General features: G+C 41.4%; 52 protein-coding genes (1 of these 52 running past the window's edge). 33 read left to right on the plus strand and 19 right to left on the minus strand.

The genetic code is table 11. From position 1 onward, the window contains the following. Positions 1 to 206: 206 nt before the first annotated feature. The 3 genes from yfiR to yfiB are packed head-to-tail and all read left to right on the plus strand — an operon-like array spanning position 207 to position 2422. Positions 207 to 704 (plus strand): regulatory sequestration protein YfiR, encoded by a 498-nt coding sequence (gene yfiR / locus AWW72_RS14425; protein ID WP_502686081.1) that lies wholly within the window; start codon positions 207 to 209, stop codon positions 702 to 704. A gap of 6 nt (positions 705 to 710) precedes the next feature. Further along, complete coding sequence (gene dgcN, locus AWW72_RS14430; protein WP_047430658.1) at positions 711 to 1934, plus strand: diguanylate cyclase DgcN/YfiN; 1224 nt, start codon at positions 711 to 713, stop codon at positions 1932 to 1934. A gap of 8 nt (positions 1935 to 1942) precedes the next feature. Then, the gene (gene yfiB / locus AWW72_RS14435) at positions 1943 to 2422 is read left to right on the plus strand and encodes an outer membrane lipoprotein YfiB (RefSeq protein ID WP_004775757.1); all 480 of its coding nucleotides are present in this window, start codon (positions 1943 to 1945) and stop codon (positions 2420 to 2422) included. A gap of 49 nt (positions 2423 to 2471) precedes the next feature. On the opposite strand, the gene AWW72_RS14440 is transcribed toward yfiB, so the two are convergent. Continuing rightward, complete coding sequence (locus tag AWW72_RS14440; protein WP_062847809.1) at positions 2472 to 3482, minus strand: metallophosphoesterase; 1011 nt, start codon at positions 3480 to 3482, stop codon at positions 2472 to 2474. 169 nt (positions 3483 to 3651) lie between these two features. On the opposite strand from AWW72_RS14440, the gene AWW72_RS14445 reads away from it, so the two are divergent. Continuing rightward, positions 3652 to 5214 (plus strand): phospholipase D family protein, encoded by a 1563-nt coding sequence (locus AWW72_RS14445; protein WP_227516937.1) that lies wholly within the window; start codon positions 3652 to 3654, stop codon positions 5212 to 5214. On the opposite strand, the gene AWW72_RS14450 is transcribed toward AWW72_RS14445, so the two are convergent. Next, complete coding sequence (locus AWW72_RS14450) at positions 5207 to 6037, minus strand: lysophospholipid acyltransferase family protein (RefSeq protein WP_062847810.1); 831 nt, start codon at positions 6035 to 6037, stop codon at positions 5207 to 5209. The two genes, AWW72_RS14445 and AWW72_RS14450, sit on opposite strands and share 8 nt — an antisense overlap. Positions 6038 to 6227: 190 nt before the next feature. Between AWW72_RS14450 and AWW72_RS19475 the strand changes: the two genes are divergently transcribed. From AWW72_RS19475 to AWW72_RS14475, 6 genes are all read left to right on the plus strand, one after another. Continuing rightward, positions 6228 to 6368: a hypothetical protein gene (locus tag AWW72_RS19475; protein ID WP_004775761.1), complete on the plus strand. Its 141-nt coding sequence runs from the start codon at positions 6228 to 6230 to the stop codon at positions 6366 to 6368. 74 nt (positions 6369 to 6442) lie between these two features. Further along, positions 6443 to 7786, plus strand: coding sequence for a ribosome rescue GTPase HflX (gene hflX, locus AWW72_RS14455; protein WP_062847811.1), 1344 nt, complete (start codon positions 6443 to 6445; stop codon positions 7784 to 7786). Positions 7787 to 7830: 44 nt separating this feature from the next. Continuing rightward, positions 7831 to 8193, plus strand: a complete 363-nt coding sequence (locus tag AWW72_RS14460) for a hypothetical protein (protein WP_005259695.1) — start codon at positions 7831 to 7833, stop codon at positions 8191 to 8193. Between the two features lie 11 nt (positions 8194 to 8204). Beyond that, complete coding sequence (locus tag AWW72_RS14465; protein WP_004775764.1) at positions 8205 to 8873, plus strand: LrgB family protein; 669 nt, start codon at positions 8205 to 8207, stop codon at positions 8871 to 8873. An 87-nt stretch (positions 8874 to 8960) separates the two neighbouring features. Then, positions 8961 to 9404 carry a DUF2147 domain-containing protein gene (locus AWW72_RS14470; protein ID WP_062847840.1) on the plus strand — a complete coding sequence of 148 codons (444 nt, stop codon included), beginning with the start codon at positions 8961 to 8963 and terminating at the stop codon, positions 9402 to 9404. Positions 9405 to 9610: 206 nt separating this feature from the next. After that, positions 9611 to 10054 carry a DUF2147 domain-containing protein gene (locus AWW72_RS14475; protein ID WP_373869378.1) on the plus strand — a complete coding sequence of 148 codons (444 nt, stop codon included), beginning with the start codon at positions 9611 to 9613 and terminating at the stop codon, positions 10052 to 10054. 251 nt (positions 10055 to 10305) lie between these two features. Here the strand turns inward: AWW72_RS14475 and AWW72_RS14480 are convergent, their stop codons facing one another. After that, positions 10306 to 12489, minus strand: a complete 2184-nt coding sequence (locus AWW72_RS14480) for a carboxy terminal-processing peptidase (protein ID WP_062847812.1) — start codon at positions 12487 to 12489, stop codon at positions 10306 to 10308. Positions 12490 to 12726: 237 nt separating this feature from the next. Here AWW72_RS14480 and nagZ point away from each other — a divergent pair, with 237 nt between their 5' ends. Together nagZ and AWW72_RS14490 are read left to right on the plus strand one after the other, a co-directional pair. Continuing rightward, the gene (gene nagZ, locus AWW72_RS14485) at positions 12727 to 13749 is read left to right on the plus strand and encodes a beta-N-acetylhexosaminidase (RefSeq protein ID WP_062847813.1); all 1023 of its coding nucleotides are present in this window, start codon (positions 12727 to 12729) and stop codon (positions 13747 to 13749) included. 315 nt (positions 13750 to 14064) lie between these two features. After that, entirely contained in the window at positions 14065 to 14907 is an 843-nt protein-coding gene (locus tag AWW72_RS14490; RefSeq protein WP_062847814.1) for a class I SAM-dependent methyltransferase, read from the plus strand. 59 nt (positions 14908 to 14966) lie between these two features. Here AWW72_RS14490 and AWW72_RS14495 read toward each other — a convergent pair whose 3' ends face one another. Next, positions 14967 to 16277 (minus strand): alpha/beta fold hydrolase, encoded by a 1311-nt coding sequence (locus AWW72_RS14495; protein ID WP_062847815.1) that lies wholly within the window; start codon positions 16275 to 16277, stop codon positions 14967 to 14969. Between the two features lie 354 nt (positions 16278 to 16631). On the opposite strand from AWW72_RS14495, the gene AWW72_RS14500 reads away from it, so the two are divergent. Then, complete coding sequence (locus AWW72_RS14500) at positions 16632 to 17897, plus strand: glutamate-5-semialdehyde dehydrogenase (RefSeq protein ID WP_004775773.1); 1266 nt, start codon at positions 16632 to 16634, stop codon at positions 17895 to 17897. A 73-nt stretch (positions 17898 to 17970) separates the two neighbouring features. Here the strand turns inward: AWW72_RS14500 and AWW72_RS14505 are convergent, their stop codons facing one another. From AWW72_RS14505 to edd, 4 genes are all read right to left on the minus strand, one after another. Further along, positions 17971 to 18486, minus strand: a complete 516-nt coding sequence (locus AWW72_RS14505; RefSeq protein WP_004775774.1) for a gluconokinase — start codon at positions 18484 to 18486, stop codon at positions 17971 to 17973. A gap of 20 nt (positions 18487 to 18506) precedes the next feature. Beyond that, on the minus strand, positions 18507 to 19865 hold the full coding sequence (locus tag AWW72_RS14510; RefSeq protein WP_004775775.1) for a GntP family permease: 1359 nt from the start codon (positions 19863 to 19865) through the stop codon (positions 18507 to 18509). A gap of 184 nt (positions 19866 to 20049) precedes the next feature. Further along, positions 20050 to 20679, minus strand: a complete 630-nt coding sequence (gene eda, locus AWW72_RS14515; RefSeq protein ID WP_062847816.1) for a bifunctional 4-hydroxy-2-oxoglutarate aldolase/2-dehydro-3-deoxy-phosphogluconate aldolase — start codon at positions 20677 to 20679, stop codon at positions 20050 to 20052. A 20-nt stretch (positions 20680 to 20699) separates the two neighbouring features. Next, positions 20700 to 22553 (minus strand): phosphogluconate dehydratase, encoded by a 1854-nt coding sequence (gene edd, locus AWW72_RS14520; protein ID WP_004775777.1) that lies wholly within the window; start codon positions 22551 to 22553, stop codon positions 20700 to 20702. 741 nt (positions 22554 to 23294) lie between these two features. Here edd and AWW72_RS14525 point away from each other — a divergent pair. Both AWW72_RS14525 and pta read left to right on the plus strand, forming a co-directional pair. Further along, positions 23295 to 24470 carry an acetate/propionate family kinase gene (locus AWW72_RS14525; RefSeq protein ID WP_062847817.1) on the plus strand — a complete coding sequence of 392 codons (1176 nt, stop codon included), beginning with the start codon at positions 23295 to 23297 and terminating at the stop codon, positions 24468 to 24470. Positions 24471 to 24504: 34 nt separating this feature from the next. Next, positions 24505 to 26640, plus strand: a complete 2136-nt coding sequence (gene pta, locus AWW72_RS14530) for a phosphate acetyltransferase (protein WP_062847818.1) — start codon at positions 24505 to 24507, stop codon at positions 26638 to 26640. A 34-nt stretch (positions 26641 to 26674) separates the two neighbouring features. On the opposite strand, the gene AWW72_RS14535 is transcribed toward pta, so the two are convergent. Next, positions 26675 to 27352: a DUF6348 family protein gene (locus AWW72_RS14535; protein ID WP_062847819.1), complete on the minus strand. Its 678-nt coding sequence runs from the start codon at positions 27350 to 27352 to the stop codon at positions 26675 to 26677. Positions 27353 to 27418: 66 nt separating this feature from the next. Then, positions 27419 to 28324, minus strand: coding sequence for a DMT family transporter (locus tag AWW72_RS14540; RefSeq protein ID WP_062847841.1), 906 nt, complete (start codon positions 28322 to 28324; stop codon positions 27419 to 27421). 183 nt (positions 28325 to 28507) lie between these two features. Here AWW72_RS14540 and AWW72_RS14545 point away from each other — a divergent pair, with 183 nt between their 5' ends. The 3 genes from AWW72_RS14545 to AWW72_RS14555 all read left to right on the plus strand — a co-directional run bounded on the left by AWW72_RS14545 (position 28508) and on the right by AWW72_RS14555 (position 31686). Further along, positions 28508 to 29368, plus strand: coding sequence for an AraC family transcriptional regulator (locus AWW72_RS14545; protein ID WP_062847820.1), 861 nt, complete (start codon positions 28508 to 28510; stop codon positions 29366 to 29368). A gap of 146 nt (positions 29369 to 29514) precedes the next feature. Continuing rightward, the gene (locus AWW72_RS14550; protein ID WP_062847821.1) at positions 29515 to 31041 is read left to right on the plus strand and encodes a fumarate hydratase; all 1527 of its coding nucleotides are present in this window, start codon (positions 29515 to 29517) and stop codon (positions 31039 to 31041) included. 102 nt (positions 31042 to 31143) lie between these two features. Continuing rightward, positions 31144 to 31686: a DUF2059 domain-containing protein gene (locus tag AWW72_RS14555; RefSeq protein ID WP_062847822.1), complete on the plus strand. Its 543-nt coding sequence runs from the start codon at positions 31144 to 31146 to the stop codon at positions 31684 to 31686. Positions 31687 to 31708: 22 nt separating this feature from the next. Here AWW72_RS14555 and AWW72_RS14560 read toward each other — a convergent pair whose 3' ends face one another. The 4 genes from AWW72_RS14560 to tig form a co-directional block, all read right to left on the minus strand. After that, positions 31709 to 32425: a DUF2846 domain-containing protein gene (locus tag AWW72_RS14560; RefSeq protein WP_005259721.1), complete on the minus strand. Its 717-nt coding sequence runs from the start codon at positions 32423 to 32425 to the stop codon at positions 31709 to 31711. A 152-nt stretch (positions 32426 to 32577) separates the two neighbouring features. Further along, on the minus strand, positions 32578 to 33888 hold the full coding sequence (gene clpX / locus AWW72_RS14565; protein ID WP_004775788.1) for an ATP-dependent Clp protease ATP-binding subunit ClpX: 1311 nt from the start codon (positions 33886 to 33888) through the stop codon (positions 32578 to 32580). A gap of 41 nt (positions 33889 to 33929) precedes the next feature. Then, positions 33930 to 34535, minus strand: a complete 606-nt coding sequence (gene clpP, locus AWW72_RS14570) for an ATP-dependent Clp endopeptidase proteolytic subunit ClpP (protein ID WP_004775790.1) — start codon at positions 34533 to 34535, stop codon at positions 33930 to 33932. A 361-nt stretch (positions 34536 to 34896) separates the two neighbouring features. After that, entirely contained in the window at positions 34897 to 36228 is a 1332-nt protein-coding gene (tig, locus tag AWW72_RS14575; RefSeq protein WP_004775791.1) for a trigger factor, read from the minus strand. 251 nt (positions 36229 to 36479) lie between these two features. Here tig and AWW72_RS14580 point away from each other — a divergent pair, with 251 nt between their 5' ends. The 7 genes from AWW72_RS14580 (at position 36480) to AWW72_RS14610 (ending at position 46987) form a co-directional block, all read left to right on the plus strand. Continuing rightward, positions 36480 to 38825, plus strand: coding sequence for a TonB-dependent receptor domain-containing protein (locus AWW72_RS14580; protein WP_062847823.1), 2346 nt, complete (start codon positions 36480 to 36482; stop codon positions 38823 to 38825). 502 nt (positions 38826 to 39327) lie between these two features. Further along, on the plus strand, positions 39328 to 41577 hold the full coding sequence (locus AWW72_RS14585) for a TonB-dependent receptor (RefSeq protein WP_062847824.1): 2250 nt from the start codon (positions 39328 to 39330) through the stop codon (positions 41575 to 41577). A 104-nt stretch (positions 41578 to 41681) separates the two neighbouring features. Then, complete coding sequence (locus tag AWW72_RS14590; RefSeq protein ID WP_062847825.1) at positions 41682 to 42365, plus strand: Fe2+-dependent dioxygenase; 684 nt, start codon at positions 41682 to 41684, stop codon at positions 42363 to 42365. A 460-nt stretch (positions 42366 to 42825) separates the two neighbouring features. After that, positions 42826 to 44523 carry a 2-isopropylmalate synthase gene (leuA, locus tag AWW72_RS14595; protein ID WP_062847826.1) on the plus strand — a complete coding sequence of 566 codons (1698 nt, stop codon included), beginning with the start codon at positions 42826 to 42828 and terminating at the stop codon, positions 44521 to 44523. A gap of 126 nt (positions 44524 to 44649) precedes the next feature. Next, positions 44650 to 45810, plus strand: coding sequence for a homoserine O-succinyltransferase MetX (gene metX / locus AWW72_RS14600; RefSeq protein ID WP_004775798.1), 1161 nt, complete (start codon positions 44650 to 44652; stop codon positions 45808 to 45810). Beyond that, the gene (gene metW, locus AWW72_RS14605; RefSeq protein ID WP_004775800.1) at positions 45810 to 46403 is read left to right on the plus strand and encodes a methionine biosynthesis protein MetW; all 594 of its coding nucleotides are present in this window, start codon (positions 45810 to 45812) and stop codon (positions 46401 to 46403) included. The genes metX and metW overlap by 1 nt, the downstream gene beginning before the upstream one ends. Then, positions 46400 to 46987: a tetratricopeptide repeat protein gene (locus AWW72_RS14610; RefSeq protein WP_047430602.1), complete on the plus strand. Its 588-nt coding sequence runs from the start codon at positions 46400 to 46402 to the stop codon at positions 46985 to 46987. Before metW ends, AWW72_RS14610 begins: the two co-directional genes overlap by 4 nt. A 40-nt stretch (positions 46988 to 47027) precedes the next feature. Here AWW72_RS14610 and AWW72_RS14615 read toward each other — a convergent pair whose 3' ends face one another. Next, complete coding sequence (locus AWW72_RS14615) at positions 47028 to 47561, minus strand: hypothetical protein (RefSeq protein WP_047430599.1); 534 nt, start codon at positions 47559 to 47561, stop codon at positions 47028 to 47030. Between the two features lie 185 nt (positions 47562 to 47746). On the opposite strand from AWW72_RS14615, the gene rdgB reads away from it, so the two are divergent. Beyond that, positions 47747 to 48370, plus strand: a complete 624-nt coding sequence (gene rdgB / locus AWW72_RS14620) for an RdgB/HAM1 family non-canonical purine NTP pyrophosphatase (RefSeq protein ID WP_004775805.1) — start codon at positions 47747 to 47749, stop codon at positions 48368 to 48370. 17 nt (positions 48371 to 48387) lie between these two features. On the opposite strand, the gene AWW72_RS14625 is transcribed toward rdgB, so the two are convergent. After that, positions 48388 to 49275 carry an AEC family transporter gene (locus tag AWW72_RS14625; protein WP_047430596.1) on the minus strand — a complete coding sequence of 296 codons (888 nt, stop codon included), beginning with the start codon at positions 49273 to 49275 and terminating at the stop codon, positions 48388 to 48390. A 151-nt stretch (positions 49276 to 49426) separates the two neighbouring features. On the opposite strand from AWW72_RS14625, the gene tatA reads away from it, so the two are divergent. The 4 genes from tatA to AWW72_RS14645 all read left to right on the plus strand — a co-directional run bounded on the left by tatA (position 49427) and on the right by AWW72_RS14645 (position 53235). After that, the gene (tatA, locus tag AWW72_RS14630) at positions 49427 to 49642 is read left to right on the plus strand and encodes a Sec-independent protein translocase subunit TatA (RefSeq protein WP_005259752.1); all 216 of its coding nucleotides are present in this window, start codon (positions 49427 to 49429) and stop codon (positions 49640 to 49642) included. A gap of 12 nt (positions 49643 to 49654) precedes the next feature. Beyond that, a complete protein-coding gene (gene tatB, locus AWW72_RS14635; protein WP_062847827.1) occupies positions 49655 to 50098 on the plus strand; it encodes a Sec-independent protein translocase protein TatB in 444 nt (147 codons plus the stop codon). Then, positions 50095 to 50880, plus strand: coding sequence for a twin-arginine translocase subunit TatC (tatC, locus tag AWW72_RS14640; RefSeq protein WP_062847828.1), 786 nt, complete (start codon positions 50095 to 50097; stop codon positions 50878 to 50880). The genes tatB and tatC overlap by 4 nt, the downstream gene beginning before the upstream one ends. Before the next feature lie 165 nt (positions 50881 to 51045). Further along, entirely contained in the window at positions 51046 to 53235 is a 2190-nt protein-coding gene (locus AWW72_RS14645; RefSeq protein ID WP_062847829.1) for a PhoX family protein, read from the plus strand. A 44-nt stretch (positions 53236 to 53279) separates the two neighbouring features. On the opposite strand, the gene AWW72_RS14650 is transcribed toward AWW72_RS14645, so the two are convergent. Beyond that, positions 53280 to 54062 (minus strand): NRDE family protein, encoded by a 783-nt coding sequence (locus AWW72_RS14650; protein ID WP_062847830.1) that lies wholly within the window; start codon positions 54060 to 54062, stop codon positions 53280 to 53282. A gap of 106 nt (positions 54063 to 54168) precedes the next feature. Between AWW72_RS14650 and lgt the strand changes: the two genes are divergently transcribed. Continuing rightward, a complete protein-coding gene (lgt, locus tag AWW72_RS14655; protein WP_062847831.1) occupies positions 54169 to 54981 on the plus strand; it encodes a prolipoprotein diacylglyceryl transferase in 813 nt (270 codons plus the stop codon). A gap of 101 nt (positions 54982 to 55082) precedes the next feature. Continuing rightward, a complete protein-coding gene (locus AWW72_RS14660) occupies positions 55083 to 55448 on the plus strand; it encodes a hypothetical protein (protein WP_062847832.1) in 366 nt (121 codons plus the stop codon). Here AWW72_RS14660 and wrbA read toward each other — a convergent pair. Continuing rightward, entirely contained in the window at positions 55445 to 56044 is a 600-nt protein-coding gene (wrbA, locus tag AWW72_RS14665) for an NAD(P)H:quinone oxidoreductase (RefSeq protein ID WP_062847842.1), read from the minus strand. The two genes, AWW72_RS14660 and wrbA, sit on opposite strands and share 4 nt — an antisense overlap. Before the next feature lie 113 nt (positions 56045 to 56157). On the opposite strand from wrbA, the gene AWW72_RS14670 reads away from it, so the two are divergent. Continuing rightward, positions 56158 to 57408, plus strand: a complete 1251-nt coding sequence (locus AWW72_RS14670) for a YihY family inner membrane protein (RefSeq protein WP_062847833.1) — start codon at positions 56158 to 56160, stop codon at positions 57406 to 57408. A 26-nt stretch (positions 57409 to 57434) separates the two neighbouring features. Here AWW72_RS14670 and AWW72_RS14675 read toward each other — a convergent pair whose 3' ends face one another. Next, a protein-coding gene (locus AWW72_RS14675; RefSeq protein ID WP_062847834.1) for a DMT family transporter crosses the window boundary here: on the minus strand, positions 57435 to 57671 show its final stretch. Its footprint extends 669 nt past the window's final position; the window shows 237 of its 906 coding nt (coding positions 670-906); the start codon falls outside the window, past its right edge; its stop codon occupies positions 57435 to 57437.

Raw genomic sequence — 57671 nt, forward strand, 5'->3', positions numbered from 1 at the left:
ATGTGCATTCTACAGCATTCCCAACCCAATGCAACACCCTTTTTTAAATTTATTGGAATTATTTGATCGAACGCATACTTTTTGAACTGAATAGTTACTTTTATTGGCTTTCCTGAGTGATTAAGAACTTTTTTTAAACAATTAAGTCCAGTAGAATATGTCTCTTGCTTCACACTTTTTGGCACTTCTGATTGAAAATACGGTTTTTGAATATAAAAGCTCGATATCTATTGCTTGCAGTATTATTTACTGTAAGCCCGCTTTGCTATGCCATTTCAACTCATAACTTCTATGAGTTAGCACTATCCATATTAAGTTATAGTAAATGGACGAATACATCCCGTCCTTCTATCTGTGTGATTGATAATTCAGAAGCGGCAAGTCAGTTCCAGATGAACATCCGACAGCTTGCCTATGATTATCAGGTTCAGGCCGTAAGCGCGAAAGATTTCCCTAAGACAGAATGTCATGTGGCCTATTTCACTACGACATCACCACAACAGCAGCAGAATCTGATCCAGTCCTATCCGTCTCGCTCATTACTTTCTTTAAGTACCAACAATCCCGCATGTGAGGTGGGGAGTATTTTCTGCTTATATAATAAGAGAACCTATTCAACTTTTAAGGTTAACCTAGAAGCACTGAGTTATTCCAAAGTTCATATCGATCCACGAGTTTTACTCTTGGCGAAGAATGCGGAGTAAGCACAGATGATTTCCAACTTATATCAATCAACCTCCTTACATGCCTTATTCCGTAAATCCCAGTTTGCGATTTTTGCCATCACCTTTGTAATTTGTTCTTTTACTTTTGCCACAATTTCCATGTTTACCATGGAAACCTACGCTAAACAGAATTTACAACTTTTGAGCCAGACGGTGCTTGAACGAATTCAACCTGCGGTGGTGTTTAGAGATCGTGGGGCAATCGATCAGATTCTAGATGACTATACCCGTGAACACGCCATTCGTACGATCCATGTTTATGACCCTCAGCATCAACTTCTTGCCGAAAGTACTAAAAAAATAGCCCACACCTCAACCATGCAAGATTTAATGGATCGATGGTTTTTACATGATCCAGTTAAATTAATGATTGTTCATCATAAGAAAAAAGTTGGCGAATTGGTGTTATACGGTAGTTCAGAAAATATTTTGCACTTTCTGAAAACGATTATTATCGGTTTGGCAATTTCAATGTTCTTTATTGTGATTGCTTTATTATGGTCAGTGAATATTACCTACCGCCAAATCATGCAAGCAATTAAACCACTGACCCACATCGCCCAACTGGTGAGTGACCAGAAAGCTTATAATCTTCGTTTTCCAAACAACCATATTAAAGAGTTTCAGAACTTAAATACGGTGTTTAATGAACTATTAGAAGAAATTCAAATTTGGCACACTCACCTACAAAAAGAAAATCGTCAACTTTCATTTCAGGCACATCACGATCAGCTCACCGGTTTGCCAAATCGTCATTATTTCTACCAAGAGCTTTTCGATATTTTTGAGAACCCACAGTATCGTCACAATTCTGCCCTATTATTTATCGACAATAATAATTTCAAGATGATCAATGATCAGTTTGGTCACTTGGCAGGTGATGCTGTTCTAAAAGAAATGGGCGAACGTTTAAAACTTTCTGTCCGCCATGAAGATTTTATTGCCCGTTTGGGTGGGGACGAGTTTGCTATTATCCTGCATTCTATCCATCATGCGGATCACTTACAGACCATTGCTGAAGGTTTACTGGCAAGTTGCAAGGAGCCTTTAGATTTCAACGGTGAAATGATTCATTTTGGTTTTAGCTTAGGGATTGCCTTTTCACAGTTTGCAGAGAATCCAGAGGATTTGATTATGCAAGCGGATCAAGCCATGTATAAAGCTAAAAGTTTAAATCCACATTGGTTTCTTTATAAACCAGAAATTTAGGACATGTTATGCGCGCTCACACCATTAAAATTTCATTTATTGCGTTACTCTGCCTAACATTGGCTGGATGTTTAAGTTTTGGCCCGTTGAAATATCGTCAGGTTAAAATGTTAAAAAAAGAGGGGTTCGTTTTAACTGATGAAGGCTGGAGTCTCGGCTTACCAGAACGTTTATTATTTGATTTTAATAAAGTCGATATTAAGCCAGAGCATCAGCAAGAGATTGTACGTCTTGCAACTCAGCTCAATAAATATGACCTGCAAAAATTAAAAATTGTGGGACATACAGATAATATCGGTAATCCTGAATATAACCAGAAACTCTCGGAAGAACGTGCTCAAAGCGTTTCCGCTATTTTCATCGATCAGGGTTTTAAACCAAATAATTTAACTGTTCTGGGTCGTGGTTCAAATCAACCATTTGTGCCAAATACCTCGGATGAGAATCGTGCCAGCAACCGCCGCGTGAATGTGATTATTATTCCTTAATACATTCCAGTCATAAAAAAGCCGACTCAATCTAGTCGGCTTTTTTTATTTAAACCAGTTCAATAATATCGATCGTCGGTGGTACTCTAAACCGAAATGGTACACCCACCATTCCTGTGCCAACAGTCACAAACACATCGGCATGCTCATGCGTGTAAAAACCTTTTTTATGCCCAAGAATAGACACCCGCTTCATAATATAGTTGGTAATCCACGGCAATTCGATCTGCCCGCCATGCGTATGGCCCGATAACATTAATGGTCGAGTAGGTAATTCAGGTACCATATCAACGGTGTCAGGATTATGCGACAGAATCAGCCAAGGTTTGTCTTGAGGTAAGTCTGGCATAAAGCGCATATTCGCCTTCCCTGCCCACAAATCGCCGATACCAATGAGACGAAACTCACCAAAATCAACAATCTTACCTTCTATATCAATCACATTATTCTGCTCTAACGCTTTGCTCAACAATGCCTGAATCGGTGGCCCAGGATATTGTTCGTCGTGATTGCCAGGCACAGAATATACAGGTGCCTCAATTTGCTTGAGTACTTCTAGCTCATGTACCAAACGGTTTTCAGGTTCATAAGTCCAGTCCCCTGCCACCACAACCAAATCAGGTTTTTCTTCATTCAGTCTTTTCACAATCGTTTTTAACTGACGTTCATGGCCTGAAAATAATCCGACGTGCATATCGGCAACCAATGCGACTTTGACAGGACGGGTAAATTCACGTTTTGGATCGAGGCGATATTGATGACGTTTGATATGAACCTGATGTGGCTCAATAAAGCGCGCATAGATCAGTACGCTGCTTAATAAAAAGATGAACCCCGCCTGATGCAAGCTGTAATAACCGACCCAGCCTGCGTAAAGACTAAAGAACCAAAGCGGAACCAACAAATACGAAAGATAAAATGCCAGCAAATGCACAAAGGCTTTAAAGGGATGAATAGTTTCTGTACGTGCCTGATGGATCCAGGCTTGAATAAATGCCCATAATGCCAAAACAGCAAAAATAAGGTAAAAACCAAAAATAATAGTATCTGAATCCGACATTACAGCCCTCATTAACTTCACTTTAGGGACATACGTCTCATCTTATATTTATCTTTTTCGATGAAATGGTATACTCGAGCCCAACTTTTAATCAGTAACGATTATGACGCAATTTTCTCATTTAAATGGCAAACATACAAAGATAAGTACAACCGCTTACAATAAAAATATGCTTGCGATTTATTGCGCCATTACGTTAACGATGACGGGTTGTAGCACGCTACCCAAGCATAAGATTGAGCCTGTGATTCAAACGGTTGGTCAGATCGATACCACCCAAACCTCTTTAGCTCAAGTGATTCGTCCTTTACAAGAACAGCACCCCGATCTGACTGGCTATCATGTGTTGTATGAACCACTAGAAGCACTGGCTGCCCGTCTCCGTTTGATTGACAAGGCAGAGAAAACGCTCGATTTGCAATACTATATCTGGGATAACGACAAGGTTGGTGCTTTGGCACTGCACGCTTTAATTCGTGCCGCTGATCGTGGGGTAAAAGTCAGATTACTGATTGATGATAATAATGCCAAACATACTGAAGGTATTTTCTTAGCGCTGGCACAGCACCCCAATATAGAAGTTAAATTATTTAATCCTTACCGATTCCGTAAATACCGTGCACTGGATATGGTGCTCGACCTAAAACGTATCAACCGCCGAATGCACAATAAGAGCTTTATTGCAGATCATCAGGTGGCCTTGATCGGTGGTCGTAACATGACCAACCAATATTACAATGTCAGTGATACTTATCAATTTTCTGATGTCGATGTGATGCTGTTCGGTACTGCCGTCAATGATATTTCCAAATCATTTGATGATTACTGGAATCATGAATATGCATATGATGTCCGAGAAATTGTGAATCCAAAATCACATCGACTTAGCTATGAAAGTTTAAAGCAGCAACTCGATGAACACTATAAACGGATTACTGTACAGAATTATGTCGATTTGACCAGCCGCTCCCAAGCCATTGATTCACTTATGAATCGGGATATTTCTCTGGAATGGGTCAAAGCTGAGGTGGTGAAAGACTCGCCAGATAAAATCAAATCAAAAGCCAAAAAAGAAGAACATCTGAATTTCCAGCTGATCAATCATCTGGAACAGCCTGAAAAAAATATTGATCTGATTTCAGCGTATTTTGTTCCAGAAAAGAAAGGCGCGAAAATCTTAGGTGACTTAGCCCAAGAAGGCATCAAAGTCCGAGTACTCACCAACTCCTTTAAAGCCAATGACGTCGCTGTAGTCCATGCTTTTTATGGAAAGTATCGTCAGGAGCTACTGGAAAATGGCGTGCAGCTTTATGAGTTCCTTCCAGCATTGGATAAAAATGATTTAGATAAACATACCGAAGATTTAGCGAAAAAAGCCAAGGTTAATCTTAAGGGACTCAGTCGTTCGAGCCTACATGCCAAATTGATGGCTTTAGATGAGAAACAGGTATTTATTGGCTCATTTAATTTTGATCCACGTTCAGCCTATTTAAATACTGAAATTGGGGTGTTACTGAATAGCCCGCCATTAGCACAAGCTGTACATGCCACCATGGATCAAAACCTGAAAACCTATGCTTATCGTTTAGTGTTGGATGCAAATAAGAAAATTACTTGGCAGAGAGAAACGCCAAGAGGTCCTTTGATTTATACCAAAGAACCTAAAATGAAATGGTGGCAAAAAGCAGGCGTGAAAATCATTTCATGGCTGCCAATCGAAGGCTTTATGTAGACTCAGCCGTTTCTGGCAACACAGTCAATACCTTCTGCTGCAATTTAGCTAAGCCTGCGCGCATCTGGCGATCAACTTCTTTGGTTAAACTATCGACGGTATGCCCTTCGACTGAAATCGCAGGCAAAGTCATCAAATGTGCGGTGACTTTCGGCATTTCTAAAACACGCTGCACATGTTCTGCAAAGGTCATTTCGCCAATAAACGGCGCAACCAGATCGAGCTCTCCGTTCTGATTGACATAGCAAATCACACATACCTGTACAGGACGTTGTGCCTCAATAGCTGCCCCCAATAAACGCCCATGTACCTTTTTGACTTTACTTCCGTCTGTTGTGGTTGCTTCGGGGAAGAACAGAACAGGAATATCCTGTTTTAAAAATTCAGTAATCTGTTCACGGATACGGATTGAATCTCCCGAACCACGTTTGATAAATAAAGTCCCGCCCCCTTTTGCCAGTTTCCCCAAGATCGGCCATCTTTCAACTTCGGCTTTCGCCAGAAAGAAAATTCGAGCGCCAGAACCGAGTACAGCGACATCCAGCCATGAGATGTGATTACTCACCCAAAGTGCAGGTTCGCGTGGAATGGTGCCATGGACTTCGACTTCGATATTGAAAACTTCGCATAAACGGCGGCAGAAGTACTGCACATAACGCGTATTTACAGGATTATTTGGATCCTTATATAAACCATGACGGTAAATCAGATAAAAACCTTCACCTATTGTTTCTAGGCCTGAGGCTAACTTTTTACTATACAAACTCAATTTAGAGATTAAATTTAATGGTTGGTTAGTTACCGCAGTTGCTTCTTGAGTCATAAATCATTAAAACCGTACGCATAGATGCACATGTGCATTGAATTCATCCAGTTATATCATGCCGCTATCTACTTATAAAAGTTACCTGCATCATAAAAAACGAATGCGAGCATAATTTTTTTCAATTTTAAAAGGTTTATCTGATCAATTAGTATAAATAAATCGAATTTACTGATTGAAAGGTGATGTGATGAATCAGCAAAGCACAACATCAGAACCCCAAACCACCATTCCCTATGGCTATGCTTTAAGAATGATTCTCGGCTGGTCAATTTTATATATGGGCACACTGGTCGGATTCATTGAGCTTTTACGTCGTAATGTCATATAAATCGAGTAAGCCTTTGCCCTTTACTTGAAGTTTATTCTAGAATAAGACTTTAATAATAAGGATTACCTACTCGCGTGGAAAATTTTGAGCAGCGTCAAAGCGGTGAACGGGCAATTTTAGTCAGTGTGTCTGTTCAGCTACTCGATGATCTTGATGCTGAAGAGTTTCGATTGCTCGCTCAATCCGCTGGTGCTGAAATCCTTGAACATCTTTCTGTTCAACGCAATAAACCTGATCCCAAATTTTTTATCGGATCTGGCAAAGTTGATGAAATCGCTGAACTGGTTAGAGAAACAGAAGCAGAGCTGGTCATTCTCGATCACTCGCTTTCGCCTGCCCAAGAACGTAATCTTGAGCGAATCTTGAAATGTCGTGTGATTGACCGCACAGGTTTAATTCTAGACATTTTCGCCTTGCGCGCCCGTACCCATGAAGGGAAATTACAGGTTGAATTGGCTCAGCTTAAACATTTATCTACTCGCCTGATTCGTGGCTTTACTGGTAATTTAGAACAACAAAAAGGTGGTATCGGTCTACGTGGACCAGGTGAATCACAACTTGAAACTGACCGTCGTTTAATCCGTGTTCGAATTACCCAGCTCAAAGATAAACTGGTAAAAGTACAACAAACCCGTTTGCAAGGTCGTGCAGCAAGACAAAAAGCAGCTATCCCAACCATTTCACTGGTCGGTTATACCAATGCTGGTAAATCAACTTTATTTAATATACTGGCAAAAAGTGATGTCTATGCAGCGGATCAACTGTTCGCAACACTCGACCCAACCTTACGCCGTTTAGACTGGGATGGTATCGGCACTGTGGTATTGGCGGATACTGTCGGCTTTGTTAGAAATCTGCAACATGATCTGGTTGAATCATTTAAAGCCACATTAGAAGAAACCTTAGAAGCCACTTTGCTGCTTCATGTGATTGATAGCAGTAGTCCAAATATGCCAGAACAGATTGAAGCCGTTGAATCTGTTCTCAAAGAAATTGGTGCCGACGCGCCAATTTTGCATGTTTATAATAAAATCGACCAGAGTGGCGATGCTGCTAAAATTATTTATAAAGCCGCTGATCTACCTGACCGTGTTTATGTTTCCGCACATTCAGGACAAGGGCTAGAGCTACTTGCTCAGGCAGTCCAACAATGTCTATTGGGCCAGTTACAAGATTTTGATTTAGTGTTAAAACCTGCTTATGGGAAACTCCGTACCCAGTTATATACGCTGAATGTCATTCAGTCCGAGCATTATGATGACTACGGCAATTTACATTTATCGGTCTGTATTGCGCCGCATAAACTGGAACAACTCATTAAACAGGCACATTTGCCATTAGACGAAATACTTGGAAAAAAAGCTTCCTTATTCCAGCGACCTTTGGAAGAATTTGAGATCGACCAACCATCACCCTAATTGCAATCAGCCATCGTTTAGATCAGCGAGCTTAAGAGAAGAAAATGAAAGAGATTGATTGGACAGCCTGGTTTTTTACGATTTTATTAATCATTGTATATCGTGAGGGGGCTGTTGCGATCACCAAAGCCTTTGGTCATCCAGAATTAGGCAATCTCGTTGGACTGCTGAGCTTACTGGTAACTTTATTGATCTGGAGACGTTTCAAAAAAATCTCCAACCGCTTGATCGATACCAATAACAAGATCATGAAAGAAAGTGCTTTTGCCTTTCTGCCTATTTGTGCAGGTTCATTAATTATGCTGGTGCATTTAGGTAAAGAAATTCCTTTATTTTTATTTATCTTAACCTTTAGTACGTTATTGCCGCTGTGGGTTTACGCCAAAATGGCAAAACGCTGGTTATAAGGGGCTGATCTATGTTTATGGTTATTTATGGATTTATCATCACCCTGATCAGTTACCTGATTGCAAAGCCCTTAAATAAAAAATTCCCGCAAATTCCATTGATCGTTTTTGCTGTCTTTATTGTGATTGGTTTACTGTTCATTTTAGGCGTTCCCTATGAAAGCTATCTGGACAATGTAAATAACGTATTTAACCATTTACTGGGTTATGTCACTGTTGCTTTGGCAATTCCACTGGCTGCTATGCGCTATGACGATTTGCCGATCAAATCAATGCTCGGGATTTTATGTTTTGCCAGTATTAGCGCAGTGGCACTGCCAATGGGCTTGGCTTATTTACTGCATATGTCTGAACCGACCATTCTTGCTTTTGCGACGCGTGCCGTGACCACACCGATTGCACTGAATATTGCGACTCTGCTTCATGCACCTCTAATGTTGGTGACGCTGATTGTCATTTTATCTGGGGTGATTGGTGCTGCATTTTCGCCGTGGATCTTAAAACACATTCATGATGAACGTGCCTCAGGTCTGGCTTTAGGTCTGGCAGCACATGCCATCGGTACTGCTCAGGCATGGCAACGTGGCCCTGTCGCTGGCCGATATGCCGCTTTCGGCATGGCAGTCAATGGCGTGTTTACAGCAATTTGGCTGCCTACTTTTATTTTATCTTTATCTTAAAATTTGCCACAAATATCAGTTAATTATTGAACTGGTTGTCATAAATCATCCATAATGGCGGGCTTAACGTTAAAAGGATTTTTAATGATGGGCAAACAATTATTAGGTGCGTTATTCTTAACTGCGGTGAGCAGTTTTACTTTTGCAGAGGATATTACGGGGCTCTGGCAAAGTATTGATGACAAAACGGGGGCACCTAAAGCATTAGTTGAAATTCGCAAAGAGACGAATGGCACCTATGCTGGAAAAGTCGTAAAACTCACACCACGTACAGGCTATACACCAAAAGAAACTTGTGTAGATTGTCCTGCGCCATATACCAACAAACCCATTGTCGGTCTGGATGTTGTGACAGGTTTAAAATACACAGATGGTTTGAATTATACCAATGGCCGTATTCTCGATCCAAATACAGGCAAGGTTTATAGTATGAAAGCCAAATTAAGTGCAAATGGCAAACGTCTGCATTTACGTGGTTATCTGGGCGTTTCTGCGCTAGGCCGTAATCAGATCTGGATACGTGCCGAGTAAAAATTTGCAGGGCTAATAAATTACCCTGTTTATATTTAAATATGTTTAAAAAGCCTCTTCATCATCTAAAGATGGAGGGGCTTTTTTTAATGAAAAAATAAAAAACTATCGAATTTTCAAATATAAATATACAACTGTAAAATAATGATTGAATCTTTAATTAGAGATACTACATAATAAAAACGGGTGTTAAACGGATTTTAATGATGAGCAAAAAACTAATAAGCGTTTTATTTTTAACAATGATCAGCAGTTTTACTTTTGCAGAGGATATTACGGGGCTCTGGCAAAGTATTGATGACAAAACAGGGGCGCCAAAAGGGTTGGTTGAAATTCGAAAAGAAACCAATGGAACATATACTGGCAAAGTTGTAAAACTCACACCACGTACAGGCTACACACCTAAAGAAACCTGTGTAGACTGCCCTGCACCTTATACCAACAAACCGATTGTAGGTTTAGATGTGGTGACAGGTTTAAAACATAGTGAGGGCTTAAACTATAGCAATGGCCGTATTCTCGACCCGAATACAGGCAAAATTTATAGTATGAAAGCCAAATTGAGTGCAAATGGCAAACGTCTGCATTTACGTGGATATCTAGGTGTTTCTGCACTGGGCCGTAATCAAATCTGGATACGTGCCGAATAAGACATTCTGATTAAACAAATCAGCAATGTAACTTGGATGATCCCACGTCAATCCATCGTAATTTAAGACAAAGGCTTCTTCATCTTGGTAAAAGGTGAAGAAGCTTTTTCTATTCTCTTTAAAACTGACAGGCATAAAATGATGCCAATGTCAGATCCTCTTACATGTACGTAGCGACATGAGAATCGAGATTAAAAAAGCAATAAAAAGCCCTGTATCAAACAGGGCTTTTTATTTAAAACAATATCAACTTAACGATTTTGTAGCTTGGCATAATCTAAAAGTACATTTGCCGCTTCGGTGATGAAGGTTTCTTCTTCAGGAAGTGGCGGACGTAAATGCGCTTTCATTTTGGCACGAGATTCAATCAAAGCATCAATCGAAGCTTGGTAACTTTCCCAGTTTGCATAAGGTGCCAGACCTGTTGCTGCACGGCGCTGATTTTCAGCATTCAAAGTTTGCTTTTCTAGATCAAGTAACTCTGCACGACGCTGGTTGATATCCAGCACCACTTTCTTCTGATCAGAGGTTTTCTTGGCAATCGCTTTACGCGTTTCCAAATACTTAAACTGTGAATCGGCTGCTACACGTTGCTGAGATGATTCCGTTAACTTGGCAATATAAGGTTGTACTGAACCTTCACGCTTAAATGGTGCAGTTGGAATCGTATCCCACTTCAAGGCATTTTTCGCTTTACGTTCACCAAACTCTTCATTGTAGATATCAACGAGTTTGATGTCTGGCACAACCCCTTTATTTTGCGTACTTCCACCCGTAATCCGGTAGAACTTACGTTGGGTCAGCGTTGCCTGACCATAAGCCAGTGAATCCAGTTGAACCTGCGCCGTACCCTTACCTGTAGTGGTGCTACCAATGATAATACCGCGCTCATAATCCTGAATTGCAGCCGAATAAATCTCACTTGCAGAAGCCGATGCCAAGTTGACTAATACAGCCATTGGGCCAGCATAAAGCTGTTCGCCACCATCCGTATCTTCAAAGACATTAACATTGCCATTGCCATCACGGATCTGTACCACTGGCCCTGACTTGATCACCTGACCCAGCATACGTGCCACTTCTTCTAAAGAGCCACCTGGGTCATTACGCAAGTCAACCAAAATACCTTCAACTTTTTGCGCTTTCAGCGATTCCAAAGCTTTAGCTGTATCTTCAGAAACTGAACGGTACTCGGTTCCCGCGCGGCGTGAGCGATAGTCGAAATAGAATGATGGAATTTCAAGGACGCCAAATAAGTGTTTTTTACCGTCACGGGTGATTTCAACCGTACGCGAACGAACACCCGCATCTTCTTCCTGAATAATGTCGCGCGTTAAGGTGACATTACGTGCCTGACTCATTGGTGCCCCTGCACCTAATAAACGAACCACCACTTTGGTGCCACGTTTACCGCGAATCAAACCAACAATTTCCGAGCTCGGCCAGCCGATCACATCCACCATTTTATCGCCATCTTGAGCGACACCAATGATGCGGTCTCCTGATTTCACCTGACCAGACTTGCTTGCAGGGCCACCTTCAACAATCGTTTCGATCTTGGTGTAATCTTCATTGCCACGTTCTGGACGGATCGAAACACCAATCCCCTCAAGTTGCAAGGTGGTTTGACGATTCAGCTCCATCGCATCAATTGGAGGATAATAGTTACTATGCGGATCATAGGTCGCCATCATCGCATTCAGGGTTTTATCGAGTACATCGTCACTCTTGACCCGACCAATACGCTCTAACTGGCGGGTATAACGCTTGGTTAGCGTCTGAACTGGAGTTAAATCTTCTGGGCCAGTCAAATCCTGACCATTGGCTAGCGATGGATCTGCTTTTAACGCTTTTTGCTTGGCCTGTTCTTCTTCTTTGCTAATCGTCAAATTAATCAGCTGTGAAACCAGCATTTTTTGCCAATGTGCCCGTTGCTCAGCAGCGGTCTGGAAATACGGTGCTTTTTCACGATCCGTTTCAAGATAGACATCTTTTTGATTTAAGTTCTGTGGCTTCTTCAACTCGGCCAACATAAACTCATAGAACTGTTTCAAACGGTCACGATATTGGGCGTGAATGGCAAAAGGCCCAGTTAAGTTCCCTGCTTTTAATGAGCTACCAAAAGTTGAACCATACTTATTCTTATAGTCTGCAACTTCACCGCTTAAAAATAATGAATGATCTGGATCAAGACTATCAAGATACATATCCAAAATACGGTTTGAAGTGGTTGCATCTAAACGCATATTCAAATAATGCTGGCGATCAACCAAAGTTGCGAGCTGACGTGACACGAGCGCTTGTTCTTGTGATGGCTTGATGACGGTTGAAACAACTGGAGTCTCGGTCGCCGCAAACGCCTCATTCATGGTATGAGAGAAAAATAAACCACCAGTCGCAATCGCAACTGCACACGCTATCATTTGAAGTTTCATAAAATTTTGGTACTTCCTTGGATATGGCAATTATTACACGCTGATACTGTCAATATGAACACATTTCATTCGATACTTTACCAACTTGCAGAACTCATTGGTCGTCATAAATAAATGACCAATAAGCACTTATCATCAATATCATGTAGTTTTATCATATTCTGTACTGACAAAATGTAGCAAATCATTGCACAATTTAGCTATCGTTTTTTTCATCAAAATTCAAACGGAATCCTTATGATCGGCGCATTGATGCTAGATATTGCTGGCACAGAACTTACTCAAGAAGATATTGAACTATTACAAGCTCCGCAAGTCGGTGGCATGATTTTATTTGCGCGCAACATTGAATCACCTCAACAAGTCCGTGCTTTAACCGATCATATGCGTCAAGTCCGTCCAGATATTCTGATTGCTGTCGATCAGGAAGGTGGACGTGTACAGCGCTTAAGACAAGGCTTTACCTTGTTACCCGCAATGGGACGCTTAGGCGAGCGTTATCTCACTCATCCTGAGCAGGCAATTGAACTGGCTGAACAATGTGGCTGGCTCATGGCGATTGAAGTATTGTCTGTTGGTATTGATTTTAGCTTTGCACCTGTTTTAGACCTCAATGACGTTAGTGATGTTATTGGCGATCGTGGCTTTGCAAAAAATATACAGGACATCGTTCCACTTGCAGATGCCTTTATGCGAGGTATGAAAAAAGCAGGAATGGCGACGACGGGTAAACACTTCCCAGGGCATGGTTCAGTCAAAGCTGACTCACACGTTGCAGCCGCAATCGACAGTCGTTCATATCAGGAAATCTATGACAAAGATATGCAAAGCTTTATCAAGTTGATGCCACAACTCGATGCCTTGATGCCTGCTCATGTGATCTATGATCAAGTTGATCCAAATCCAGCAGGTTTCTCACCTTTCTGGTTACAAGAAATCTTACGTAAACAACTTAAATTTGACGGCGTACTTTTCTCAGATGACTTGAGTATGCAAGCTGCCTGTGTCGCAGGCGGTGCAGATGCACGTATCCAAGCAGCATTAAATGCAGGTTGCGATATGGGTCTGGTATGTAATGACCGCGCCGCAGCGTGTACTGCATTGGATGGCATCCAAACATTGGCTTTACCAAACCAACAACGTTTAGAGCGTATGCGCGGTAAAATTCCAAATATCCAAATCGGTACAACATTAACTTTAGACGATGAAAACTGGCATAACGTCAGAAAAGTCATTGAAGAATTTAAGAATTCGTTCTAACTTTACTAAGATCATTGATAAATCTTTATTGCATAAGATTTTCTCAACAATTAGATACTCGGTAAAGTCATCCGCAACCTGCGTGATTTCAAAAAGATAGATGCTATGTCTACTATGTTGAAATTAATCACATGCAAGAAATGAACAGGTTTTGCGGGTGACAATGGTTTTGCCTACTTTTCCCGAAAGAAAAGTAGGTCGAGCCGAAGGCTGATAACTAAAATAAGATGAGAACACAGTATGACTCTGCTATGAAAATTACGGCATAAAAAATATCAAAGATAAATTTATGGAAAAAAATAGAGTCTAGGACAGATGACACAAAAACTTTCAAAACATCGCCATATTTCATTTACTGCACACTACACAGGCTATATCTGGTATCAAATGGGGATCTCACATCCAGCACTAGCAACAAAAAAAGGCAAGACCCTCGCCGCCTTAGTCCACCCAATTGAAAGCTGGGCTGAAAAATATGTTGGCGGCAGCATGCGTACCACATTAAAGCAACGCCACACCATGCTTGATTCACATTTAGAAGCACTGATTCAGCAACACCCCGACTTGCAGGTACTGGAAATTGCCTGTGGCCTATCCCCTCGCGGCTGGTGGTTTAGACAACATTACCCTGAGATCACCTATCGTGAGCTAGACTTGCCGGACATGGCAGCCACAAAACAAGCAGCGTTACAACAGATTGAACAAAATACCGATGAAGTGTTGTCTGTCGATTTATTTACTGAAGCATTTGCTTCGGCATTTGAAGTGTTTGATCCGCAACGTCCATTGGTGATCATGAGTGAAGGGCTGATAAACTACTTTGAAAAACCGTTGTTACAGCAACTCATTCAAGCCATTGCCACCTACGGCCAAAATTTTAAAGAACTGCATTATTTAACAGATATTTATCCAGAACCCACTCAAAACAAATTGGCGACCATTATCTGGAATAGCAGCCGTTTACTCAAATGGATGTCACGCAGTGCCTTTAGCTTTCATTTCAAAACCCCAGTTGAAGTCGAAAACTTTTTTCATGAAGCTGGTTTTAACCACGTCGATGTCTTGCAACCCAAACAATTTTTTGAACAGACCGCTTTAGAAAACAAGCAACAACATTTAGGCGATTTAGTCTGGGTCATTCAGGCAAGCAATAAATAATCCTCAATAAAAAAGGGAAATGGTTGATCCACTTCCCTTTTCCAATTTTGAAAGATTGATTAAATCTGTTTTTGACGCTCAATAAAGCGAGTTAAGCGCTCAGCCACATCAAAACTACCATGCTTAAATAAGATACGTAAGCCTTGTTCTGTTGCATCAAAAATTAAGCATTCAATTTTAAACTCGCCTTCTTCATCCACTAAATTCAAAGCCAAATCACGTGGATACTGACTGACAAAATCAAGCTGTTGCGGTTGATGAAGTTTTAAGTAAACGCCAAAGAAGGTGATATCAACAATGCTCACCGCTGCCTCAGTATCTAAATGACGATGGGTCAGTTTGGTTTCTGGTTGCAAGACTGCAATACGTTCTTCACCACGACGCTCAATCTGTTGCATCTGTTCACGATTCATCGGAATGATGCCATCCAGATTGTCGATAGATTCACCTTTTAAGAAGGTGGTAAACAGATTCATGGTTTCTTTACGACGTTGCAATTGCGGGACATGATCTGCATTGGCAATCAAGGCAAACTGCATGTCTTGGCATTGCAAGGCAAAATCTGCATTTTCATGGGGCAAGGTAAAGCTATCGTACTGCCCTGCCGCAACTAACGTTTTACATTGTGGTACAGGCACATTACTTAAACGCAATAAGCGGTTGCAGTTAATTTCATAACGCTCGCGCTCTGTGGCACTAAACTCAGCCATTTGTCTGAAGAACAGGCGCTTAGCAGTTGGCGACATGCGTGTTTTGTCCAGTTTCGCATGATTCACAAGATAGAGAATAACAGCCTGTCCAAACTCTTCCATGCGATCTTCACGCATTAAATGCAAAGACTCTTCAAGCAGCATACGCCAGCTTTTACGTGTCTTCTGCATGACCCCCATCAATACCATACGGTCAATCAGTTCTGGGCGCTGGTCTGCAAATGAAGAAGCGACCACCGACCCCAATGACATCCCCATCATTGAAACCTTATCGATACCAACAATATCAAGCCATTGACCAAGCATTTTTGATAAATCAGGGAGTTCCAGAATTCCAGCAGATTCACCTGTATCAACATTACGAATCTGTTGATTCGCGCCCATTGAAGGTAAATCGATTAAAATCACAGGTCCACTCTCAAAGAGTTGCTCAACGCAATACTTATAAGAGTTAAAATTTTGAAATGCGCCCCCGACAATGACAATCGGCGTGTTATAGATCGTTTTAGGATCTGCAATCGCCATATATTCAATTTTCCAACCATCGATCCATGTTGTACGCGCTGGTTGTTTAAAACTGTTTTTATTGTATATGTCGAAAAAACCAAAGCCTGTGTAGGTATGATTTATATCCGAGTCCATTTGGATAATGGAATTCATGTCCTTCCTCCATCCTTGTTTATTTTTCTGTTGCAAGCATCACACTTTTACCGATTGCTAGCTGCAAGTTAACAAATTTATAAAATTTGTATTACATTTATCCTATACTTTTTCATTCTATACATATGCACGTTTTATACGCAATCATTTCCTTAACCACTTATCTTGTTTAAATGAATAATCTTTTGCAAAATATGTAGTCTTGGCTTTAGATTCAATATCTTCATCGCACTAAAATAAAAAATTTTGCGCCAATTAACGTTTTATAATTTTTTGAATTGTTAGTTTCGCCTATTCATTGTTCAGCATTTGGCTGTTACTATCTTTATAAATACATGCAAATATCAAACTGCTATGCAAGACTCTATTCAAAATTATATGCAACAAGTCGGTGCTCAAGCGCGTCAGGCATCTCGTATGTTAACGAGTGCATCAACGCATTTGAAAAATCATGCCTTGTCTGCCATCTATACAGCCTTGGAAAATAATCAGGCTCAGATTTTAGCAGCCAATCAAATTGATATGGACAATGGTCGCCAACGTCAATTGGATAGCGCCCTGCTGGATCGTTTAGAGCTTACCCCCGCACGCTTTAAAGGCATGCTCCAAGGCTTAAAAGATGTAATTGGTCTTGTTGACCCAATTGGTGAAATTACAGATTTAGCTTATCGCCCTTCAGGTATCCAGTTGGGTAAAATGCGCGTTCCTTTGGGCGTGATAGGGATGATTTACGAATCAAGACCAAATGTGACCCTTGAAGCGGCATCACTGGCGTTGAAATCTGGTAATGCGATTATTTTACGTGGTGGTTCAGAAGCACTTGAGTCAAACAAGGCGATTGCGACCGCGATCCAGCATGGTTTACAAATTTCGGGCTTGCCTGAGCATGCGGTTCAGGTGATTGATACACCAGATCGTGCAGCTGTTGGACATCTAATCACCATGACTGAGTTTGTTGATGTAATTGTTCCGCGCGGTGGTAAAAGCCTGATCGAACGTATCAGCAATGAAGCACGTATTCCTGTCATTAAACATTTAGATGGCAACTGCCATGTGTTTGTTGAAGCTCAGGCCGACCTTCAAAAAGCGTTACCGATTGCCCTGAATGCAAAAACGCATCGCTACGGCGTATGTAATGCTATGGAAAGTTTATTGGTTGACGAAGCGATTGCTGAAGAATTCTTACCACGTATTGCTGAACTGTATGCCGAAAAGCAGGTTGAACTGCGTGGCTGCCCTGAAACTCAACGTATTTTAGGTGTCTCGGTCAAGGCTGCAACGGAAGAAGACTGGTACACCGAATATCTAGGGCCAATTCTTGCTGTAAAAGTTGTGACGGGAATGGATGAGGCGATTGAGCATATTAATAAGTATGGTTCACACCACACCGATGCCATCATTACCGAGAACTTTAGTCTAGCACGCGAGTTTTTGGCACGCGTTGACTCAAGCTCAGTGATGATCAATGCTTCTACCCGCTTTGCTGACGGTTTTGAATATGGTCTAGGCGCAGAAATCGGGATTTCAACCGATAAAATCCATGCTCGTGGCCCAGTTGGCCTAGAAGGTTTGACCTCGCAAAAATGGATTGTGTTTGGCGACGGTCAAATCCGCCAATAATTAAATTTGCTATATAAAAAAACGCCTGATATTGATCAGGCGTTTTTTATTTTTATTACTTATGCAGTTAAGTTCAGATTTCTTGACATATGCCCTTGCTTAGATCAAGTTGTTGCATGACCTGCGTAACAATTTGTTCAGGTGATAAAGCAATATCAATCGTAATTGCTTCATAAGCATCAGGTTCTTCTAAAGTATCCAGTTGGGTTTGTAATAAGGATGGATCAAAGAAATGTCCCGATCTGGCTGCCAGCCTTTGTTGTAATAACTCATACGAGCCTTTTAAGTACAGAAACTTAATGTTCTGGTCTTGTCCTCTTAAAATATCACGATACATTCGTTTTAAAGATGAGCATGTAAATACCGTAGTTTCACCCATGCTTTGCTTTGTTTCGATCACCTGACGAATGGCTTGTAACCAAGGTAGACGATCTTCATCTGTCAAAGGTATGCCTTGGCTCATCTTACTTTTGTTGGCAACCGAATGCAGTGTATCACCATCAACAAAATCACAAGCCAGACGCTCCGACAATAACTCACCAATGAGGGTTTTTCCTGTCCCACAGACACCCATTGCAATCACAATCATGAATTATCTCCCTCTAATCCCTACAAAATAGCGCTAAGCAACAATGTAAAAGACAAACCAAGTACCGAAATAATCGTTTCCAGTACCGACCAAGTTTTAAGTGTCTGTCCAACCGTCATACCAAAATACTCTTTGATTAGCCAGAAACCTGCATCATTCACATGCGAAAAAATTAAAGAGCCAGAACCCGTCGCTAATACCAGAAGTTCAGGTCTAACCACCACACCAGCTGCCGCAGCAATCGGTGCAACAATACTACACGCCGTCGCCATAGCCACTGTAGCCGAGCCTGTTGCCAGACGTATCAAAGCGGCGACAAACCACCCTAACAGTAAAGGTGAAAGATTTGCTTTTAAGGCAGTCGATACAATTTCATGGGAAATCCCACTGTCTCTTAAAATACCACCAAAACCACCGCCTGCACCGACAATCAACAAAATACCAGCAATTGACGCCAGACATCCACCACAGAATTTTTCGATTTGCTCACGATTGAATCCTTGCATGGAACCAAAGGTAATAAAGCTGACCAACACCGCAATCAACAATGCAATATCAGAAGAACCAATGAAACGTAATAGCTCATTTGGAAAGGTTTTTGGAGCAAAGAAAATATCTGCCCAGCTTCCGACCAGCATGAGTACAACGGGTAACATGATCGTAAACAGCGTAAGACCAAAGCTTGGTAATTCACGAGTTCTGTCATGATTTACTTCAACAAATTGTGTCGCCAGCGGGTTGTTTTCAGGCAATTTGACATACTTGTTGATCCATAAAGCATATAACGGACCCGCAACAATGGCAGTCGGAACACCGACCAACAAACTGTACATAATTGTTTTGCCAATATCAGCATGATAGGCCTGAACCGCGAGTAAAGCAGCGGGATGTGGGGGAATTAAACCATGCACCACCGATAGACCTGCGACCATGGGCAAGCCAACGACAAGCAATGATTTACCTGTCCGCTTAGCAATGTTGAATACAATTGGGATCAGTAGTACAAAACCGACTTCAAAAAAAACAGGAAGACCAACGATAAGTGCAATAAACATCATGGCCCAATGAATATACTTTTCACCAAACCATTCAATTAAAGTAATTGCAATCCGTTCTGCACCGCCCGATTCGGCCATCATCTTGCCGAGCATGGTGCCTAACGCAATCACAATTGCAAGGTGGCCCAAAGTGTTCCCAGTCCCCTTTTCATAGGATTTGACAATCCCGTCCATTGGCATACCAACGGCAAGACCTAAACCGAGAGAAACAATAATCAGAACTAAAAAGGGATAAATTCGAAACTTCGCAATCATAACCACTAAAGCAATAATCGCGATTACAGTGTAGATAAGCAACATGCCACCTTGAACCGTCTCCATGTAAAACTTCTCCTTGGAGTAATACTATTTAGGCACCAACCTAAACAAAGGTCTTCAATCAAAGTAATCCTACTGTTGAGACACTAATTTTTATATTTAGGTATGACCAGCGTTCACTGGCCATAACGACACGACATCTAAAGCGCATAAAATGCACTTCATTTTTTATAAATTTTGACTAGATTTATAAAGCTTTTAACTGGCTCGCAATTTGTGCCAAGCGAGTAATTTCAGCCCAGTCCTGAGTCGCGACAACCGCTTTAGGTGTTAACCATGAACCACCGACGCACACGACATTAGGTTGCTTTAAGAAATCTGGTGCTGACTCAGCCGAGATTCCACCCGTTGGACAAAAACGTAAGTTTGGAAATGGACCATAAAAGGCTTTTAGCATTTCAACACCGCCAGCCTGTTGAGCTGGGAAGAACTTCACGATGTCATAGCCCAATTCAATTGCCTGAATCAGATCACTTGGTGTCATCACACCCGGCAATAGAGGTAAGCCAGCATCTTGTGCAGCCAAATGCAGATCTTTAGTTAAACCCGGAGATACACCAAATTGAGCACCAGCATTTTTAGCTTGAGCACAATGTTCCGGTTTGGTAATGGTACCGACACCCACCACAATGTCATCAGCCAATTGACTCGCACGCTCAATGGCAGCCAGTCCCGCGGCGGTACGCAAAGTAATCTCAAGAACTTTTACACCACCCGCATGTAACGCGCGTGATACATCTTCACCTTGCTCGGCAGAATCAAATGCCAATACAGGAATGACTGGACCTAATTTGACGATATCTTCAATTTTAATCATTATTTTTCAGTTCCTTTGATTCAAATCTGCTCTGGCGAATTTTCACCAACTAATGCACCAAACACAGATGCGCCATGTTCAGCTGGCGCAGCAGCAGCACGGAAAACACCAAATAATTCACGGCCAAAGCCAACTTCGTTTTCAGCCTGATGTTCTGGCTGCGCAACAGGTCGTGCTTGCCATACATCGTTATCTATTTCAACATCGAGTACGCCTGCCTCAGCATCAATAATCAACATGTCCCCAGTTTGAACTTTAGCAATCGGTCCATTTAACAAAGCTTCTGGAGATAAATGAATTACCGCAGGAACTTTGCCTGAGGCACCAGACATACGCCCATCCGTCACTAAAGCAACATGGAAACCTTGATCTTGTAAAACACCCAGCACTGGCGTCAGACGATGCAATTCAGGCATACCGTTGGCACGGGCACCTTGAAACCGAACAACTGCAATAAAGTCCCGGTGCAACTCACCACGATCAAACGCAGCTTGCACAGCTTCTTGAGAATCAAAGACAATTGCGGGAGCTTTAACTTTACGATGTTCAGGTGCAACAGCAGAAATCTTGATGACACCACGACCAAGGCGACCTTGCATTAAACGCAAGCCACCATCTGGTTGAAACGGGGCGTCAATGCTACGAAGGACTTTATCATCAAGACTTTGAACCACACCGTCAACCCAAATGAGCTTAGCGTCAATTAATTTAGGTTCTTTTGTATAATGTTGTAAGCCTTTACCTGCAACTGTCGTTACATCGTTATGTAATAAACCAGCCTCGAGTAAGTTACGAATAAGGAATGCTACTCCACCCGCAGCTTGGAAATGGTTTACATCGGCTTTACCATTTGGATAGATTTTTGCCAGTAGCGGAACAACAGCAGACAACTCATCAAAGTCATCCCAGTCAATCAAAATGCCAGCCGCGCGTGCAATTGCAATAAGGTGTAACGTGTGATTAGTTGAACCGCCTGTAGCGAGTAAAGCCACGATGCCATTGATAATGGCTTTTTCATCAACAACATGACCAATTGGAGTGTAGTTACCTCGCTCTGCAGTTAAGTCAAGAACACGCTTAGCGGCTTCAGCGGTCAGTGCATCACGTAATGGTGTATGAGGGTGAACAAATGCGGCGCTCGGCAAATGTAAACCCATCACTTCCATTAGCATCTGGTTACTGTTCGCAGTCCCGTAGAATGTACATGTCCCCTGACCATGATAGGCCGCTGATTCAGCTTCAAGCAAAGCATCGCGACCCACTTGGCCTGTAGCAAATTGCTGGCGGATTTTGGCTTTATCATCATTCGATAAACCACTACTCATCGGACCGGCAGGAACAAAAATAGTCGGTAGATAACCAAATTGTAAGGCACCAATCAGTAAGCCTGGCACGATCTTATCGCACACCCCGAGACACAATGCCGCATCGAACATGTTATGCGAAAGTGCAATCGCGGTACTCATTGCAATTGTTTCACGTGAAAACAATGACAATTCCATACCAGCATTACCTTGAGTAATACCATCACACATTGCTGGTACACCACCAGCAAACTGTGCCACACCACCATTTTCACCAGCGGCTGTTTTTATAATGTCTGGAAACGTTTTGTAAGGGGCATGTGCCGAAAGCATTTCATTATATGAAGACACAATACCAATATTAGGTTCACGTCCAACTTTAATAATTAATTTTTCATTATCTTCCATGCTGGCAAAACCATGCGCTAGGTTGGCACACGAAAGCGCGCCACGAGCTGGAAATTTACCTTGGGCATGTTCAATACGTTGTAAATATGCAGAACGCGTTTTTTGGCTACGCGCAATTACTCGTTCGGTAACTTTTGCCAATATTGGGTTGGGCAAGTCCATGCTGGACGCTCCTGTACAACTGGATAAGCTGGAAAATAAATGCAACAGATGATCGACATCCTGATCACCTGTTAAAGGATGTACAATAGTATTAATGCAAAAAGCGACATGCAAGCCCTCAGCAATGCAACAAACTTGTACAAAATAACAGCGTGAATATTTTTATCGCTTAATTCCCTTCACAGAAATGGTTTTACTTTTGTTAATATAAATTGATCCATCAGAATAAATAAATATGAGAAAATTCTATTATTTTCAAAGCAATAAAATATATTTATAAATGTAGAATTACCTCTACTTTCGGTGCCATTTTATATTAAAAATATTTATCACTTACTGTTTAAACCTATATAACAGTGGCAAAAGCTGAACTTCATTTACGTATATTATTTGTAATATATTTTTCCGATTAATATAAGAGACATCATTTATTATTTAAGAAACACTTCCACTTAATACTTGAATTTTACACTGAATAGTCATCTGTTCTTTATAAATATATAGAAGAATCTGATTGCATCATCTACAAAAAAGCCGCATATCATGTTTAAACTTTAGACTAAAAGTTTAGGTGTTATAAATGAAGGACTGTCAGATAGTGCTTAAGTCTAATGGGCTAAAGTCTATCTTCGCCAATACGACGTCCCATGTTAAAACATGGCGCTTGATTCCACTGCCTCATGCGTTGCAGCAAGATCAAAGTGTTGATCATAAAATTTAAAATCTGTTAGGTGTTCAAACGTGGCTATATCTGTATTAGTAATTAACTGTGGTTCATCATCAATCAAATACGCGCTCATCTCGGAACGCCGTGAAGATCGTATTTATGGTTTGGCAGAAAATCTGGGCGCAGCAGATGCCCGTATTAAAGGGGTCACACTGGGTGGTGAACCGTTAGAACTTTCAATTCCTTATGCAGATCATGCCAAAGCACTGGAAACCTTGCTGGCACGTTTAGCCAATTATAATCCACAGGCCATTGGACACCGCGTAGTGCACGGCGGCAATATCACCAAAGCAGAATTGTTAACACCTGAACTGGTACAACGTATCGAAGCTGCGACTCCTCTTGCTCCCTTACACAATCCAGCACATTTAATTGGAATTGAAGCCACCATGCGCTTATTCCCGCAACTGCCACAGGTTGCTGTTTTTGATACCGCATTCCATCAGACCATGCCTGAACACGCTTATCGCTATGCACTGCCACAGTATTTGTACACCGAACATCAAGTGCGTCGTTATGGTTTCCATGGCACTAGCCATGCCTACGTGACAGAACGTGCCAGCGAACTGGCGGGTAGCAAGAATCAAGGAGGCTGGCTGAGTGCCCATTTAGGTAATGGTAGTTCAACCTGTGCTGTATGGAATGGACACAGCGTTGATACCTCAATGGGCATGACACCACTAGAAGGTGTGGTGATGGGTACCCGTAGCGGTGATGTCGATCCGAGTCTTCACCTATTCCTTGCCAGCAATCTTGGCTGGGATATCCAGAAAATTGACAGTATGCTCAATAAAGAAAGCGGCTTACTGGGCCTGTCTGGTTTATCCAATGACATGCGCACCTTAGTGGAAGCCTCTGAAAATGGACATGAAGATGCAACGCTTGCGATTGAAGTATTCTGCTATCGTCTAGCTAAATCTTTATCCGCTTTAAGTTGTGGTTTACCACATCTGGATGGTTTAGTCTTCACAGGTGGTATTGGCGAAAACTCAGCCTATGTCCGTGAAAAAACATTGGGCTATTTATCTCACTTTGGTTTGCAATTTAGCAAAGAGAAAAATGATGCTTTAGCACGCGGTAGCGAAGGTCGTATTGATAATGGTACGGGTCCACAAATCTGGGTCATTCCAACTGATGAAGAAGGCCGTATTGCCAAAGAAACCCGTCAAGTGATTGAGCCAACCGCTTAATTTATTCAAAATATAAAATAGTGATAAGGTCATTATGAATACAATTTTACTCATCCCAACGGGGGAAGGTGTTGGTTTAACATCTGCTTGTCTAGGCATGATCTATGCGCTGGACTGTAAAGGGATCAATGCGGGTTTTCTAAAACCATTTTCTCAGATTGCAGATGCACCAGTTGATCGTACCACCACCCTTTACCATCATCTATTTCAACACCCTTCTGTTGAACCGATTAGCTATGAAAAGCTGACTCAGCTGATTGCCTTGGGTGAAACCGATGAATTACTGGAAGAAGCAGTGGCGCTCCATCGCCAGATTGCCGCCAATCATGATGTGATCATTGTTGAAGGCTTGGTGCCAAATGGACAAGATCATTTTGCCAGTGAAATCAATGCAGCACTCGCGCAAGCACTGGATGCCCAAGTAGTTCTGGTCAGTACCGCTGATCTGGCAGATCCTCGTAAAACTGCTGAAAAAGTCGATGCACATTTACGTCAGTTTGGCGGCGCAGCATCGGCGCGTACTACAGGCGTGCTGTTCATGCGCACCAAGGGTCTTCCAGAGGGTACCGCAGAAATTCCGGTAACGCTCGACCCAAGCTTACGCCTAGACCAGCACATCGAAGCCTTTGCTCTGGAACTTCAACGTTATAATCGTTATATGGGCACAAATGACCTACCGATTATTGGACTGGTGCCATTCAGTAATATTCTGAGTGTGCCGCGTAGTCTGGATATTGCCCCAGTCATTAAAGGAACCTGGTTGCATCAAGGTGAAGCCAAACAACGCCGGATTTTACATACCAGTTTAATTGCTTCGAACATCGAATCCGAGCTACATAAGTTTGTTGCAGGCGAACTGATTATTAGTGCCTCACAACGGACTGATGCACTTCTGGCTGCTAGTCTTGCCAGTAGTAATGGCACGCCGTTGGCAGGTCTGGTCTTAACCGAACAGGCAGCGCCTGCGGACAACGTTTTAGAATTTTGCCAAAGCGCGATTAAACAAGGTTTACCCATTTTACATACGCCATTAGATACGTTGGAAACGGCGCAACTATTACATCGTTTTGGTAATGAAATTCCAATTGATGATACTGAACGTGCCGAGCAAGTGACGCGATTTGTTTCCAGCCATATTGATAATAACTGGCTTGATCAACATACCCAGAATAACCTGCACCCTCGCCTGTCACCTTCAGCTTTCCGCTATGAACTGGTACAAAAATCGATTTCAGCCAAAAAACGAATTGTATTACCAGAAGGCGATGAACCACGTACCGTACAAGCCGCGGTGATTTGCCAGACGCGTGGTATTGCGCAATGTGTCTTATTGGCAAAACCAGAATCAGTGGCGGAAGTAGCGAAGGCACGCGGCATTCAACTGCCAAATGACTTAGAAATTATTGATCCAGATACTATTCGTGATCAATACATTGAGCCGATGGTTGAGCTGCGTAAAGGCAAGCTCGATGCCTTACAAGCCAAAGCACAACTGCAAGATACTGTGGTACTTGGCACCATGATGCTGGCACTGGACCAAGTTGATGGTCTGGTTTCAGGTGCGATTCATACCACTGCCAATACGGTACGCCCGGCATTTCAGTTAATTAAAACTGCACCGAACTATTCGCTGGTGTCATCCATCTTCTTCATGTTGTTGCCTGATGAAGTCTATGTGTATGGCGACTGCGCGATTAATCCTGATCCAAATGCCGAACAGCTTGCTGAAATTGCGATTCAGTCCGCTGATTCAGCCAAAGCCTTTGGTCTTGATCCGCGTATTGCCATGATCAGCTATTCAACAGGAACGTCAGGCACAGGTGCAGATGTCGAGAAAGTGGCTGAAGCAACTAAAATCGCACAACAGCGTCGTCCAGATTTATTGATCGATGGGCCATTGCAATACGATGCCGCTTCAGTTGAAAGCGTGGGGCGCCAAAAAGCACCTGATTCTCAAGTCGCCGGTCGTGCCAATGTCTTTATCTTCCCAGATTTAAATACAGGGAACACCACTTATAAAGCAGTGCAACGTGCGGCAAATGTCGTCAGCGTTGGCCCAATGCTACAAGGCTTAAACAAGCCTGTGAATGACTTGTCTCGTGGCGCATTGGTGGATGATATTGTGTTTACTATTGCATTAACGGCAATTCAGGCAGCTCAGTCAATGTAACAATAAAAAAACTGATGTAGCAGGTTTTGCTACATCAGTTTTTAAAGTAATTTCTAATCCGTTCCCAACCACGATCTTTCTTGCGTTTTAATATAATAAAATTACGAACACTATAATATCCAGAACTTGGTTCCCAGAATAACCATTTTAAAGCATCTAAGCCATCTGCCCAGTCTTGGTTTTCAGCTAGTGCTTCAAACGTTTGCTCACCCTTAAAATCACAGAAGAATACTCTATACCACGCAAAATCATGAGCTGGTTTGTGTTTTAGAATGGCCTGTTCAATTGAAGAAAAGAATTCGCTAGGTGGTGCGGGTGAATTATTAAGATCGCTACGCTGTCCAATATTACCGATATAAGCTATATATGTTTTTCCTGCTATTTGCCATTGCTCTATAGTGACTTCAGTGTGGTCATTCTGCTTCCAGAAAGCAGCAAGAAAAACATGTAATGAATTAACAGAAAAATTCTGTACCGCATTCAGTACCCCCTCATTTCCCCTCCCTATACCCACAAAACTCTCAGTGATGATTCTCTTATCCTCTAACATCACCTCAACATCTAGACGACCATGTGTTTCATGTTCTAACCAATTGGCCCGCATCGCGGGGAGTTTCCCATAAGGTACAATCCAGTCATCAAACGTTTGAACCGAAACACCATGTTCTTCTAACAAATCAATCATTATTTGTGTGACTGATTGATTATTCATAAAGCATATTCCATATTTTTTATTCAATATATCAGCTTCATATACCCACTAAATCAAATTTCATACTCAGGCTTGTTTTGAAACCCCAATTCTTTTTAACTGTGGTCCTTTTACAAAGAAAATTGCATTACCACATAGAATTAAAATCACCCCAATCACCGCATTCATTTGCCAGTGATAACCTTCCCATATCGTCGAGATCACCAACGCCACTAAAGGAAACAGTAAAGTACTATATGCCGCCTTGCCCGCCCCAATACGCCCCACCAAAAAGAAATAGGCAGTAAATCCAATCACCGAACCAAAGATCGCTAGATAGAGCAAAGCACTCACGGCGCTGAATGGCATACTCGGGAAAAAGTTGTCCTGCTTAAACCACGAGATCACAGCCATCAATAATGAACCATACAACATGCCAAAGGCATTGGTAGTAAAAATATCCAACCCATGTTTTTGATGGCGAGCACTGATCATATTCCCCAGAGAGAAGCCATAAGTGCCTAAAATACACAGTCCGATACCCAGCAGAGTATGACTGTTTAAAGTGGTGCCCACCACGTCGTGCCAGAATAAAGCAACAATTCCCAATACACCGAGTAAAGCGGCAGGATAAAAACGCGCAGATACTTGCTGAGAGAAAAACAATCTGGCATTGATGGTATTGAAAATCACGGCCATAGAAAAAATGACCGCTTCTAAACCACTGCTGATATATTGCACCGCATAGTAAAAACAGACGAAGTTAAATCCAAAAATACAGCACGCCTGTAACATACAGAATAAATGATCTTTCGGCGCCAGCTTTTGCAACTTTCGGCTCATTGCAACGAAAACAAACAACACCAGTGCCGCGATAAAGAAACGCCAGAACACCGCAACATTGGCGGAAATTCCACTTTGTTGTTGCAGCGTAATCGCAATCCATGTGGTTCCCCAGATCACCACCACCAAGGCATATAACAGCGCATTCATCTCTTTTAAACCAAACTTGATCACAACGAATGCTATTTTGCGAGATTTGATGACCTGAGTTCTTGCACAATCTTGCGGTGATTATCATAGAGTTGCGTTTTTCTATAGGCTTTTTGACCAGATGACAAAACTGGCTGAAAGTTCTACACTAAACTGGATCATATTTGGCACTGCGTATAGAAGATGAAATATCAGATTCTAGATCAATTACAGCAATATAAAGCGCAATTGCTCGACTCGGTAGAACTGGGTTCGGGTATGCAGTTGGCCATGTGGCAAAATAATCAGGATCGTGTCAGTGTCTGTAGTAATCACCACACTTTGAGTATGTATATTCAAGGGGGTTATGAAAGCTACCAAAAGACACCACAGGGCTGGCACAATGGTGGCGGGCCAGATCGTATGTGCCTAATGCCACAGGATTTTGAATCGACTTGGGATCTACGTGATCCACTCACCTTTGTACATCTGTACTACACTGAACAGCACTTGCAACAGGTGGCTGAACAAGTCTGGGATCGTGAACCTAGCCAGATCATTTTAAATCCGCAGATTTTTGTAGGCGATGCACAAATTTCCATGATTTATCGGCATTTTTTACTCAATGGCGCATGGCAAAACCGCGAAAATCACTTGCAGATGAGCACCGCCACTACGCTGCTACTCAATCACCTCATCAAGAATTATAGCCATGTGCAATGGCAAGCACCCGAAGTTAAAGGTGGACTCTCCCCTTATGTGCTTAAGCAATTATTGGAATGGATTGATCAACATTTACATCTCAGTTTGACCTTGTCTGATCTGGCTCAGCAAGCGCAACTCAGCGAGTATCATTTTGCCCATATGTTCAAGCAATCCATGCACATGCCACCGCATCAGTATGTCATGCAGCGCCGTCTTGAACGGGCACATCAGGCACTCGAACTCACCACAGCCAATTTGACTGAAATTGCGGCTCAATATGGTTTTAGTTCCAGTAGCCATTTTAGTCATCGCTTTAAGAAACAGTTTGGCTATTCGCCATCCCAAATCAGAAAAAACTAAAACACAAGATTTATCCTGATGCGTGCTTGATGATCAGTCTCATTGTTTAGACCTTTCGCCAAATCTGAGCTAAAACTCCCACAATCATTCCTTTTTGTCATATAATTTAGCCCGCCAGCTAATCGCCCGCTCAAGAGAAATTTGATATGACAACGATCATCAAACAAGATGACTTGATTACATCAATCAAGGATGCCCTGCAGTTTATTTCCTACTATCACCCACAAGACTTCATCCAAGCGATGAGCCGTGCGTATGACCGTGAAGAAAACAAAGCTGCAAAAGATGCTATTGCACAGATCCTCATCAACTCACGTATGTGTGCTGAAGGTCACCGACCAATCTGTCAGGATACAGGGATTGTTAACGTTTTCCTTGAAGTTGGCTTAGACGTTAAATTTGATTTAACCATGAGTCTGGATGATGCAGTCAACGAAGGTGTACGCCAAGGTTACCTAGAGAACTCAAACGTACTGCGTGCTTCTGTTTTAGCAGATCCAGCTTTTGGTCGTAAGAATACCAAAGATAATACGCCTGCCGTAATCCACTACAAACTCGTACCTGGTAATAAAGTCGATATTACTGTGGCTGCAAAAGGTGGCGGTTCAGAAAATAAATCTAAACTCGCGATGTTGAATCCATCTGATTCGATTGTGGATTGGGTACTTAAAACTGTTCCAACTATGGGTGCAGGCTGGTGTCCACCAGGTATGCTCGGTATTGGTATCGGTGGTACTGCTGAAAAAGCCATGATGCTTGCTAAAGAAGCACTCATGGAAGAAATCAACATGGACGAATTACTTCGTCGTGGCCCACAAAGCAAAATGGAAGAACTCCGTATCGAGATCTTCGAAAAAGTGAATGCATTGGGTATTGGTGCGCAAGGCCTTGGTGGTTTAACCACAGTACTTGATATTAAAATCAAGGATTACCCATGCCACGCAGCAGGTAAACCAGTCGGTATGATTCCAAACTGCGCTGCAACTCGTCATGCACATTTCCAGTTAGACGGTTCAGGTGTTGCACATATTCAAGCACCAAAACTTGAAGACTACCCTGCTGTGACTTGGGATTCTTCTCAATCGAAGCGTGTCAACCTTGATACCATTACGCAAGAAGAAATGAATGCATGGAAACCAGGTGATACATTATTGTTGAACGGTACGATTTATACAGGTCGTGATGCTGCACATAAGCGCATGGTCGACATGTTAAATAATGGTGAAGAACTTCCAGTCGATCTAAAAGGTAAATTCATTTACTACGTAGGTCCAGTTGATCCAGTGGGTGATGAAGTAGTTGGTCCTGCTGGTCCTACAACGGCTACTCGTATGGATAAATTTACCCGTCAAGTGCTAGAAGCAACTGGCTTGTTCGGCATGATCGGTAAAGCGGATCGTGGCCCAACTGCAATTAAAGCAATCAAAGATAACAAAGCAACTTACTTAATGGCTGTAGGCGGCGCGGCTTACCTTGTATCTAAAGCGGTACGTGAAGCTGAAGTAGTTGCCTTTGCTGATTTAGGTATGGAAGCAATCTACAAGTTCGTGGTTGAAGATATGCCTGTATCTGTTGCGGTTGATGTAAATGGTACCTCAATTCATGCCACTGCACCAAAAATCTGGCAAGCCAAAATTGGCAAAATTCCAGTGGTTGATGCAGCTGCGTCATAAATAATACTCATACAATAATCATAGCCGAATCATCGTATTCGGCTATTTTTTTGCCTAAAGCTTCTGCTAGATTATAAAGATGAGAAGAATAAGGAAATGCAAATGAATAAATATTTACTCAGCATGCTGCTTGGTCTGAGCTTACTCGGCAACATCCAGCACGCCTTTGCATCTCCCGCACAAAACAAATCGATCAAAGAACTGATCAAGCTCAGTGACCTTGAATATGTCTTAAATACCTCACTGGATGAGATGCAGCCAACACTGGATCTTGAGGCTGAAAATATTCTATTACGGGTATTGGGTAAAGATGAACTCACCACAACACAAGAACATCTAGCGATGCTGGAGCTCAGTCAATTATTAAAAGAAACCAGCTCAAAAATGTTTGCTCGACCTGAAACCATTCAAGCGATTGAAAAAATCTACGCAGATGCACTCAGTGAAGAAGAAGTCCAAGCCTATTTAAAATTTTTAAAAACACCTGAAGGCCAGTCGATTAATCAAAAGACACTGCAAATCACCACTCACGTTTTTCAATACATGAATAATATCAGTCAAAAAACCTTGAGCGACCCTGAACAAAGTTCACAACTTAAAGAGCAGTTTCTTACGATTATAAAACCGCTGATTCAAGAAGAATAAACGGCTCTTTTTATTGTCATGATTACCAGGTCAGAGGATTCCAAAGCTTAAATGGTTTGACCAGATGTACCTCAGTCTTTGCATCATACTTCGCTGGTTTTAACTCTTGCGGTTTAGAACGCACTTTACCTGATGCATCCTGCGCAACAAAGTTATAGCTGGATGATTTTAAACGGGTAAAGGCAATTTCCTGATGCGCCACTTTATCTGGCATGATCATAAATGGCCCCGTATGCTCACTGCGGGAAATCTTATTTTCTTCGTCATACTTGATGAAATAAGTCTGAGCCGCATCTACCGTAAAATCCAGATATTTCGGCTTTTGGAAATGTAGTCCAGCCAATGGTCGGCTCACACTCAGACGATAGGTGCCTGCGGGTAGCTCCAGCCAGTAATAGTGATTATGCAATAGACTTGGAATACGGTGTCCGTTAATGAATAAATTGGCCGCAGCAATTTCCTGACGGTTCCAGCGCGTATCAGGACGATATAAATAGACCACCGCTGCTTGTTCATTTTGCGGTTTAACTGGCGCGAAATACTGACCTAATTTTTGATTGACCCAGCCGCCCACACTAAAACCGCCAACATGATATTGATCAAATAAACCCGGTTCTTTTTCTGTATCCACAGGGGGTAATGTTGCTGTCAGTGCGGTTGGTTTTTCTTCAACAGCTTTATGGCTTTGACAGCCAGCGAGCACCCCTGCACAACATAATGACAATATTAAATAACGCATGACATCCCTCAAGGCGTTTTCTTGAATTTATTTTTAACAACGCAAAACTATGCGGATTTTTTTCAATTTTAAGATTAACACCTCGTTGCCCAATTGCAAATAAAAAAAGCATGAAAAGCCAAGCCTTTCATGCTTTTTCAGATGGACGAGAATTAAGCCGATTTAGAATCGACCACCTTCAAATCCTTCTTTTCAATCAGTTCAGGTGTGCCTGTCTGTGGTAGACGTTCAGGCTTAAAGGTTGGCTTCGCCGTACCATTAATGACCGCTTCGTCTACAATAACCGTGCCCACATCCGTACGACTTGGTAAGTCATACATGGTTTCAAGCAACACATTTTCCAGAATTGAACGCAGGCCACGTGCACCTGTATTACGATCTAGCGCTTTTTTCGCTACTGCACGTAATGCAGACTCATCAAAGACAAGATCGACATCTTCCATCGTGAACAGGTACTGGTATTGACGCGTCAATGCATTTTTAGGCTCTGTCAGAATCTGCATCAATGCTTCTTCATCCAGTTCTTCCAAAGTTGCAATCACTGGCAAACGACCAATAAATTCAGGAATCAAACCAAATTTAACCAGATCAGTAGCTTCCACCTGACGGAACAATTCAGAGACTTTTTTACTGTCATCTTTATTCTTCACATCAGCGGTAAAACCAATCCCGCCCTTCTCTTGACGTTGCTGTACAATTTTTTCCAGCCCAGAGAATGCACCACCACAAATAAACAGGATATTTGCGGTATCAATCTGGATGAATTCTTGCTGTGGATGCTTACGACCACCTTGTGGCGGAATAGAAGCAACCGTACCTTCAATCATTTTTAATAATGCTTGTTGTACGCCTTCACCAGACACATCACGGGTAATTGAAGGATTTTCAGATTTACGCGTAATCTTATCAATCTCATCAATATAGATAATGCCTTTCTGCGCTTTTTCTACATCGTAATCCGCTTTTTGCAATAACTTCTGCACGATGTTTTCAACATCTTCACCCACATAACCTGCTTCGGTTAAAGTAGTTGCATCTGCCATCGCAAACGGTACATCGAGTAAACGTGCAAGCGTTTGCGCCAATAATGTTTTACCTGAACCTGTAGGGCCGATCAGCAAAATATTACTTTTCGCAATTTCAATATCTTGATGGCCATGAGTCGACTGACCCACTTTTAAACGCTTATAGTGGTTGTAGACGGCAACAGATAAGGTTTTCTTTGCAACATCTTGCCCAATAACATACTGATCTAAGGCAGCACGTATTTCATGTGGTTTCGGCAAAGCTTTAGTTGCCCAATCGCCAGCTTCAACTTGTTGACTAGTTTGTACTAGGTCCAAGCAGACATCCACACACTCATTACAAATATATGCGTCCTCACCAGCAATCAATTTTCCAACTTCAGATTGCGTCTTACCACAAAATGAACAATGTTTTTGTCCTTGAGGATGTTCGGACATATTTACTCCACAACTTAAATCTTAAACTTAGGTCCTAAAAATCAGGGACGTTTGCTCAGCACTTCATCTACTAAACCATATTCTTTGGCTGCTTGTGCAGTCATGAAATTGTCACGATCTGTGTCACGTGCAACAGTTTCATAGTCCTGACCACTATGTTCAGCCATCAAGCGGTTTAAACGCTCTTTAATAAAGAGAATTTCACGCGCATGAATTTCGATATCAGATGCCTGACCACGGAAACCACCGAGTGGCTGGTGAATCATGACACGTGCATTTTCAAGACAGTAACGTTTCCCTTTCGCACCCGCATTCAACAAGAATGCACCCATTGATGCTGCTTGTCCCATGCAATAAGTTACAACATCAGGTTTAATAAACTGCATGGTGTCATAAATCGCCATACCTGCAGTTACCGAGCCACCTGGTGAGTTGATGTAAAGATGGATGTCTTTTTCTGGATTTTCTGCTTCAAGAAATAACATCTGCGCAACGATTAAGTTCGCCATGTTATCTTCAACTTCACCCGTTAAGAAAATAACACGCTCACGTAATAGACGTGAAAAAATATCGAATGAACGCTCACCACGAGATGATTGTTCAACGACAACAGGAACTAAAGCATTTTCAATTGTTGGAACATACATACGTTTACTTATTCCTAAATTATTGTGACTCGATCTATGCCAACAATATGAGGGATAATCGATGAAATTGCAAAAGGTTCAATCTGAAATATTCGATTATTTAGACTAAAATCTGGTAATTTTTCGAGAAATTAACACTTTCATAACATAGGGTTTTAAGCACTTGCATCAATACTTTCGAGGATAGAAATTTTCGAATTCTACAAGCCCCGCTCCCTCGTATTTCACATGCTAAATAATAGAACAGAATTCAAGCCGTAGCTGCACAATTCATTTTTTAACGATCTACCCAATGTATATAACTTAATCCTAAAGAAAAAGGCGCATTAAGCGCCTTTTTCTTTAATCAACTTTTGAAAGATTAGCCACGACGAGCTTGTTGTTCTTTCAATAAGTCTTCGTAGCTGATCGCAACATCTTTTACTTTAGCAGCAGCTAAGATGTGATCAACAACTTGATCTTCTAACACAACAGCTTCGATTTGAGCACGTTGTTGTTTGTCATTTTTGAAGTATTCAACAACTTCTGTTGGATCTTCATAAGAAGAAGCCATGTCATCGATGTAAGCATCAACACGTGATTGGTCAACCTCAAGTTTAGCATCAGCCAATACTTTGCTTACCAATACACCAAGCTTCACTGATTTTTCAGCTTGCTCTTTGAACAATTCATCTGGAAGCATGCTGCTGTCAAATGCGCCTGCACCTTGAGCACCAAACTGTTGAGTGAATTGCTGGATCATTTGTTGACGTTGACGGTCAATTTCTTGAGCAACCATAGATGCTGGAACTTCGATTTCGTTAGCAGCAACAAGCGCATCAAATGCAGCTTGTTTAACTTGGTTACGAAGACCGTTGCGAACTTCACGCTCCATATTCTTACGAACGTCAGCTTTTAACTTGTCTAAGCCTTCTTCTTCAGTTAAACCAAAGATTTTTAAGAATTCAGCATCGATTTCTGGAAGTTTTGGTTTTTCAACTTGCTTCACAGTGATTTTGAATTGAGCAGCTTTACCAGCCAAGTTTTCAGCTTGGTAATCTTCTGGGAAAGTTACATCGATAACTTTTTCTTCGCCAGCTTTCATACCAACGATACCGTCTTCAAAACCTGGGATCATACGACCTGAACCAAGTACAAGTTTAAAGTCTTCAGCAGCGCCGCCTTCAAACTTTTCACCATCAACAGTACCTTCGAAGTCGAAAGTCACTTGCATGTCTTTCTTCGCCATACCTTTGGTTACAGCCCAAGTTTGACGTTGTTTTTGCAAGTTTTCGATCATCACATCAACGTCTTTATCGTTGATTTCTGATGATTTACGTTCAACTTCCAAGTCAGCAAAAGCTTTCACTTCAACTTCTGGATAAACTTCAACAGTTGCTTCAAAAACTAAAGCATCATCTTTGTTTTCAACTTTCTCAATGTTCGGCATACCGACTGCATTGATTTTTTCTTGTTGAATTGCTTCAAATACGGTGTCACGAATGATGTCATTCACAACTTCTTGATAAATGCCTGCACCATATTCACGGCGTACAACATTCAAAGGCACTTTACCTGGACGGAAGCCGTTGATCTTCACAGTTTTGGCAGTGCGTTGTAAGCGAGCTTCAAATTGCTCGTTAACACGGCTCGTCGGTACAGAAACATTTAAACGACGGGCAACGCCCGAAACCGCTTCAGTCGTTACTTGCATGGCTTCCTCGATATATAGTTAGTAATAACAATTTTTAAAGTGCCACATTATATGACAACTTTCTGGATATACAAAATCGGAAGCTAAAAAAGCAAATATATTTTTCATTTTGTTCGAAATCATAGTTTTCTTAAATGAATCTTAAATTGAATGTTACTTTTTGTTGTTAATGATAAATATTATCATTATAATTCGTAATGATTTTGAGCATTTGTTCTATTTTTTTCTCGTCCAGCTTTGGAACTCTAGTTATGAGTAAATTTAATTTATCCCCGCTTTCTTTTGCATTACTTGGGGCAATGACCACTTCGGCTTTTGCTGATACGACAACAACATCTGAAAACACCAATACACACCAGCTCGCCACCATTGTGGTATCGGCTGCAGGATATGAACAAAAATTAACCAATGCACCAGCTTCTATTTCAGTAATCACTAAAGAGGAGCTAGAAAAAAAACCCTATATGACTTTATTAGATGCAGTACGAGATCTTGAAGGAGTCGATGTAGGTGAAACACGTGATAAAACGGGACAAGGAACCATTTCCATTCGCGGTATGGGATCAGACTACACCTTGATTTTAGTAAATGGACGTAAACAAAATAACCACGGGGACATTTACCCCAACAGTTTTAATGGTAACCAGTTTAACCATATCCCACCATTGGACGCGATTGAACGTATCGAGGTGATTCGTGGTCCAGCATCAACCTTGTATGGCTCTGAGGCAATGGGCGGTGTAATCAATATTATTACCAAGAAAGTCACAGATACTTGGACTGGTTCAGTCAGCGTTGGTCGTACCCATCAAACTGATGATAGTTTTGGTGAGGATACAACTGCCGATTTCAATATTGCAGGCCCAATCATTAAGGATGTACTTGGTTTAGCAATACGTGGAAGTATTTATGAGCGCGATGCTTCTACACCTGATTTTGAATCTGTCACTGATCCAGCGGGAACTGTTCATTACCGGTCTCTTGGTTTTGGTGGCGGCGGTAAGACTGTTGACAATACCAACCATGCACTTGGTTTCAGTCTCAGTTGGAAACCAACAGATAATCAAAGCTTAGTTTTTGATTATGATATTTCTCGTCAGAAATACGATAATAAACCTATCATTAAGCCAGACGGTACAGAAGAATATCCGTTAGGTACAGTAGATAGTATTAATACAATTTGGCGAACTGGTAAAGCTGGCGGCATAACCAGCGCACAACCTCGAGTAGGCTACAGTGATAGTCAGAAGTTTGAGCGTGATGCCTTCGCTTTAACGCATGAAGGAGATTGGGATTGGGCAAAAAGTTTCGTATCGTTAGGATATGTTCAAACTAACAATCAAGGACGGACCTTACCATTTACCGTTGCAGAGCGTAAACAGTTACTTCAGATGATTCAGGGAACAGGCGATTATGCAGGTTTATCAGAAGCTGAACGTAAACGAATAGCTGAAGATACCTTTTTACCTCGCCAAAAGCGTACTTTAGAAAGCAATCAGTGGACACTAGATGCAAAACTAGATATTCCATTTGAATTAGCTGGTTCACATAAGACCATTGTTGGTACACAAATTTCTCGTGGTGAATTAATTGATGGCGTCTTTGGTATGGAAGAAGGAACATCTGGCGGGAAACAAGAAAACAATATGTGGTCCCTGTTTCTTGAAGATACTTGGAATATCTTCGCACCTTTCGCTCTCACTACAGGGATTCGTTACGATAACCATGAAGTATTTGGTGACCAGTTTAGTCCACGTATCTATGGAGTTTATACCTTTAATGACCAATGGACCATTAAAGGTGGTGTAAGTACAGGATATAAACCACCAAAGACCACTCAACTTTATGATGGAGTAGTCGGTTTTGGTGGTCAAGGTACTTCACCAATGTTTGGAAATCCCGATTTAAAACCAGAAACCAGTATCAGTTCAGAATTGGCAGCCTATTGGCAACATCCTGCTGGACATAGTTTTAATGCAACAGTATTCCACAACAAATTCGAAGACAAGATCGCTTCACAACCGTGTGGTACAGGCACAAACTTAACCTGCTCTAATACAGGCGAATATGCTGAATTGGGATATGCGACCAGCACCAAAACAGTCAATATTGATGAAGTCGTAATTCAAGGAGCTGAACTCGCTGGGCGTTGGCAGATGGTAGAAAATATTGCTGCTTTACGCGGTAATTATACCTATACTGATAGTGAGCAAAAAAGTGGTGCCGATAAAGGGAAACCTTTAAGCAATAGTGCAAAACATATGGCAAACGTCGCAGTAGATTTTAATATCACTGATAAACTTTCAACTTATGTAGCTTATGAAACAAACTCTAAACGTTTTCGTAGTGTAGATATCAATGGTAATGAACTTTACTACAAACGTTATGGTGTATTTAACTTAGGTGCGAGCTATAAAGTTAATGATATGTTTACCATTCATGGTCGCGTTAACAACTTATTGGATGAAGATTTCACTTCTTATTCAACCACCTTTACCGACAATGGCGACGGATCATATACCCCAATCTATCTAGATGATTACAACAATAAAGATAAAGCGCGTAACTTTTGGCTAAGTATTAACGCCCGTTTTTAATTTTCTTTAATGAAGACCCTGCATTTGCAGGGTTTTTTTATACTTATTCCCCAATCACGTCATGCTTATAAATTCATAATTTAGTCAGTATTGATACACTGGCAAAAATAATCTAAACGTTAAAACTGCGATCACTTTTCAATCCGAGCGTTCGATCATATTCATGAGCTTTTAACTTTTACTCCCACTTCTCTTTTCCATTAAAAATAACAAGCTGATATTCAAAAGTTTTCATATTGACTAGATATAAAAAAATTAAAACCCGCTTCATTCAAATGAAAAAAATCACAAAATCTAAATTAAAAGTTAATTTTTAAAACACAATCGTTTTTATAGATTAAAGAAAAAAATCAACAAATTAACTACATTTTAGAACAAAACTTTATTCATATTTCCATAATTAGAAGCTTAAGAGATTGAAAAAATCAATTTCAAACAAATGAATATAGAAATAAGAATGATTATTCTTTGCATAAATTTTTACACAGTCTAGGCGTGCCTCATGTCTTTTATCAAATCACGGAAGAAACTTGTCTCTTCTGCAATAGCATCATCACTTTCAGTCATTGCGATGCCAGCCATTGCTCAGGATCAAGCAGTTCAACTGCCAACAATTCATGCACACGCAGCAAAAGAAGAGTCTTTAAAAGTAGATCAGTCTGCAAATGCAAAATTTGTTGCTCCACTTAAAGACACACCAAAATCAGTCTCTATTCTGTCGCAAAAACTGCTTAAAGACACCAACTCAAATACCTTACTTGAAGCACTTCGTTATGAGCCAGGGATTACTTTAGGTGCTGGTGAAGGTGGCACACCTTATACAGATATGCCGATTATCCGTGGCTATAACAGTCAAAACTCTATTTATATTGATGGCGTTCGTAATGCCACTTCACAAAGCCGTGATATGTTCGCCGTTGAACAAGTTGAAGTGATTAAAGGCTCTTCATCTGCACTGGGTGGTGGTGGTAGCATCGGTGGCAGTATCAATCTAGTGACTAAAGTTGCACATGAAGGCGATGTCTATCAAGGTAGTATTCAAGGGGGTACAGATAACTATCGCCATATTCAACTTGATGCCAACAAAGACTTTGGTAATGGCACAGCAGGCCGTGTTGTGGTTATGGGTCATGAAAATGACAAACCAGGTCAACACAATGGCGCCGAATATGCTCGTGTTGGTATCGCACCGAGCATTAGCTTAGGTTTGGGTAGCCCAAACCGCGCAACACTTAGCTATTATTTCTTAAAAAGTAATGATGAGCCAGATGCGGGTATTCCATTTAATAATTCAAATGTTCCAACCAATGCGCCAACTGGCACTGAAAAAGGTGATGGTCGACCTGTTCATGTGAAGCAAGGCACTTACTATGGCTGGAAAGCACGTGATTTTGATAAACGCGAAAATCATATCGGTACATTAAAATTAGAACATGACTTTAATGAGAATTTAACGCTGACTAACGTCGCGACCTACACTAAATCGAAAGCTGATTATGTCAACTCTATGCCTGATGACTCTAAAGGCAACATCTACAATGGTGAAGTATGGCGTCGCTCAAATGGCCACACTAGAGATACGGATGCCTTTGGTGATCAACTTTCTTTAAAAGGGAAATTCAATACCGGAATAATCAAGCACAGCTTTAATGTAGGAGCAGAATATGCTCATCAAGAAACCGATAAAGCATCGTATCTATTAACGGACTCAGTAAATGGCGTAAACGTTAATAATGGTTCGGCAATTGATGGAGCGTGTTCTTTAGGTGTTGGCGCTTCTTCAAACTACTGGTGTACGGATTTAAATAACCCGAATCCAAATGACCCATGGTTAGGCAAGATTGATATTAATCCAACTTCAATTAATACCGTAACCAGTAAAACAACTTCTATCTATGCGTTAGATAGTATTGAATTGCATCCTCAATGGTTACTCGACCTTGGTGTTCGTTGGGATAAATTTGATACAGAACAAGTTACAAAAGCAACAGGCGTAAAAATTAAAAGCGATACAGATTATTTCTCTTATCAAGCTGGTGTCGTTTATAAACCAACAGAACAAGGTAGCATTTATGCAAGCTACGCAACCTCTGCAAGTCCTGTAGGTATTAGCCAAGGTGATGGTGAAAATGATCTTGGCGCTGCTTATCTAGACTTGAAACCAGAAAAAGCCCGTACGATTGAATTAGGGACGAAGTGGGATCTATTTAATCAGCGTGCTAACGTGACCGCTGCAATTTTCCGTACAGAAAAAACCGATTCACGTGTAACAGACTCTAATGGAGATACTCGTAATATTGGTAACAGTAAAGTTGATGGTTTTGAGCTTGGCTTAAATGGCAAAATTACTGAAAAATGGGATATTGCTGCAGGTTATAGTTACTTAGACAGTGAGTTAACTAAAGGTAATCAAAACGCTGCGGGCCTATTGGCTGAAGGAAAACAATTACCATTTGTTGCTAAAAACAGTGCAACATTATGGTCAACGTACAAAGTCATCCCTAAACTTACTTTAGGTGCTGGCGTTCAATACCAAGATAAAGTATTCGCGAATACCACTACACCTAAATTCTTACCGACTTATACCATCTACAATGCGATGGCAAAATATGATGTAGATAAGAATGTAAATGTACAACTGAATGTGAATAACATTGGTGATAAACGTTACTTTACAGGTGCACATGCTGCTCATTATGCAAATGAAGGTAATGGTCGTAATGCTGTCTTAGCCATTAACTTTAAATACTAAGCAAAAGCCATAATAACTTTACGGCATTCAACTTAGTTCATATAAAATAGCCTCGTCATGAGGCTATTTTTACAAATGCAATAAATATTCAAAAGGTGTTCACCGTGATCCATCATATCCCAAATGTATTAAGCAAAGAACAAGTTGCAGAGTTCCGCCTGTTAATGGCAGATGCAAATTGGGTGGGTGGGAAAGTGACTGCGGGTACCCTCTCTGCTTCAGTGAAACAAAATCAACAACTTTCAGAACAAGATCCGCTGACCCATGCACTTAGCGAGATTGTGATTAAAGCAATTTGGCAAAATCCATTGTTTCAAGCCGCAGCATTACCGCATAAAATTATTCCGCCCTTGTTCAATCGTTATGATGAGTCTGAAAGCTTTGGCTTTCATGTCGATAATTCGATTCGTCTGATTCGTGGTTCTTCTGAACAAATCCGCACTGATTTATCATGCACCTTGTTCTTAAGCGAACCGGAAGAATATGAAGGTGGTGAACTGGTGATTGAAGATACCTATGGCTACCATGAGATTAAACTTCCTGCTGGTGATGTCGTGCTTTATCCATCAACCAGTTTGCATGAAGTCAGTAGTATTAACTCTGGCACCCGTTTCGCTTCATTCTTCTGGGTACAAAGCCTGATTCGGGACGATAGTAAGCGTCACCTATTGTTTACACTAGATGAAAGTATCCGTGAATTGCGTAAAACTCATGGCGATGCTTATCCAGAAGTGATGAAACTCACCAACATTTACCACAATCTGATTCGGATGTGGTCTGAACTCTAATTCGCATACTTTTCAACCCATAGAGATAAAATTAATTTTTTTATCTCTAATCATTAAAATTACGGGAAATTTTCCCCATTAAAATTAAAATAGCGCAAAAAACAGGGAAATATTTTCCATTCATTGTCTTTAAAATGTTTTATAGACCTTTGCAGCCGTCTGTATTTTCGCCTAGACTGATCACAGTTAGATGATTAATATAACTGCAAAATTAAATAACCCATACGAATGGTAGATGATGAAAACAAATCGCGGCTTTACCCAACCGTCTCATACAACACATCTCGCTGCTGTTCTTCTCCTGATGCTGCGCCTCGCGCGCGTATAAATTTTTTGCCTACATTTTTAGGCACTCGATCCCCAAATTCGCTTTAAATTAATTCTTATAGACACCATATATATTTGTAGCACGTTGCCTTTTATTTGACTCAGCAACCATGCTACGACAAGGAGTTATCTCATGATGTTGGCTGACCCAAGCAAAAAATACCGCCGTATGTACCAACGCGTCGATTTACCAGATCGCCAATGGCCAAATAATGAAATCAATCAAGCGCCAATCTGGATGAGTACTGACCTTCGCGACGGTAATCAGGCAATTTTTGAACCGATGAACATGGATCAAAAATTAAAAATGTTCAAAATGTTGGTCAAGATTGGCTTTAAACATATTGAAATCGGCTTCCCTTCTGCTTCACAAATCGACTTCGATTTCGCCCGTATGTTAATCGAAGAAAATTTGATCCCTGACGATGTGTATATCGAAGTATTGGTGCAAGCACGTGATCATTTGATTGAACGTACTTTTGAGGCATTAGTCGGTGCAGAACGTGCCATCGTGCATATCTACAACTCAAACTCTCCAACATTCCGTAAGAAAGTTTTGAATGTCGATGCCAATGGCTCAAAGCAGCTTGCGATTAATGCAGCAAGTAAAGTTAAAGAATATGCAGTGCAATACCCTGCAACAGAATGGATTTTCCAATACAGTCCTGAATGTTTCTCTGCAACAGAATTAGAAGTTGCCAAAGATGTTTGTGATGCTGTGACTGAGATTTGGGAAGCATCTCCAACCAATAAAGTTATATTGAACTTGCCTGCAACCGTGGAAGTTTCAACGCCGAATGTCTATGCCGATCAAATCGAATGGATGCACCGTAACTTGGCGCGTCGTGATGGCGTGATTATTTCTGTGCATTGTCACAATGACCGTGGTTGCGGTATCGCAGCGTCTGAGTTAGCAATTATGGCAGGTGCTGACCGAGTTGAAGGCTGTGTGTTTGGAAATGGTGAACGTACGGGTAATGTTGACGTTGCTGCAATTGCCTTGAACATGTATACCCAAGGTGTTGCACCAAACTTGGACTTCTCCAATATCAATGAAGTCATTGCAACGGTTGAAGAATGTACGGGTTTACCTGTGCATCCTCGTCATCCATATGCTGGTGATTTAGTCTTTACCGCGTTCTCTGGTTCACATCAGGATGCGATTAAGAAAGGCTTCGAGTTCCAGAAAAACGAAGAAATCTGGGATATGCCTTATTTACCAATCGATCCTAAAGATTTAGGTCGTGACTATGATGCGGTGATCCGTGTGAATAGCCAATCTGGTAAAGGCGGTATTGCTTACTTGTTAGAATCGAATTACAACGTTGCCTTGCCACGTCGTGTTCAAATCGAATTCAGCCAGATCGTACAGCAACATACCGATGAAAATGGTACTGAAATCAGCGCCCATGAAATCTGGTCTTTATTTGAAAAAACCTATGTGGATGTAAAAAACAGTCATTATCACACCAAGCATTATCAATTGTCGGATATTAATGGTACACAAATCATTGAATTAGACGTTGAAATTGACGGCGAAATTCAACGCCTACGCGGTGAAGGCAATGGTCCGATCTCGGCCATGTTAAATGCTTTACAGTTACCAATTGATGTTGTGAATTATGAAGAGCGTAGCATCAGTTCAGGTGCCAATGCCAAAGCCCTTGCCTTGATTGAACTTCAAGTGAAAGGCACAGGTAAGAGCGCTTTCGGTGCTGGCGTACATGACAACATCGTGACCTCATCAATTGAAGCCATTATTGCCTGTACCAACCGTTTGATTGAGCAAGGTGTCTTGACCACAGATCAGGTGGCTGCTGCAGCCGTTTAGATGAGTGAAATATCACATAATCGTCAGTAAAGCTGAGTTGTAATATCAGAAAAAATGACTTTTGAAAGGATACCTGAATTGGTATCCTTTTATTATTAATGATTTATTATAGGGCGAATCATTCCAGTGTCTTTTCCATCGGATTCAGTGGGTTTAGTCACACCACAAAAGTTTCAATTTGAACAACCTCTAGAACTTGAATGTGGTCGAGTATTACCACGTTTTGATTTAATGGTTGAAACCTATGGAACACTCAATGCAGATAAATCAAATGCTATTCTGATTTGTCATGCACTCTCAGGACATCATCATGCCGCAGGCTACCATCATGAAGATGATAAAAAAGCAGGCTGGTGGGATAGCTGTATTGGCCCTGGAAAAGCAATAGATACCGACCATTTCTTTGTTGTTTCATTAAATAATATCGGGGGCTGTAGTGGCTCTACAGGACCAACCTCACCCAACCCTGAAAATGAAAATCGTCCTTATGGTCCAGACTTTCCACTGGTTACCGTGCGCGACTGGGTCAAAACCCAAGCCATGCTTTCTGACCGACTCGGTGTTGAGGTTTGGTATTCCATTATTGGTGGCTCTTTAGGGGGCATGCAAGCCTTACAATGGTCACTAGACTATCCTGATCGCCTAAAAAAATGTGCCGTTATTGCCAGCGCACCAAAATTATCAGCTCAAAATATTGCCTTTAACGAAGTTGCACGCCAATCAATTCTGTCAGACCCAGACTTCCATCATGGGCGTTATCTGGAAAATGACAGCTATCCAAAACGTGGCCTGATTCTGGCACGTATGGTGGGTCATATCACCTACTTGTCTGAAGAAGCCATGAAGCAAAAATTTGGTCGTGACCTCAAGTCAGGCAAATTTATGTATGGTTTCGATGTCGAATTTCAGGTTGAAAGCTATTTGCGTTACCAAGGTGAACAATTCAGTCGCAATTTCGATGCAAATACTTACTTGATTATGACCAAGGCACTGGATTATTTTGACCCTTCCCGTGAATATGAGCATTCTTTAACAAAGGCCATGAGTAAGCCGAAATGCCAATTTTTGGTGATTTCATTTACCACGGACTGGCGTTTTAGTCCAAGCCGTTCACAGGAACTGGTGGATGCGTTGATTGATAATCATAAGCCTGTCAGCTACTTGGATATTGATGCTGAACAAGGCCATGACTCTTTCTTGTTCCCTATTCCACTCTATGTGAAAACACTACGGGCATTTTTAGGTGGAGAACAACAGTTGAAATCGACACGACAGGAGCAGCACTGATGCGTATAGATCAACAACTCGCCGAAAAATGGATTAACCCGAACTCTAGCGTGTTAGACTTAGGCTGTGGTGATGGTGAATTGCTGGCTCATATGAGCAAACAGCACAATATTCGTGCCTATGGGCTAGAAATTGATCAAGAAAAGATTGCAATTGCCATCAGTCGGGGGTTAAATATTATCCAACAGGACTTGAACCTTGGTTTAAGTCGCTTTGCCGACCAGTCTTTTGACTCTGTGGTTATGGCACAAGCTTTGCAAGCTGTAGATGCACCTGATGTATTACTTCGTGATATGGTGCGTGTCGGCAAACAGGCAATTATCACTTTTCCAAACTTTGCGCATTGGAAGACGCGTTCTTTTCTTGCATTGAAAGGGAAAATGCCTGTTTCGGAAGCTTTACCTTATATGTGGTATAACACCCCGAATATTCATTTATGTACTTTCCGCGATTTTGAAGCCTTGTGTGCTGAGAACCGGATTAAAATTATTAATCGACTTGCCGTTAATGGTGACCAACAAGGTAGTATGCTCAGCAAGCATATGCCGAACCTATTTGGTGAAGTCGCAATTTATCGAGTGAGCGCTCTATGAAAAAGACATTAATCAGCACATTTTTATTTGGTCTGATCAGTATACAAGCGCACGCTGACTATGTTGCCCAACCACAATCGGTAGCAACACAGGCAGCGCGATATTCAGTGATGGATATCGGTGGATTACAAAGCGCAGCGAAATCTGGTCAGGCTGGGGCACAGTTTTATTTAGCGACCCGTTACCAGTATGGTAAAGACGTTGCTAAAGATGAGAAACAGGCATTTGCTTTATTCAAGGCCGCAGCGGATCAAGGTTTATCTGCAGCGCAGTTAAATGTTGGCCGTATGTATGCCGATGGTATTGGTACCAAGAAAGATGAAGCTTTAGCGCGTCGTTATTTCGAGAAAGCGGCAAGTAATGGTGATAACCGTGCCAGCTTTAATCTTGCAATGATGGAAGAGCAAAAGAAAAACTATATGGGTGCTTATCAGTGGTATGAGCTTTCAACCCGTGATGGCATGCTCGATACCAAAGTAATCAAACTTTCTGAAGGTAAGAAAACGGCGTTGGCGGCTAACCTGACTCAAGACCAGATCCGTACTGCACGTGACCGTGCTGATAAATGGATTCAAGCGCAATAATCTTAATTGTAAGATTTAGCGAAAATATAAAACCGACTTTCTATGTCGGTTTTATATTTAAGAAATTTAAATCATTGAATTCCTCAATATTGTAATCCACCATAGCAAGAAAAAAATCCTCAAAATTTGGAAATCTATCTATTTCTTCTCCTGCTAGCCATATTACTTGGCCTTCTATTAAAGTTCCTTTAGCACCAATTACAAATAAATCCTTATCAATCAAAGTTGTAGCTATAGGTAAAACACTATTTCTAGTTATATTTTTTTGATCAAAATAAGAATCCTCAATAGCATCTAATAAACCTTTTGCATAGCTCATAAGTGGGCTCGCAATTAGATCAACTGTTCCAAATAAATCAACATATTGATATATTCCTTTCCAACCATTCGCATAACTAAGAAAATTGAAATATAAAGGGTCAGCAAATTTTTCTAAGTATTGCTCTACTTCTAATAACTGTATTTTAGTTGCCGCTACTTCTGGCAAATGATATGGCCAAATATTTTGAATATCAGCCTCATTTATCTTATATTTAACATAAGCCATTTTAGAAATCTGTGTAGGCCAATCCATATCTTCCTCTAAAAATTATTCTTAACTACATCTGATATCATATGAAATATAAAATTAAGTAGAATTAGAAAAATACCATAACTCTAATGGCATTAATATTTTTTTCTTATAACACACATATTCACTACTAATTTCTTAAAAAAATTTCTAAAATTCTACTCAATCTAAGCGAATTTAAAATTTATATGTCTACCCAATCATGGCTCAACCAAGGCAGTCTTGTTCTTGCAAGTAATAACAAAGGCAAAGTGGTCGAATTTGAACACCTCTTTCAACAACTCAATCTTCCTGTTGAAATCATTCCTCAAGGCAAACTGGATATTGAAGATGCAATTGAAGACGGTCTCAGCTTTGTTGAAAATGCCATTATCAAAGCACGCCATGCCTCTAAACTTTCAGGTAAACCAGCCCTAGCAGATGACTCAGGACTTTGTGTTCCAATTCTAGGTGGCGCACCAGGCATCTACTCTGCACGTTATGCAGGCGAACACGGTAATGATGCTGCCAACAACCAAAAACTTTTGGCCGATCTCGCACCCTTCCGTAAAGATGGCGAAGTGATTGAAGGCATGTTTGTTTGCGTACTCGCGCTCGTTACTCATGCAGAAGATCCACTTCCACAAATTTTCCAAGGCATTTGGAAAGGTGAGATTTTAGAGGCAGCTCGTGGCGAAAATGGCTTTGGTTATGACCCTTTATTTTGGCTACCTGAACTCAATGTTTCGAGTGCTGAACTGAGCAAGGCAGAGAAAAATAAGATCAGCCATCGCGGGCAAGCCATGCAGCTGTTTAAAGCAAGTCTAGTTTAAAATACTAAAGTGCCCTCCTAAATGAGGGCACTTTTTACATGCAATAAGATGCCATACAAAATAATGGCCAAACAGCTCACCATTGTTCCTGCCGCAATATATCGGGCTGAAATGCCAGTACCCTGATAATGCGTTTCCAACGCCACAATATTGGCGGCTGGCGGCAAACAGAATAAGAAGAACAAAACAGGAAGCAATAACTTAAGCTGTGGAATCGGGATCAAATAATAAGTCATGGCGCAGATCAGCACGCCACACAATAATTTCAACATCAGCGTACGCGTAATTAAAAGTAGATCTACAAAATGTACCCGAGTATGCCTCAGCCACATTCCTAAAATACACATGCCAGCAAAGCTCATCCCAAACTTGGCAATCTCATATATCCCTTCTAACAGCATATTTCCTTCTAGGCGCTGAACTCCCAGAAGCCACAAGATAAAGGCAATCAATAAGGCAAGCACAGGAGGTGATTTTATAACTTTATGTAGCGTTGCGAGATGATTCGCCGGTCCTTCTGAAACGGCTGCAACTGCCCAGATATTGCCAAATAATGAACCACCGATATATAGCGCAATCATGGCAGCGCTGACCTGTTCGCCAAATAAGGCAATGGCAAATGGAAAGCCTAACCAGCCGATATTGCTATAGCTAAAACACAGCGCTTGTAAACGATCTTTTGAATAATAAGCAAATAGATAAAACAGAATAATGGAAGAGAGAAAACTAAACAGAATCAGCGCAAAACTGCCGGCCTGATAAAACACCATATTGTAAATAATCACAACTGGAATAAATAAGCGCGCCAATAAGGATGACAAGACTTTCTTACACTTCTCCGCAAGCTTAAATTGAGCAAGCAACAAGCCGAAAATGAAGGCACTGAGTGGAAGAATAAAAGTCATATTATCTAATTTTGATCGCTTATTTGGCAGCTGTATATGCTAGCACTGTTTTGGGTTGTGCCGATGTTTGTCTTAAAACTGCAATATAAGTGTCACATCTTTGTCATGCCTAGCTGTTGAGATATATCCAAAGTTTTATAGGAATAAAATTATGGCTGGTTTATCGATTTGGCATGTGCTGATTTTTGCAATCGTGGTGATTTTACTTTTCGGTACATCGAAGCTTAAAAACTTAGGTAAAGATGTCGGTGGCGCGGTTAAAGATTTTAAAAAATCGATGAAAGAAGATGAAGTCGCGACGCCTTTAAATGAACCTCGCACCATTGATGCTCAAGTTAAAAATACTGAAAGCTCGGTAAAAAGCTAAGCGAGTACGACTATGCTGAATATTGGAATGTCCGAACTTTTTGTGTTCGGCATTATCGCTTTACTCGTGCTTGGGCCAGATAAGCTGCCAGAAGCAGCTCGTTTTGCTGGTAAGTGGTATGCAAAAATAAAACGTATGATCAGCAATGTTCAGAATGATATTGATCGTGAACTTCGTCTTTCGGAGCTACGAGAACAGATGCAGCAGGAAATGCAGCGAATCACTGAGCTAGAACAAAAAATGCAGGCTCAAATCGCCGAGTTAGAACAGCAAAAAAATATCAGTTTAGAAGCAGAAACTTCAACACAACTGCAAAAAACAATACAACATCCACATTATCATTATTTAACGACGACACGATCTTCAGTCTATATTACACAGCATGTCACGTTCACTGACCCAATTCCTCAAATCGATCCAACTCTCTCGATTCCTGAATTAAAGGTGGCTGTATGAGTGCACCCTCAACATCTCAACTTCCTCATTCAAACTTGAATGACAGCGAGCAAGATATTCCGCTGGAAGAGATGCCAATCACCAAGCATTTGATGATTCTTCGCCAACATCTCTTTAAAATTGTTGGAATATTACTACTTTTATTCTTTTGTTTATTGCCTTTTGCCAATCGCACTTATCAACTACTTTCAGAGCCATTAAGAGCACAACTACCTGCAAGCTCATCGATGATTGCCACAGATGTAACTGCAACATTTATGGCGCCGTTTAAACTGAATTTTTTTGTGGCCTTGATGCTGGCAATGCCTTTTATCATTTACCAGATCTGGTCTTTTGCAAAACCAGCGTTATATGAAAAAGAAAAAAGTCTGGCCATTCCCCTATTACTGAGCAGTATTACCTTATTTTATACAGGGATTGCTTTTGCTTATTTCATTGCACTCCCTTCAATTCTGCATTTCTTTATTAGCGTGTCGCCTGAAACTGTTGCACCAATGACAGATATTAATAGCTATCTAGCATTTTGCTTAAAGCTATTTCTTGTCTTTGGTTTAACCTTTGAAATTCCAGTAATTACCCTTCTGCTCATTCTGATTGGTGTCGTCAGTACACAAAGTCTGATCGAGAAAAGACGCTTTATTGTCGTGGGTTGTTTCTTTATTGCCATGTTTGTTACACCACCCGATGCAATTTCGATGATCATGCTCGCTGTTCCTATGTGGCTCTTATTTGAATTGGGCTTATTCTTCGGAAAAATAATCGAAAAAAGAAAAACAGCATAAGTAAAACAAAATTTAAAAACAGGTCTCAGACCTGTTTTTTTATTGTCATTTATCCATTGATTTTTCACAAATCTGTCATACAAGTGTCAATGCTTCGTCACATTAAAACACTAAGTTTATGGGGGGCAAACTTTTAGAACAACTGTCATTATTTAGGAATTTTCCATGACCGAGCTATCGCCATATCATGAAGATCAAGAGTTGGACAACAATACATCTGACAACATCCATTTCAGAGATATTCTAGAACAACATATTAGCCGTCGTAGCTTAATTAGCAAAACGGCAAGCGGGGCTGTTGCATTAACACTTGCATCAACATTAACAGGCTGTAATGACGACGATAATTCAAATAATAATGGAACGCCAACGACACCGACCAATCCAGATAAAAAACCAGAAAAATTAACATTTAATGCGGTTGCAAAAAATCTAAATGATATCGTAACGGTTCCTGAAGGCTATCAAGCCACTGTTTTATATGCTTTAGGTGATTCAATTAACCCTGCTTATCCTGAGTGGGATGACAACAATATTCCTTCTGGCCCAAGCTTCCAGTTCCGTTCAGGTGACTGCCATGACGGTATGCACTTTTTTGGCTTAAATGCAGCAACACAACGTTTTGACGAAAGTGTATCTGATCGTGGTTTATTGGTCATGAACCATGAATACATCAACCCAACCTTCTTACATCCTAAAGGCCCAACCAAAGTTGATGGTCGTCGTCCAGAAGATGAAGTCATTCGTGAAGTAAATGCACACGGCGTGTCAGTCATTGAAATTAAAAAAGACCAGAGCACCCAGAAAGTCGAAGTTGTTAAAAATTCGGTTTTCAACCGTCGTATCACTGGTTCTACCGTGATGGATTTTGCAGGCGTTGCAGCTGGTTCAACGCTATTGGCAACAGGATATTCTCCTGCTGGCCGTCAAACACGTGGCACCCACAATAATTGTGGTAATGGCTATACACCGTGGGGCACATACCTGACGACTGAAGAAAACTTTATCGGTTATTTCGCTCGTAGTGCAGGCGACGATGCGTTGCGCCGTCCAGAGGAAATCATTGCTTTAAAACGTTATGGTTTAAAAGCTGGCTCAAGCTCACGCTACGCGTGGGAAACAGCAAAAGGCAGTGTAGAATCACAAGACTTATATGACCGCTGGAATGCAGATGTAAAAACGGATACAGCAAGCTCAGACTATCGTAATGGCCCAAATACATTTGGCTGGATGGTTGAAATTGATCCGTTTGATGGTCGCCAAAACCCAGTGAAACGTACTTCTTTAGGCCGTTTCGCTCATGAAGATAGCGCATGCCGTGCAGTTGCAGGCCAACCACTTGCCTTCTATATGGGTGATGACTCACGCGGTGAATATATCTATAAATTTGTATCTGATGCGAAATGGGATACGAAAGATGTAAATGGCGGTTACCGTGCTGGCGATAAATACATGAATGCTGGCAAACTTTATGTTGCCAAGTTCAATAACGATGGTTCAGGTCAATGGATCGAATTAAGTTATGGAAAAAATGGATTAGATCAAAGCAACACAGTTTATCCATTTAGCTCACAGGCAGATGTTGTTACATTTGCACGTTTAGCAGCAGATTCTGTTGGCGCAACCAAAATGGACCGTCCAGAATGGTGTACGGTAAATCCAGAAAATGGCGAAATCTACGTCACTTTAACCAATAACTCAAACCGCGGTTCAAGCTATCCAACAGATGCAGCCAACCCACGTGCTTACGAAGACCTTTATAACAATGAAAAAGTTCAAAAGGGCAACGTAAATGGTCATATTATCCGTTTCCGCGAAACGGGTGACCTGACCACGGCTGAAAGCTTCAAATGGGATATTTACTTATTTGGTGCAGAAGCATCAATGGCGTCAAATATCAACCTTTCAGGTTTGACAGATAATAACGATTTATCTAGCCCAGATGGTATGTGGTTTGACCCTCGTGGTGTACTTTGGATTCAAACTGATGACGGTGCTTATACAGATGTAACCAACTGTATGATGTTAGCTGCATTACCTGGCCAGATTGGTGATGGTACTAAAGCAACAACATCAAACGGCACAGAGACACTCGTTGGGAAAAAAGTAACTGATGATACACTCCGTCGCTTCCTGACTGGGCCAAAAGAGTGTGAGATTACAGGTATTGCGATGACACCAGATTACAAAGCCATTTTCATTAATGTGCAACATCCTGGTGAAGACTCAGCGGACTATGCAACACCAAATAGTCACTGGCCTGCAACACAAACTAATCCTGGTAATACAACTGCTCGCCCACGTTCAGCAACAGTCGTAATCACACGTAAAGATGGTGGTGTAATCGCAGGATAATCCTTCGATCCACTCAAAAATGCCGACTCTATGTCGGCATTTTTTTATTTCTGTAAATCTACACTTAATTCAACAATCTCACCCTGCTCTTCTCCTTGCTGAGATTTTTCCAGCCATTGCCATTGTGTTGGCGTAAGTCGTAAAAAGTTAGAGCATCGCGTTCCATATACAGGACTCTGGATAAAAGTTGAAGACAATAAAGCTTCCATTTCTGTACTAATACCAGTGTCAGGTAATAAATCCGGAATGACTTTGCGCTCATCCTCCAAAATATCCCAAGCCGCATGTCTGAGTTCAGATTCCAGAATCTGGGGTTGTTGCAACATCGGTAAAAACTCTTGAGTAAAGCGCTTGCGCAAATGTCTGGTCTTTTGCCAATCTTCGGACATTAGACCATTGGACACTACGTATACCCCATTCGCCAGCACTTGAGGTGCCTCCCCACGGTTACTCATGTAAACTGCCTGTTCCCGATCTCCAACAAATAGGTTGAATCCCGCATAGTCCTGCTGTTGTTGTTCCAATTGCTGTGCAAAACGAATCGGTGCCAAATCACTTTTCAGAAAAGATTGAATCAGATGCCCACGTGACGTTGTATAGGATTGTTGATCCCGACCATTTCGGAAATTAGTCAGGATGGCCCATCGCCCTGATGCAGTTACACCCATCCATGTGCCGCCTGACTGTAAGTCCTGCCCAGCCACAATCACATGATTTGGCCACTGATGTAGGCTTGCACTGGGACGGTGATAGAATTCATCACGATTTGAAAGTAAGCATAATGGCATCTCATCCAGCACATGCCATGCGAAAGCGACAATACACATTGATTTGGTTCTCACATCTTTACACATTGAATGTACAACATTTTTCACATCATTCCGCTACAATCTGATCAAAACTTAATTCCAAATTCTAAATTGAGGAACAGCAATGCTGACCTATCCAAATATTGATCCAGTTGCGCTGAGCTTAGGACCAGTCAAGGTGCACTGGTATGGACTCATGTATCTCTTGGCTTTTCTATGTGCTTGGGGTTTAGCATCATATCGCGCTAAACAACGTGATGGCTGGACTGCCGATATGGTTTCAGATCTAGTCTTTTACGGAGCGCTGGGCGTTGTGCTGGGTGGTCGTGTAGGCTATGTGCTGTTTTATGAGTTCAGTAAGTTTCTGGAAAATCCGCTCTGGTTATTTCAAGTCTGGACAGGTGGCATGAGCTTCCACGGTGGTTTCCTCGGCGTCATGATTGCAATGTTGTTCTGGTGTAAAAAATACCAGAAGACATGGTTTCAAACTTTGGACTTTATCGCACCATGTGTACCAACAGGTTTAATGTTTGGACGTTTTGGTAACTTTATCGGTGGGGAGCTCTACGGTCGTCAGGTTCAAGATCCAAACTATCCTTTCGGGATGATTTTTCCGACAGACCCATTAGGTCTGGTACGCCATCCTTCACAAATCTACCAAGCCATCTGTGAAGGGCTGATCCTGTTTATCGTGCTGTGGTGGTTTAGTTCTAAGCCACGTCCACGTATGGCGGTTTCTGCACTGTTCCTGACTGGATATGGTGTCGCACGCTTCTTTATGGAATTCTTCCGTCAACCCGATGCTGACCAAGGCTTTATCTTGTTTGGCTGGATGACCAAAGGCCAGATCCTCAGTTTCCCGATGATCATCATTGGTCTGTGGATGATCTGGTATGCCTATCGTCGAAACATCTACGACTGGCAGTTAAAGAAATAACAGGATGGGAGCTTAGGCTCCCATTTTTTTGCTCTTTATAAAATACGAATAAAAAGCGTATAGTGATTTTATAAAATAACGATTCCCAACGAGCGAAGGTGATGTCAGATCACAGTTCAGGTTTTAAAATCCACCAACTCGTTCTCTCACGATCACCCTTACACTTGAATCGGGAGATTGTGACAGAAATAGAAAAAAGACTTGGCCTTTCATTCCTTAATGAAGATGAGCCGCATCGGGTGTGTTTTGCCAATCAAAATGCTGAACTGCAAGATGCCTATAAACAGGTTTTCAGTGCAATCGACCTGCTTGATTATGTTTATGCCATGGTGATCTCAGAACAAGGCAATCTCGATAAAATATCGCTGCTCAGTGAAAATCAGAGCTTGATTGCCTATCCAACCGATCCTCTACAATTTTGGCAATTGGTTCGAGTCGGACAAAATTACCGTCGTTCGATGCATTAAAGTTTTCCAGCCAGTGCTTTTACAACTTCACCCAAACGTTTGCCTTGTGCTTCACACAAAACCTTTTCATCTTGACTCAGGCTTTGGTCATGGCGTGGTCCGCTGACATGACTCGCACCATACGGCGTTCCACCAGTTTTGGTATTCGACAATGCTGGAATTGAGTTCGGTAAGCCCAAGATCATCATGCCGTGATGAAACAACGGTGGCAGCATCGTCAATAAAGTACTTTCCTGCCCGCCATGCATTGAACCTGAAGAGGTGAAGACACATGCAGGTTTATTATGCAAAGCACCATTCAACCATAAGCTGGTGGTTTGATCCCAAAAGTACTTCATTTCGCTGGCCATATTGCCAAAACGGGTCGGTGAACCCAACGCTAAACCTGAGCAATGCGTCAGATCATCCAGACTACAATAAATGTCACCATCTTCTGGAATACTGGCCTCAGCCTGAATCACCACCGTCGCCAAGTTGGGCACGGTTCGGATGCGTGCAGTCACACCCGCAGCTTCAATTCCATCGGCGATGAGGTGCGCCATTTGCTTAGTTGAACCATATTTACTGTAATAAAGAACAAGAACGTAAGGTTGCATCACTTTCAAGAATTTTGTTAAAAAGAACACTATACGACATTTTATACATTTTAGGCTGTTACAAGTCCTGTGCTTTCACAGGATTTTTATTAAAAATAATTAGGATAGAACCCATGATCTTACACCGTTATCTAAAAAAACTGCCTTTTTTAGAAAAAACATGGTTTCAATTTATTGTGTTTGTGTTACGGCGTTTTGAAGCTGACCGCTGTCGAGAACAAGCAGGAGGACTGACCTATACCACCCTGTTTGCAGTCGTACCAATGTTGACTGTTTTTCTGGTGATTATCTCCTCCATTAAAGCATTAGAACCAGCTCGGCAACAGCTACAACAACTGATTTATAGTAACTTTTTACCGAAAAGCACCATTGCCTTTGATAAGGCCTTAAATGCATTTACCGAGAAGTCCAGTAACCTCACAGTGATTGGTGTGCTGTTCCTGTTTGTCACTACCGTCCTGATGCTGACCTCTATTGAGAATGTATTTAACCGGATCTGGCGGGTGAAAGAGACCCGTACTGGTCTGGTCGGTTTTATGCGTTACTGGACCATTATTTCACTGGGGCCGATCGTATTAGGCAGTGCTTTTGTACTGTCTTCCACAGTCGCTTCGATGAGTATTCTCAGCAATAATTTTGCAGGCTATCAGCTGGATGGTGCATTCCTGCTCTGGCTGATCTCGTTTTTACTGACTATTGTTGGTTTCTTCATTTTATACTGGACCATTCCCAACCGTATTGTCCCAGTATTTTCAGCCTTTATTGCGGCCTGTTTTAGTGCGACGGTATTTGAAGTTCTAAAACGTTTTTTTGGCTGGGTCATGAGCAACTTCACCAGCTATGAAATTGTCTATGGTGCATTTGCTGCGGTGCCAATTTTCCTACTCTGGATTTACCTCTCCTGGAATATTATTTTACTGGGTGTGGAAATCAGTTATGCCCTCACCGCATTCCATTCTGGAAAAGAACAGAAACGCCATCCAATCTTGATGTTACTCGACATTCTGGAACTATTTTATAAGAAGCAACAGATTGGACAAAGTGTCAGTGAGAAAGAGCTGTTGAATATTATTGGGCGTGGTGAATTAGGTCGTTTACCTGCTTATATCCTACAATTGGAACAGCAAAACCTGATTATGCGTACCGATAAAGATGAATATGTACTGGTTCGTAATTTAGCACAGGTTGATTTCTGGAGCTTCTTTACCGCCCTTCCTTATCCATTGCCATTACGTAATGATGTTGAGCATATTCACCAAGATGATGAATGGATGGAACGACTCGGCCCATCCCTGATTGAAAGTAATGATTATTTAGCTGCCAAGCTCTCTATTCCGCTTTCCACCATCTTTGAACAAAAATAGTCAAAAGGCCTCAATCGAGGCCTTTTTTATTTCCTGAGCCAGCCTTGCAAACTGACCACCACAATTCCAAGTAACACCAGCGCTGAACCAATCACAAAATTCAGTTCAATTCTTTCACCCAGTAACCACACGCCAAAGGCCATACCAAATAACGGGGTCAGAAAGGAAAAAACGCCCAATCGGGAAGCCAGATAATTGCGTAATAACCAGAACCACGCCAGAAAACTGGCAAAGGATACAATCAAGGTATGAAAGGCCAAGCT

This window comes from Acinetobacter sp. NRRL B-65365, assembly GCF_001605865.1.
In the GTDB taxonomy this organism is placed as follows: domain Bacteria; phylum Pseudomonadota; class Gammaproteobacteria; order Pseudomonadales; family Moraxellaceae; genus Acinetobacter; species Acinetobacter vivianii.

Bases quoted from the DNA above. Each gene is read 5' to 3' on its own strand.
- dgcN (WP_047430658.1), top strand. From the start codon at position 711: ATGATTTCCAACTTATATCAATCAACCTCCTTACATGCCTTATTCCGT.
- yfiB (WP_004775757.1), top strand. From the start codon at position 1,943: ATGCGCGCTCACACCATTAAAATTTCATTTATTGCGTTACTCTGCCTA.
- AWW72_RS14440 (WP_062847809.1), bottom strand. From the start codon at position 3,482: ATGTCGGATTCAGATACTATTATTTTTGGTTTTTACCTTATTTTTGCT.
- AWW72_RS14445 (WP_227516937.1), top strand. From the start codon at position 3,652: ATGCTTGCGATTTATTGCGCCATTACGTTAACGATGACGGGTTGTAGC.
- AWW72_RS14450 (WP_062847810.1), bottom strand. From the start codon at position 6,037: ATGACTCAAGAAGCAACTGCGGTAACTAACCAACCATTAAATTTAATC.
- AWW72_RS19475 (WP_004775761.1), top strand. From the start codon at position 6,228: ATGAATCAGCAAAGCACAACATCAGAACCCCAAACCACCATTCCCTAT.
- AWW72_RS14460 (WP_005259695.1), top strand. From the start codon at position 7,831: ATGAAAGAGATTGATTGGACAGCCTGGTTTTTTACGATTTTATTAATC.
- AWW72_RS14465 (WP_004775764.1), top strand. From the start codon at position 8,205: ATGTTTATGGTTATTTATGGATTTATCATCACCCTGATCAGTTACCTG.
- AWW72_RS14470 (WP_062847840.1), top strand. From the start codon at position 8,961: ATGGGCAAACAATTATTAGGTGCGTTATTCTTAACTGCGGTGAGCAGT.
- AWW72_RS14475 (WP_373869378.1), top strand. From the start codon at position 9,611: ATGAGCAAAAAACTAATAAGCGTTTTATTTTTAACAATGATCAGCAGT.
- AWW72_RS14480 (WP_062847812.1), bottom strand. From the start codon at position 12,489: ATGAAACTTCAAATGATAGCGTGTGCAGTTGCGATTGCGACTGGTGGT.
- nagZ (WP_062847813.1), top strand. From the start codon at position 12,727: ATGATCGGCGCATTGATGCTAGATATTGCTGGCACAGAACTTACTCAA.
- AWW72_RS14490 (WP_062847814.1), top strand. From the start codon at position 14,065: ATGACACAAAAACTTTCAAAACATCGCCATATTTCATTTACTGCACAC.
- AWW72_RS14495 (WP_062847815.1), bottom strand. From the start codon at position 16,277: ATGAATTCCATTATCCAAATGGACTCGGATATAAATCATACCTACACA.
- AWW72_RS14500 (WP_004775773.1), top strand. From the start codon at position 16,632: ATGCAAGACTCTATTCAAAATTATATGCAACAAGTCGGTGCTCAAGCG.
- AWW72_RS14505 (WP_004775774.1), bottom strand. From the start codon at position 18,486: ATGATTGTGATTGCAATGGGTGTCTGTGGGACAGGAAAAACCCTCATT.
- AWW72_RS14510 (WP_004775775.1), bottom strand. From the start codon at position 19,865: ATGGAGACGGTTCAAGGTGGCATGTTGCTTATCTACACTGTAATCGCG.
- eda (WP_062847816.1), bottom strand. From the start codon at position 20,679: ATGATTAAAATTGAAGATATCGTCAAATTAGGTCCAGTCATTCCTGTA.
- edd (WP_004775777.1), bottom strand. From the start codon at position 22,553: ATGGACTTGCCCAACCCAATATTGGCAAAAGTTACCGAACGAGTAATT.
- pta (WP_062847818.1), top strand. From the start codon at position 24,505: ATGAATACAATTTTACTCATCCCAACGGGGGAAGGTGTTGGTTTAACA.
- AWW72_RS14535 (WP_062847819.1), bottom strand. From the start codon at position 27,352: ATGAATAATCAATCAGTCACACAAATAATGATTGATTTGTTAGAAGAA.
- AWW72_RS14540 (WP_062847841.1), bottom strand. From the start codon at position 28,324: ATGAATGCGCTGTTATATGCCTTGGTGGTGGTGATCTGGGGAACCACA.
- AWW72_RS14545 (WP_062847820.1), top strand. From the start codon at position 28,508: ATGAAATATCAGATTCTAGATCAATTACAGCAATATAAAGCGCAATTG.
- AWW72_RS14550 (WP_062847821.1), top strand. From the start codon at position 29,515: ATGACAACGATCATCAAACAAGATGACTTGATTACATCAATCAAGGAT.
- AWW72_RS14555 (WP_062847822.1), top strand. From the start codon at position 31,144: ATGAATAAATATTTACTCAGCATGCTGCTTGGTCTGAGCTTACTCGGC.
- AWW72_RS14560 (WP_005259721.1), bottom strand. From the start codon at position 32,425: ATGCGTTATTTAATATTGTCATTATGTTGTGCAGGGGTGCTCGCTGGC.
- clpX (WP_004775788.1), bottom strand. From the start codon at position 33,888: ATGTCCGAACATCCTCAAGGACAAAAACATTGTTCATTTTGTGGTAAG.
- clpP (WP_004775790.1), bottom strand. From the start codon at position 34,535: ATGTATGTTCCAACAATTGAAAATGCTTTAGTTCCTGTTGTCGTTGAA.
- tig (WP_004775791.1), bottom strand. From the start codon at position 36,228: ATGCAAGTAACGACTGAAGCGGTTTCGGGCGTTGCCCGTCGTTTAAAT.
- AWW72_RS14580 (WP_062847823.1), top strand. From the start codon at position 36,480: ATGAGTAAATTTAATTTATCCCCGCTTTCTTTTGCATTACTTGGGGCA.
- AWW72_RS14585 (WP_062847824.1), top strand. From the start codon at position 39,328: ATGTCTTTTATCAAATCACGGAAGAAACTTGTCTCTTCTGCAATAGCA.
- leuA (WP_062847826.1), top strand. From the start codon at position 42,826: ATGATGTTGGCTGACCCAAGCAAAAAATACCGCCGTATGTACCAACGC.
- metW (WP_004775800.1), top strand. From the start codon at position 45,810: ATGCGTATAGATCAACAACTCGCCGAAAAATGGATTAACCCGAACTCT.
- AWW72_RS14610 (WP_047430602.1), top strand. From the start codon at position 46,400: ATGAAAAAGACATTAATCAGCACATTTTTATTTGGTCTGATCAGTATA.
- AWW72_RS14615 (WP_047430599.1), bottom strand. From the start codon at position 47,561: ATGGATTGGCCTACACAGATTTCTAAAATGGCTTATGTTAAATATAAG.
- rdgB (WP_004775805.1), top strand. From the start codon at position 47,747: ATGTCTACCCAATCATGGCTCAACCAAGGCAGTCTTGTTCTTGCAAGT.
- AWW72_RS14625 (WP_047430596.1), bottom strand. From the start codon at position 49,275: ATGACTTTTATTCTTCCACTCAGTGCCTTCATTTTCGGCTTGTTGCTT.
- tatA (WP_005259752.1), top strand. From the start codon at position 49,427: ATGGCTGGTTTATCGATTTGGCATGTGCTGATTTTTGCAATCGTGGTG.
- tatB (WP_062847827.1), top strand. From the start codon at position 49,655: ATGCTGAATATTGGAATGTCCGAACTTTTTGTGTTCGGCATTATCGCT.
- tatC (WP_062847828.1), top strand. From the start codon at position 50,095: ATGAGTGCACCCTCAACATCTCAACTTCCTCATTCAAACTTGAATGAC.
- AWW72_RS14645 (WP_062847829.1), top strand. From the start codon at position 51,046: ATGACCGAGCTATCGCCATATCATGAAGATCAAGAGTTGGACAACAAT.
- AWW72_RS14650 (WP_062847830.1), bottom strand. From the start codon at position 54,062: ATGTGTATTGTCGCTTTCGCATGGCATGTGCTGGATGAGATGCCATTA.
- lgt (WP_062847831.1), top strand. From the start codon at position 54,169: ATGCTGACCTATCCAAATATTGATCCAGTTGCGCTGAGCTTAGGACCA.
- AWW72_RS14660 (WP_062847832.1), top strand. From the start codon at position 55,083: ATGTCAGATCACAGTTCAGGTTTTAAAATCCACCAACTCGTTCTCTCA.
- wrbA (WP_062847842.1), bottom strand. From the start codon at position 56,044: ATGCAACCTTACGTTCTTGTTCTTTATTACAGTAAATATGGTTCAACT.
- AWW72_RS14670 (WP_062847833.1), top strand. From the start codon at position 56,158: ATGATCTTACACCGTTATCTAAAAAAACTGCCTTTTTTAGAAAAAACA.